Genomic DNA, 57,671 nt, shown 5'->3' with positions numbered 1-57,671 from the left:
GGACATTCATTTGATTGCTGTAATCGTCTCCCGATGGATAAACCGTTAAATTAAGATCAATGTTCAGCGCTTTATCCAGCTCCTGCTTGATAATATCTTTGTCCGGTGAAGGCAGGTTATTTCCTGTTTCGATAATTTCGATTTTAACCGGCTTTCCAGTTGTCTCGGTCACTTCAGGGGCCGGCTTTTTGGTGCTGACAGGATCGTTGACCCCATTTTTATTGCCTCCTCCTCCCGAGCAACCAGCAACAAGAGATACTAACATGGAAGCAGTAACCATTAAGGAAAATATTTTTTTCATTTTATTATCCCCTTTCTGAACTTTAACTATTGAAAAGGTCCACATAGCTGGCCAGTTATCTATGCAGCCTTGATCAACCTTTAATTGAGCCCAAAAGCATGCCTTTCGTAAAATGCTTCTGAAGAAACGGATAAATAACGATAACTGGAAGGCTTGCGATCATGACGGAAGCCATCTGCATAGTCTGAGTAGGCATCATGTTCTCCGCATTCTCAAGCGGCTGCTGGCTTTGCATTAAAATTTCTCTGACTACTACCTGCAGCGGGAATAACGAGCGGTCTGTCACATAAAATATGGCCTGAAAAAATTCGTTCCAATGGCCGACCAAATAAAACAAACCAACTGTAAGCAGTACAGGAATCGAGAGCGGCGTTACAATTTGAAGCAATATGCGAAATTCTTTGGCTCCGTCCATCCTTGCCGATTCGAACAGCTCCTCAGGCAGCCCCTCAAAAAAGCTCTTCATGATAAGGACATTGAAGCTCCATACTGCGTTGGGCAATATCATAGCCCAGATCGAGTCGAGCAGCCCCATTGACTTTACGACCAGATAGGTAGGTATAATTCCTCCGCTGAACAGCATCGTAAACACGATCATCAGTAGAAAAAAGTTTCTAGCTGGCAGATTTTTACGGCTAAGCGGATAAGCCATCAAGCCAGTTAATACGAGATTGACTGCGGTACCGATCACTGTAATGAGTACAGTGATTTGGAAAGCTTTCGGTATATTAGATTCCGTTAGCAGCGTTCGATAAGCAGAGAATGTAATTTCTCGTGGAAACAAAATAAATCCGCCATTACGAAGCACTTCCCCAAAGGGGGTGATGGATACCGATACAACATACAGAATTGGCAGGACAGCGGCAAGTCCGCATAATCCTAAAAACACATAAATGATGCCGTTGAAAATTTTATCATCCAGACTTCTTACCATATCCCCTCACCCCACTTTTTGGCCAAACGGTTGGCTCCTAGCACAAGTACGAGTCCAATAACGGATTTGAACAATCCGACGGCTGATGCCAAGCTGAAATTCAACTGCTGCAAGCCTGTTCGGTATACCCAAGTATCGATGATGTCAGCAACTGGATAAACCTGTATATTATATAAAATATAGATCTGATCGAAGCCGGCATCAAGCATTTGACCAAGCTTCAGTATAAACAGCAAAATCATAATGCTTCTGATGCCCGGCAGCGTAATATGCCAGATCATGCGCAGCCTGCTCGCTCCGTCCACCTTAGCCGCTTCGTAAAGCGTCGGGTCGATGCCCGCCATCGCAGCCAAGTAGATAATTGCCCCCCATCCGAGATTTTGCCAAACCTCAGAGCCTACTAGAATACTTCGGAAGTAATCCGTTGAAGTCAGGAATGGAATGGAGCTCCCCCCCGCTTCTACAATCCAGCGATTAATCAAGCCTCCATTTTGCGAGAACAATGTCAGAAGAATACCGAAAATAATAACCCATGACAAAAAGTGCGGCATATAAGTAAGCGTTTGAACGATGGTCTTCAGCCAGCGTATACGACATTCATTCAGCATCACTGCCAGTATAATTGGAGGAAGCGTCCCCCAAATCAACTTATATAAGCTGATCAGAATCGTATTGCTCATGAGCTGGCCAAAATAGGGAGACTGATAAAAATCCTGAAAATGCTTATACCATGGATCAACCCACGAGCTTCCTGTTATCCCCTCTAGAATGGCAAAATTTTTAAAGGCAATGATGACACCATACATCGGAAAATACCGAAAAATGATGAAGTAGATTACACCAGGCAGCAGCATGATGTAGAAGGCCTTAAATGTCCAGATAGCACTAAATATTGACCGAAGCTTCGTTTGCCAAGCAGGCCGTATCTGAGGGGCCGGAGTAAGGCTATGTTTGGCTTCCATTGTATCCCTCCTTTTGTGTATACGCTTTCAATAAGGTAAGTATAAACATCTGGCCGCTGCGCCGATATACATAAAAACGTAAATAATGTACAGATTTAAGGGAAACGAATGGGGGAAATCTTAGATTAAAACGAAAGAAGCTGTCCCTCTTAGGACAGCCTCCACATCTGTATAGCGAGCTAATTCCAAATGCCTAAACGTTCATCGCTCTCCGTGAGTATAGGAATATCCACGCGAACAATGGTCCCTATACCCTGCTTGCTTCCCATTCGCAATCCGTAGGGCTCACCGTGATGAATGCGAATCCTGTCGTGCACATTCCGAAGTCCAATACCTGTAAAACGATACATTGAGCGCTCCTGCTCCGCATTCTCGTTCAGAAGCTCTCTGATTTTCTCTCGTGGAATGCCTATTCCGTCATCGCGAATATAAAGCCTTAGCTTTCCCTTCCACAGCTCTCCTTTAATCGTAATTAGGCCAGCCTTGTTCGGCGTGATCCCATGAAATAATGCATTTTCCACAAGTGGCTGAAGAGTAAGCTTAAGAACGCGGTAATGAAGTAAGCTTGGGTTGATATCAGTCTCATATCGATATTGCTCTCCATAACGAACCTGTTGAATTTGAATATACATGCGCAGCCCTTCCAGTTCTTCTTCAAGTGATACATACTCTGATTGCTTGTCAAAGCTGAAGCTTAACAGCTTGACTAGCGAGCGAATGGTATCACGCACCTCGTCAGTTCGCTGCTGCTTGGCGAGACTGCTAATGCAAGCAAGCGTATTATATAAAAAGTGAGGAGCAATCTGGCTTCGCAGCATCTTTAGCTCATATTCCTTCTTCTGCTCCTCCGCTGATTTTGTTTTCTGCAGAAGGATTTGAATTCTCTCAAGCATGGCATTGTAGCTTTGCGTCAGCCTGCCGATCTCGTCGCTTCTCGTAACCGGCAGCTTCGCCACTACCTGCAGGTCATTGAGCCGATCCATCTTCTCGACGAACCTGCGTATCGGATGAGTGAAGGAACGACTGAGCAAGAACGCGCTGAACAGCAGTACGATAATCCAAATGATGATGGCCGTTCGGTAATTATTGTTCAGCTTCTGCAGATCCTTATAGAAATAATCTTCCTCGATGAAAGCAGCAAGCGACCAGCCTAACCGGTTTTTCGATGATTTCACAGCGACTAGCGGCTTCAAGCCATATCCTTCTACACTGCTAACACCAACTTTAAGGATAGTAAGCTGCTTCCGAAAGTCTTCCTCTACCTTAGGTGGATAAATAGCCTGCTGAAAGGGCAGCAGCTTGTCGCGTGAATCCAATCGGTTAATAACATTTCCGTCCTTGGAAAACAAAATATAAGATTGATAGATCATTGGGGCGATTCGCTCTGTAAGCAAATCTAAATTCATTTCGGCAACGACAACTCCCCGCACTTGCTTGCCTGCATCTGTAATAGGCAATACATAAGCGAGTGTATATCCAGACATCGGTGAATAGTAAGGCTCACTTACGTTAATCGCTCCATAATTTTGCAGCGCGAGATCATAGAGATCCTTTAAGTGGGGATTGCCAATAATATCATAATAAACCTGAGAGCTTGAATAAACACTGCCGTCGGTTCGAACCATGTACAGCGTTTTCGCTATCGAATTATTATGATCAGCAAATTTGCGAAGCGTATCGATGGCCGTCTCTTCATTCCCCTCATCGAGCAAATCCGTACGGGTTGAGATCAGAAGCAGCAAATTTTCCACATTATCTAAGCTCGCATCAATATATTGATTGGTCCGGCTTACGAGCAGCTCCGCATCGCGAGTCAATTGATTCTGAAGCAGGCTCTCGGCCTCGTGAAGATTGCGCCACGCAAGCAATAGAACGATCAGCAGAGTCACAATAAATAAATAGATAAACTGCTTGGTGGCAAGGCCAAGACTCGCATACCAATGAAATAGCTTCGACATATTTCTAATTCCCCCGCGTCCGGTTTCTCATAAATTTAACTATGTCGTTTGAAATCCGTTGGGGACACACCCGTCCAATTTCGAAAGGTTACTGTAAAATAGCGATAGCTCGGTATTCCGACCTCTTCCGCAATTTCATATACTTTCTTGTTCGTATGCTTAAGCAGCTCGACCGCCTTCTCCATACGTAGTTTGGTAATATACTGATTGAACGAGCTTCCTGTCTCTTCTCGAAACAATTTGCTGACATAATGAGGGCTAAGTCCTACCTGCTCAGCAATGTGAGGGAGCGAAATCGGTTTCTCCAAATGATCCTTGATCCACTGAACAGCTGAACGAATCTCAAATCTCGAGTGTGTCCTCCCTAGCTCTATTGCAGTGATATCTTGGATGATACAGGCAACCATTTGCGACAGAGTATGAGCTCCCATCAAATTTGCAATGCTGGAACCGTCAAGATTAGCGTTTTCTTGTACCTTCAGCCACTCCACCTGCCAATTCAGCACACGCTCCTTCAACTGCTCCGGCTTAATGCGGTGCTTGAAGCACCATAGCATAAACTCACCCTGCAAAAATTCTTTCAAGCTCTCGGTAGACCAACTGGACTTTCTTAGCAGCTCTATTAGTTCCTTAACCTGTTGTTCTTTCATATCCGCTAGCGGCTGCGGCTCACCAAAGAAAACGTTACTCTCCAAAGCATGATCATAAAAAAGCGCATTCTTCCATTCCGTCAAAGAAACAAGAGCGTGTGCTAGCTCCTCTCCAGACGTAATTGGCTCACTGATAATGGCATGCGCAGAGATGCTTGGATCGAGCAGTGGAGAATACAGCTTCATCAGATCGGTTAAGGATTGTAATAGCTGACCAAAGGACTGCTTGAGCATTTCCGAGGGAGAACGTGCCTCTATTAGGATAAAATATTCCTTATCTCGTACAGTCAGCCACGTTAACCAGTCTGAATCGGAGCTTTCGATATTAGAGAACGTTTGCTGAATTTGCTGTTTCATGGATAAATATACGGAGGGGGATACATCAAAAAATATTCGTGCCAATAAAACGGGTTTTTCCTCACTTAGAGCAATCGGATGCCAATCGGAGCTGCTTAGCTTTTGACCGAGCAGCAGCTTTCCGAATAATACAGATTGAAGCAGCCTTCGCTCTCTTTTCTCATTTTCCTGAGCGATTCGCTCCTTTACAATTACAGCTCTTACTTTGTCCATCGCTTGCATTAGTTCTTCCTCTTCCATCGATACCTTCAAAATATATTCAAGCGCTCCAAGTCGGAGCGCTTCTTGTACATAATGAAAATCACTGTGACAAGTCAGCAATATGATTTGAACACTAGGATAACGTTTCTTCATTTCCCGAATGAGCGTGATCCCATCCATTACCGGCATCGTAATATCCGTGATTACAACATCTGGCGTTTTATGTGAGCATAGCTGCAATGCTTCCTCACCGTTGCTCGCTTCCCCCATTAAAACAGCATCACATTCCTTCCACGGGAACATCCGAAGCTCCTGTCTGAGAGGAAGTTCATCATCAACAATTAGAATACTGAGCGGCTTAACGATCATCAACACTCTCCCTTCATATCTCAAATACTTAATCGAGACGCATTGAAAGCGTTGCCATGTTATTTAGCTCATTATAGAGCATAAACTCTGATTTCAGCAACCTCCGCATGTGCGCCGCCATTCGTATTCTCGATCCAAAGCCTAATTTTACTGGATGATATTTCGTGCTCAAGCGTATGGACTCTTTTACGTTTATGATTATCCCGCTCCGCTGCAACCACGATCCATTCCTCTTGAATGAGCGCTTCAACTCGGTAGCTTCGCACAACCTCTGGGATAGCTTCAAAGACGGTACGATGATGATGCAGATTGATTAAATCTTCATTAACATCGTCATTAAAGGTGATATGAATCTCAGCTATCCTTTTCTCATTCTCCCACTCCAGATCGATCCACTCCTCTTGTCCTGCTGTCATTTCCTCGGATACCCAGAGATGAGGACCGGCGAATGGCCGGACATAGCCATCGGTTATATGTTCAGCCGCATAAGCCTCTGTATTTGGCGTTGCCTGGAAGCAAATCGGATGACGATTCCAAGCACGCATGCTCCACTGCACGAGTGGCTGCTCCGGCTGAGATTCCTCCAGTAGTGAGGATACGATAGGCTCAGGGCCCTTCTCAAAGCAAAGCACTCCCGTTAACGCTCTATCCGATCCGTGCAGGCTTATCGCTTCATTGGCTTTTATAATGAGAAAAGCATTACAGGCTGCATCCGGCTTCCACGGAAAATCAAGCTTTACCCACTGACTGCTGCCAGGAGCAACCGATGTTGAAGCCGCAGCTACCTTATACTTAGGCACATAATTTTCTCCCTTTCCCGTATGCCACAGCTCCGCTTCAAGCGTCACTGCCGCTGTGCAGTCGAGCAACAGCTCAACCGTTTCTAGTGCAGGCTGTACAGGAAATAAAATGCCTAGATCTTTATTTAGCATGTGAACTGTGGTGGAGTCTGTAACAGCAATCCTATTCAGCGTACTCGACGCCGTAATATGGGCTGATTTCGCAAGATCATCCGGGTCATCTCCTGCAATTCCGATAATCGATGCATCCTGCCGCAGCATGAGCTGCTGCAGCTCACCCATGTAATCGCGATGAAGCAATCGCGGCTCTACTCCCCTCTGCAGAGACAAGGCGGCTCCGCTTCCAGCAGCCTCGCCGATTACTGCACAGGTCGCCATAACTCTTGTCGTGCCAAAAGCGACATGCGTAGCGCTAATATCCCTGCCCGCAAACATCAGATTGCTTATATTATTAGAATATAGGCTGCGGAATGGTATATGGTATATGCCATCAGAAAACAAATGCTTTGAACCGCTTTCAGTCGAATACATACCTTGCGGCGGATGAAGATCAATCGACCAGCCTCCAAAGGCTACACGGTCCTCAAAAGGCTTCTGCTCCAAAATATCGTTTTGATTCAGCATGTAATCTCCAATAAAACGGCGATATTCACGTTTGCCTGGGATTGATCCTACCCATTCGAGTGTCATATGCTCCGCTTCGAACTTGCCTGAGTTTTTAATATAGTCCCAAATGCCATAAATGACCGACCAAAGCTCATCACGGATTCGTTCATTATCGTGAACCGTATCCATTTCGCCACCCCATTCAATCCACCAATAATGACACCCGGAATCGCCGCTTCGGATGACTCGCTTTATGGGGATCGTTGTTTCGGTAATGTCCTTGGCAAAGCTTGGTGGAATATACTTAACCGGCCGCTTTGCTTCCTTCGTGTAGAACAGAAGCGTACTGCCAAGTGTGATGTCATCTGCAATATCCGGAGCCCAATCCTCGTTAAACTCCGCCTTGGCTTCGCGGCCTATTCTGTATTTGGCGCCTGCAAGAAAACCAACTAGCCCGTCTCCAGTACAGTCGATAAATATTTGGCTTTCAAAACGGATCATTCGCTCAGAGCCCATCATCCACCCTGTCACAGAACGAATAACACGATCTTCCTCCGCTCCTTCGGCTTCCACCTCATGTACATCCGTATTCAGAAACAATCGGATATTGGGCTCAGCGAGAACCGTTTCGAGCACAACAATATCCCATAAATAAGGATTGCCATCCGGATTTCGATATTGGTTTTCGACAAACATCTCACCCATAATTCCGGTTTCCCGGGCATAACGCTGAGTGCCATGCGCCGTAGCGCCGCACACCCACACCCGAACCTCACTGCTCGAATTGCCGCCAAGTACTGGTCTATTGTTAATGAGTGACACCGTTTGTCCCAAACGCGCAGCGGCCACAGCTGCACAGACGCCTGCTAGTCCTCCGCCAACGACGGTAATATCGGTTTTTACGAGTTCATGCTTCAACTAAATCGCCTCCAAGTATAAGTTTAATTTCATCTTATATTAGGGGGTCGTTATTTAACATGCACTGCGCTATCATAAAAGCATATACTTTATTTCACTTTGGAGGCATAACGAAATGACCGTTCAAAGCTCTAGTCTTTTTCCCATCCTTTCCCATCACATCTATTGGGATCATAAAATAAAGTTTCAATTTAGCGTGGATACCTACGAGCATTGGGTGCTATTTGCCGTTGAGGGCGGAAGCTTCTCCTACCGTATAGGAGCAGCAGAAGGTACAGGAACAATGGGTGACTTGATTGTCTGTCCCCCGGGTGTGCCCTTTCATCGCAGCGTCATACATACGCTTTCCTTTCATTTTATTGGATTTTCCTTTGGTTCAATAATGGGAGAACCGGCAAAGAGAAACGGTGATGAAGACGCGATAAGACATCATCTAGCCTCTTCCTGCTATAAGCTAAACATAACCCATTTGGAACGTCTCGCTGATAACTTGCGGTTTCTAAAGGAGCATGCCGATAGGGCAATTGAGGATAAAAGCTATTGGCAAAATCATGCGCTGAACGATATTTGGCGATTCTGCCAGCGGATGGAGGATTCAGCCTCGGTTAAGGAGCATATAGATCCGTTGATCGAGCAAGCGAAGCTATATATTCGACAGCATGGATTTGAGGAAATAAGCATGCTGGAGCTTGCATCTGAGCTCGGCATCAGTCCTGTACAGCTAAGCCGGCGCTTCAGCAAAAGCACGGGCATGACACCCTCCCGCTATTTATGCTATATCCGATTAGAGAAAGTGAAAATTATGCTGATCGAGACTCAGCTGCCCTTAGAGGAAATTGCGCAATCCTGCGGTTTCAATAACGGCTTTTATTTAAGCCGTGTATTCACGAAAATAGTAAAAACCAGTCCCTCCGCATACCGAAAAATGAACCGGGTATAGCTCACCAAGGTGAAACGGCTGTCGTCGTCCTTGGCGGCGCTTGCGCGTTTCATTCCAGAAATATAGGCGGAGTATACGTGTGAAACTTATACTCCCACTATAAAGTATGGTTTACTCCTGTTTTCTCGCTCTTTCTCAAGATTTCAACTTTGACAATTTAAAAGGTTGTGGTGGAGACGATCGTCTTCACCACGATTTCCTGTAAGTGCGTAGGCGGGAACAACGTTTAGGATCGTTTGGATTCCAAAACAGCGGATCGTTGCCTATGTTCGCACGTTGGATCTCCACATTCTCCCTTGGGGTTTACCCTCCCATGTCACACGGGGTCTACGCCCTTACATTCCTTCGTTCTACCTCTCAAGGGGTGGATGCCGATTCTGGCTTTCCTACAGGGTCTTTGCCCTCATGTATAATTTTACGTCGGCTTCTCCGGTGCTTCCATTGTCTTCGTTATTCCCTCGTGAATATTGCGATAATCAGGTATTTACTCTCGGCTTTAAGCGGCCTCTTGCTGGATCTGCTGTAGTCGGACGGGGCCCATAACATCCACGGCATTGTATGCCCTTTCTTTGGTCCCCAGCGTATGCAAGACTCGAATCAGTTTTCCGCATAAGGCGGTGAGCGACTGCTTCTTCTTCAATGGATTCTGATTTCGCGTCGTGTAGTACTTATGCAGCGCCCTGAAGGCTTCGTTTTTAGCTACCTTTGGCAGGACCGCGCGGAACAGAAGTGCTCTTAGACGCGATCTCCCTCGCTTCGTTATTCCTGTTTTGCCCTGACGTTGGCCCGAGCTGTTTTCTTTGAGATTCAAACCTGCGAGTCGAATGATTTGTTGACCGTGATCGTAGTTGTTCAGATCTCCGACTTCTGCCAGGAATCCTGCAACCGTGATCACGCCAACTCCCGGCACCGTCAGCATTTGTGCGCTTCCCGGAATTCATCAGAATACGCAGATCCGCATATGCCTTCGTCGGGAGTTTTGGCTCAGAATAGTTGCCGTTCCGAATGAGATCAGCGATGACTTTGGCGTCTTTGTAGTCGCTCTTCGTCGGGGAATTATCCCCAAGCTCTTTCGTTTGACTGACATGATGCGGATTGACCACTACAACTTGAATCCTTTGCTCTTGCAAGAACGCCGCGAGCGGAAACCAGTAGTGTCCGGTTGGCTCTATGCCTAGCACAATATCCGTTTTGCCTTGTGCCCGTCCTAGTTCTTTCATCCACGACGACAGCTTCATTAGACCTTCTGAATCGTTATGGAAAACGCATTCCTTACCTAACCCGATTCCTCGAAAATCTACTGCACGAGCCACATGAATTCTCTTCGCGATGTCTGCACCGACAACCAGTGTCGATTCCGTAATTCTTGTGATCCGTTGATTCTGCTTCTGCTCTAGTTTATACTTCATAATTAGGCGCCTCTTTCGTATCTCGGATTTGTTCTTTGCCGGAACTTTTCCAGTATACCAAGAGGTGTTTTTTTGCTCAAAGCTCGAATTACTTCATTACAGGAATGGCTTTCCTATATTTTAAAAAAGGCAGCTGGGCTTCGCAGAAATTGCGAAGCTTGGCTGCCTTTTTTATCATTGCTCTTTTTCTTCCAGTTTATCTTAGTTATTAATAACGGGAAATTCCGCAATGCGCAGTCTAGCGCAGCCGTATGGGATCAGAAAGATTTCCTCCTCGGACTCGTTGCTCGAAACTGGGCCAAAGGGCGGCGTTCCTGCAGAATTCAACTCCATCGTCCATTGCGGAAGCCTACGGGCTGTCATCCGCAAACTCAAGGGGGCGCTCTCTGCGGCAAACGGCTGAGCTTGAATATCTGCTTTTTCGACCTGCACCGAAGCGGATGCGTCCTTCTCATCCAGACGAACTCCATAGTTCCACGGAGATTCAGGGTACACTTCCCAATCGTCATATGGCGGATAAGTGCGATGCTTCTGCCACCGCTCTTTAACCGGGACAGCAAACATCAGCGGTCCATATTGGAGACCGATCGCACCGTTCGCTCTCGGTACACGCTGTACTTTCATAGGAAATTGAAGCTGAAGCTCATCTCCGTCATTCCATATGCGGCTAACCGTGGCAAAGCCTTGTTTTACATCAACGCTGCAGACCTCCCCATTGACGAGTATGGTAGGCGATGCACACCATTCCGGTATTCTTAATTTCATAGCAAATGCCTCGGACAATGCTAGCTTGACACTAATTAATACTGTATCGCGAAACGGATACTCTGTTTTCACATGGATAACTGCTTCTGTCCCTGATCCAACTAGAGCCGTTACACGACAAGGGGCATAGGAGATTGCGGCAAGACCAGCCCCTTCAGTTGCCATCCATAGCCTCGCTGTGAATTTAGGCCATCCTTGGTGCATATTGGCCGTACAGCAGCCGAAGTGTGGCTCAATTCCGAATAGATTGGCTTCATTGTTGTTTTCTGTCCAGTTCCGTTTGGCGTGCGTACACATGATCTGATTAGCCTGTTGATCGTATTGATGGACTTTCCAATCCGAACTGATCGCTGCCGGAAGAGCATTATAGGCAACCTTCTCCAATAAATCTCCGAAGAAACCATCACCAGTAATACGGATAAGTTGCTCCAAAGAGTACATATACTCGACTACGGCACAAAGCTCAGTTCCTTGGCTTGGATGTGTCCCGGCCAGCCACTCATCGCCTGAAAAAATACCGTTTACTTGACCGTGATAGGTCATCACGCTTTTGATCCCTGTATAAGCTGCCATTTTATCTTCTTCATTCAACGTTTGAAGATAGCTCAGTGCCGGCTGCTTAAAAGACATCGCAACGTTCACAACATGTACTCGATGATCGAACGCAGTTTGACGGTTCCAATACGGGAACTGCTTATAAATCGCTGACCAGTCCAGCGTTTGCTCCCTAATGAGCTGCGCAAGCTCAAGCAGGAATAGCTCGCCAGTACGATTGTAAAGCCAATAAACACTGATAAGATTTTCACCGCCTCTGGCCTCTGCCCAATCACTAAGCGGACGATTTGGCAGCTCTTCAAGCTGGTATCGAAAGAAGCTTGCCAGAAACGGCTTTACGCGTTCATCACCGGTATATTCCTCATATTGAATCAGAACCTTTAACATAATTATTCGGCTCCACCAGTCATCATTGGCTGCGGGTCCAAATTGCCCGTTGTCGCGCATGCTAGACAAAGACCATTCTATCCACGGCTGAGCTTTAGCGATGAGCTCCGTATCTTCAAGCAGATAAGCTAGAGGAAGAAGCCCATCCAAATAATATGGACCCCTCTCCCAGCTTTCGCCCTCTCCTCCCAGCCAGCCGCTGTTTGGACCTACATCGCTCCAAAATTCATCCAAATGCCCCGTCAAACCGTTAGCTTGAATCGACAATTGGTCCCTTAGCCACCCTTCGGGCTTTATTGCGCCGAGCGGAAGCTCATTGAATGGTGTCGCCATTAGCGGTGCGCGGTTGCCGTAAATCCCTTGCATCGTTAGCCCTCTCTCCTACGTTAATATTAAAAGCTCTTCAAAAAACCGCTCATGCTGGCTCGTTCAGAAAGTGGCAGTCGCCGCTCAACCGGAACGATCATCGGGAAAGTCTTATGCGGCTCACGCTGATACCAATAAGCTACCGAACTATAGTCGTTAGATTGAGAATTGCCATGTCCATGTTCAATGCTGAAGGTGATCGATTTGCGGAACAGGATGGGATCTACAATATGGAATCGGTAGGTCGTCCACTTGCCAGAGTACTCCAGCTCTGTTGGAATAATATTGGGCTCTGTCCAGCTATGCCCATTGCCGCGCAGTGGGGCAGCCAAGGAGATTCCATGATACGGCCCGTCATACTTGCCAGACGGATAACACCATGCCGCACAGAAATAATCTTCGGTTCCTGTTCCATGAAGCCGCGGCGGCCAAGGCTCACCATCAATAAAGAACATATCATCCCCTTCACCGAACCAACTGTTGCCTGGAATAGGATCAATATTGTCGATACTCAAATTACAGCCAACATAATGCCCTTCCCCTTCTGCCTCGAAAATAATATAGTTTTCGGAGCCATCCGTATTTTTGATGTCATTCACCTTATTGTTCGCCCAGAATGCGTCATCCTGCTTGTCATGCTCTTCCTTCAAACGACTAAGATCAATCGTACCAGCGGTTGGCATTTCTCTTCTAAATTGCGCATGAAACCTGAACGCATCATCAGGGACTGGTTTCTCCACGTAATCCACGTAATAATAAACGATAATATCTTTTTGACATTCATTAGTGACTTCCATTCGCGCTCCGTTGCCGAAAGGCATCTCGAAAAAACAGTTCATGGCCGCCTTATCCTCGATGATTCCTGGAGTGGTAATCATATTGAGTGGGAGAGACACATAATGACTGGCAACTCCATGGCCAACACCGAAGAAGTCTCCGACTGGCACCTCCACACTTGGTTCCACTTCCCCATCCCAATACATACGAATTAGTATTTTTCGAAAATAGTGGATGTCGGCTGATGAGATTGTCATCCAAATATGCTGGACTACACCTGAACCGGTTATGTCTGCGATCGTATAGGACTTGCCAGATGCTATGCGAACATTATCAGCGTTGCCGCCAGTCGTGTCCCAACTAGAGCTCCTTCTCGAGATACCTTCTTTGCGCAAATAAAGGTTATTCATATTTTCACTCCTGTTACTTAATTTTTGATAGTTTCCACGTCTTATATAGCTCGATTTTCTGCTCCAATTCATGGCCGAACCGTTTGATAGAATCGTGAAATAATGCTATCGTTGGTATCGTTTTGTCTTTAAAAGCTTTATCCAGGCTCGGCCAGCGGTAGCCGACTTCATGAACACCTGAACTCCCATCGACTGCAGCGAATGCGAGATATTCGGTCTGCCGTGTATATCGGAGCATCGCTTGATCCAGTCCAAGCGGTCCCCATGATGTTGCGAACAGCTTAAATTGATTCCACAGTGCATCGTATCCGTCTTCAGCCATCAACAGTTTATCTGGATACCTCTCGCGCATGGTCTGCGCCCAGGTCACAATGCCCTCGTAAGGCGAATAGTCCGGAGCGTTACTCCACCGGATAGCCCCATCCAAGAAAAGCCCATCAAAACCGTAATTTTCAATCAGGTCCTTCGCCTTATTAATCATATATTGTTGGAAGCCTGGGTGACCAAAATTAACGAGATAGCCCATATGCTCCTTAGTCAGATCGCCGTTCCAATCGACCCAATCTTGCAGCAATGGAAAACCTGATTCTGACTTCAAGGCTGCAGCCGTCAATCCATGCTTCTCCATGAAAGTAAAAGTCGCCAGATTTGGGCCACCCAACATCGGAATTACTTTGACTCCAAGTAAATGGGCAACATCAACGAACCGTCGCAACCCAGTCTCTCCCCCCATCCGCTCACTCGGCTGGTATTCGGGATACGTACAATAATATCTGCCATCCCACGCTGGAAGAAAGACCAGCAATTGATGTCCCGCGATTCGTTCTGAGAGCCAATGTAATTGCTCCGTCATTTGGTCGAATGTATGAAATAGATGCCCAGTCCAATGCTCTCCGTGAAAATTGACGACTAGTTTAATATCATCCAGCCACTTAACCGTCTCTTGCTCATCGAACGGAACATGCCCGTAATGCAGTTCCAGATCCATACAGCGTTCGAGTACGATGCTGCCCCGATTATTAGTTTTGCCGATATGCCATTCAGGCATAGAAATTTCGTTGCTCCAGCGTCTCCGGTCTTCTCGGTGAGCGATAACCGATACTCTTTCATTGTCCAATGGATCAAAATAGGCTGCGAAGCTTTTCTGCCGTACTTGATCATCTTTAGACAAAATAAACCAATCTTCATTTTCATTCTCAATAAAGACTAGAGGCATTGTTGCCTCTCTCCCAGGATATTGAATCGTTTCGATACCGATTTGTTCTCGGAAGAGATGTTTGCCCATATTTGAGGATTCGCTAACAAGAGCCTGTGGAGATAATCCTTTAATCAGTATGACAAGTGAAATACAGCTTTCAGTTGGATGGAACCCTTTTCCAGTGATGACATAGCGGCCAGCTTCACAGCTCACTTCGAGCTCCAGCGATCCCTTCGAAATGATTTGTCCTCCCGCAGCAGATAGCATCGCTGACTTCAGCACACTCCGACCTACTGAGGTATGAGTAGAAAGAGAATTCGGTGAAGGACAGTAGATATTACCATCCGTAGAAAGGCGGATGGCTATTTGAAGTTCTCCAAAACTAATGAATGGATCCTTGAAATCATATCCTATCGTATTCATCGTATAGTTCTCCTTATGGCGTAGTTAAGGAATAGATCAGCCGATCTATTCCTCAGCAATGAGTTATTGCTGCTTCAAAAGTTTGTCAAGCTCAGGCGCCAGCTCGTCAGCAGCCTGTTCAGCATCCAATTCCTTCAGTCCAACTAGATCCAGCTTCTTCATAGCGGCATCCATAAGCTCCTGCCAGTTAGACGTGAACGAAAGCGCTCTCGATACATTAACCGACTGGTACCACACCTCTTTCTCCTCTGGCGTAAGCGGATTGAACATATCAGGCTTGCGTGCCTCGGCTACCGATTTCAGCACAGGTATTCCGCCAATATTGTGATCAACCATAATATTTTCGGCTTCCTCCGAAACGAAGAACTTCAACACTTCAGCAGCTTCTTCCACATGCTTGGAGCCTTTGTATACGACGTAAGCATCGACAAAGTTAGGTGTTGCCGGTTGACCCGCGACTCCGACCGCGATCGGTGCAACTCCCCACTCGAAATTGTCGATCTTGCTAAATGTAGGCATCATCCATTGTCCTTCAACCAGCATACCAAGCTTGCCGGAGAGGAACAATTGATCCGGCGGGGTCGTCTGGGTTTCTGCTGGTGTCGGTGAATAGCCCTGTTTGATCAGATCTTGAAGAAACGAAAGCGCCTGCTTAGATTCCGGTGAGTTGATCGTTGCTTTCGTCTTATCCTCGCTAATGAGGTCGCCTCCATTTGACCATAAATATTGAATCGAGCGCTCCGGGTAAAGATTGGCGTATATCCCGTACTCTTTGCCCGCTCCTTTACCGTTAGTCAATTTTTCAGCTGCGTTCTTAAGATCTTCAAAAGTCCAAGCATCGTTCCAGTCCGTCGGCGGCAGCTCTATACCCGCTTTTTTGAACAAATCCTTGTTGTAATACATAGCCATCGTGTAGACGCCAATCGGCATGCCGTACATTTTGCCGTCTTGCAAATATTGGCTCATCGCTGGCTCGTAATATTCATTCATGTCAAGATCACCGATATAGGGAGCGAGGTCTTCAACTTGGCCTTTAGAAGTAAACATCGGCATATAGGCTACTCCCATCCGACCGATATCCGGTGGATTTCCTGCAGCGATTTGTGCAGTCATCTTCTGGATGTATTCATTCCAGCTGCCCGGCAAACGCTCCAGCTTAACTTCAATGTTCGGATGAGACTTATTGAACGAATCCACTATCCCTTGCCATGCGGGCATTTCATCGGTACCTGCAACAATCGACATCCGCAGTGAAACCTTTTCTTCTGTATTGTCGCTTCCTGTATTGCTTGATCCTCCATTTGTCTCCGCTGTGTTCGTATTTCCGCCTCCATTTGAGGAATTGTTGGAAGCACAAGCCGTCAGTGCGATCAGAAGGCTGATGAGCAGCAATGATACCGTGATTTTTTTCATATACATTCTCCTTCATTCTGTAGTGTCTATCCTTTTAATCCACTCAGCGTAATTCCTTCGATGAAATATCTCTGTGCGAACAAATACACAATCAGAACCGGAATTAGCGATAGGCAAGATGCTGCCATCAAGAGTGTCCAGTCTGTGGAGTAGAGCCCTTGGAATGATGCAATCATGAGCGGCAGTGTAAATTTGTCCTGATCGTCCAAGTAGATCAGGGGGGTAAGGAAATTATTCCAATTACCCATAAAGGTGAAAATGCCTAGTGCTGCGAGCGCGGGTTTGCAATTGGGCAGCATAATTTTCCAATAGATTTGCCACGGATTTAAGCCATCCATCCGTGCGGCATCTTCAAGCTCTGAAGGTATGGAGCTCATGAATTGCCTTAATAGAAAAACACCGAATGCATTACTAAGAATGGGCGGGATGATAAGCGGCCAATGGGTATTAATCCAATCAATCTTGCTAAACCACATAAACATCGGAATTAATGTAACTTGACCGGGAATCATCATCGTTGCAAGCAGCAGCAGAAAAAATTGTTTCTGGCCGATAAACTTCATTTTTGCAAAAGCATAACCCGCCATGGAACTAGTCAACAGCGAACCAACCGTTACGACTACTGCAATTTTCAAACTGTTAAGGTACGCGAGATCAATCGGCAGCGTATTCCACGCCCTATTGTAATTCTCCCAATGAAGTACACTCGGAATAATTTCTGGCGGATATTCGAATACCGAGCCTTCCCCCTTCAAGGAGGTGGAAACCATCCAGAGGAACGGTAGAATCATGAAAAGTGCACCTATGAACAGAAGGATATAAAGCAGCAGCTTCGACATTTCTACCTTTCTAAGATGAAGCAGCGAGGACGACGTATTTGGACGTTTCTCCAATCGAATTCTAGGTATCATAGTTCACCCATTTCGAAAACTTAAATTGAACAAGTGTAATAATGAAAATAATGAGGAACAAGACGAAGGAGATCGCTGACGCCTCACCCATTCTAAAAAATTGAAATGCGGTTTTGAAAATATGGAGTACGAGGACATTTGTCGCATCCGCAGGCCCGCCTCTTGTCATCATGTAAGGCTCAGAGAAAATTTGCATAGAGCCGATCATCAGCATGATGACAACAAAAAATGTCGTAGGAGAAATCATGGGAAGTGTGATCTTCCAGAAACGCTGCCAGCCTCCCGCACCATCAATTTTGGCGGCTTCATACAAATGAGCCGAGACACCCTGCAGACCAGCTAGGAAAAGGATCATATTGTAGCCCACACCTTGCCACACAGTCATGATGACGATAGAAGGAAGTGCCCATTTCAAATCTGACAGCCACCCAGGACCCTCAATGCCAATGAAGGAGAGTCCTGAATTTATCAATCCATAGTTTGGATTGTACATCCAGGTCCACACCAGAGCGACCGCCACAGATGAGGTCACAACCGGAATAAAATATGCAGCTCTGAATATGACCTTTCCCCGGATATTCTGATTTAACATCAGGGCTAATGCCAATGCGCCAATTACCGTAAGCGGAATATTGAGGAGCGCAAAGACAGTAGTGTTGCCCAGCACCTTCCAGAAGGTTGGATCCGACACTTGCTTGCTATAATTGTCCAGACCGGTCCATTGCGGAGTAGAGCCTATATCCCACTCCATGAAGCTGATTACAAAAGAGAATACGACAGGTCCTACGATAAAAGCTAACAAACCAAGCAACTGTGGCGCGATAAAGAGGTATGCCCAGCCATTATCCTTTATCTTGCGCTGTAGCAGTGTGCTCAAGTTTCAACCCCCTTTCAATCCATTTATGAAAACCCTTACAATTTGTATTATAGACGCCATGAAACGATAGGGAAATGCGGGTAATCTTAGATTTTGTTCGCCTATGTTGGAAAAAAAGTATCGCCCCATAGTAGCAGCGATACTTTCCTTTCAACTATATTCGATTTCGCCATAAGGCGCCGTAATATTGTGCTTATTGCGGTATTCAATAGGCGTCATTCCGACCGTTTTGCGAAACAACTGGCTGAAGTGTCTGCCATCGGTATAACCCACCTGCTGTGCCACTTCGTAAATTTTTAGATTAGAATGGTTAAGCAGCTCAATCGACTTCTCAATACGGCAGCGGCTCAAATAATCGCTGAAGGAAGCACCCGTCTCCTGTTTGAACAAGGTGCTGAGATAGCTTGCATTCATGCCAAGTTTGAGGGCAATATCTCCAAGCTTCAATTCTGTACCGTATTGACTTTGAACGATACTCTGCGCCCGTTGAATCACATGATTCATCTGCTGGTTTCGATGCTTCAATATCCGATTGGCGCAGAAAACAATTCCTTCCTCAAGCTTTTGCATCATATCGTGAAAACTCGATGACAAGAGAACGGGCAGCATCCATCGATCTTTTTCTTTCTCCTCAAGCTGCGCAATACTATTCTGCAGACGTACATGAAGCTGGAGCGCATGTTTGGTGAACTCACTCAACGTCATTCGCCTATAATGCGATTCAAGTCGTCTCAGCATAACTAACGCTTCATCTGCCTCGCCTTTCCTAACATGTTTCATTATGGTGAATTCCTGTTCTATTGGAAGTAGAAGAAGTGATTGATCTGATCCCGATATTTCATGGTAGATCAGAACATTTTTCTCGCGACTTGCCAAATAAGCAGCGAATTTACTTTGGTCGTAGGACAGCCCTGCCTGCTCAAAGGCTACAGCCTCCCCGATTCCAATTTTCCATATGGAAGGAGCCGCTATTTGACTTAGGAATTGCACTAGCTCTTGAATCCTAAAGCTTATCAGAGCGTCATCTTCATTATCCTTCCAGCCCATAAGGAGCACCCACTCGTCACGGCCATCCTTAAGTGCGATCAATGGAAATAGGCTTTCACTTATTCGTTCATCGATAGTAAGACTGACATCCGTACTACTCTCTTCAGCATCCAACTGCTCAACGATTATATTCAGCACAGACACCTTCGCGTACATGCGGAAGAAGGGCCATTCCCTCAAGTCGAATCGTTCTAAGCTGCCGCTATAAATCACTTCACGGACTACCCTCTCTGACAAAGATTTCTCATAGTCCGCTGCGACCTTCTCCATTTGCAAGCTCTTTTGCCTTACGTATCGATTTTGTTCAACCTTCTGCTCCGCCTTCCAGATCGCCTCCGCGATATCCTGTGCTCGCATTGGTTTCAATAAATAATCAAATGCGCCGAACTTAACCGCCGTCTGAGCATATTCGAAATCAGGGTATCCCGTTAGAAAAATAACCAGAATCTCCGGATCGATACTGCGAATTTGCTCCAATAATTTCAATCCGTCCATCTCTGGCATACGAATATCCGACAATACCAAATCCGGCTGAAGTTGATTAATTTGCTGCAAAGCTTTGACACCATTGTCTGCCTCACCGACACATATCCACCTATCGAAGGTGCCAATTAAAACTTTCAGGCCTTCCCTCACCATCATCTCATCATCGACAATTAGTATCTTATATTTCATCAGTCATCTCACCCGCTATCCCTCTGTTTGATTATCTGGCAATCTAAAAAGAATGGTCGTCCCTTCGCCTTCCACGCTTGTAATCGTCAACGCATATTTTTCGCCAAATGTAAGACGTAATCTCTCGTCCACGTTCTGAATGCCGAGGCCATGATTAATTTGTCTTCGTTCCTGATACTCCTCCAGCTTCTCCTTAGATATACCGATCCCATTATCGGATATTGTGATGAGGCACTGGTCGTCATCGCGATAAACTCGTATCTTAATGATTCCTGGCTTGCCGCTGGGTTCAAGACCGTGCGTGATCGCATTTTCCAAGATAGGCTGCAGCATTAACTTTAACGTTTTTGTCTGCAGCAATGACTCGTCGATATCAAAATCAAATGTGATCCTCTCTCCAAATCGGGTGGATAAAATATGAGTGTAATTGAATAAGTTGTCCAGCTCTACCTTGAGTGGTACGACTGGGCCGTTTTTCCCGATGCTATATCTCAACATATTGGACAAAGCGACGATCAAATCCCCGATTTTTTCTTGGCCCCGAACGTACAGCATCCAATAAATAGTATCGAGTGTATTATAAAGAAAATGCGGATTGATTTGAGCCTGCAATGCGCGAAGCTGGGCATTTTTTTCTTTTAGCTCCTCTTCGTACACTCGACTGATCAGCTCTTTCAGGCGCGAAGTCATTTTGTTGAAGCTGCCGCTTAAAATGATGACCTCTTTATTGCCTGTCAGATTCATCTGCACTCCAAAATTGCCGCTTTCAACTGCTCTCATCGCTCTGATCAGTTTCTTAATAGGCGTGGCTACTGTTCTCGTAATAATGAGGGAGAGCACAATGCTGATGACAATCCAAAGCGAATGATATAGGAAAATGCTTTTATAGACGTCCTGCATTCCAGGTGTCATTTCAGCGATCGGCACAAAACTCATTGTTTTCCAACCTGTCTGGGAGGACCTATGGAAGGCGATAAAATTATCACGACCGTCAAACTTCCCAGTGAAAGCGCCTTCACTTTTCTGGATAACACTGTAATCTCCAAGCTCGTGAAGGTTCTTGCCGATCAAGTCTCGGTTTTGACTGGACAAAATATTATCGTTTCCATCAACGATTATAACTTGCCCCGTTTTGCCTAATTTAAGCTCTGCAATCGAATCGTAAATCAGCGCTTCAGGTATTTTAAAAGATAAGAAGCCAATCGACGTTACTTCAGGCCCTAACATGTTTTTGATCATTCGGACTCCCTGCACGCTCGTTTCATGAATGCCATCAGTTCCAGCGTATCCCCAATATATTCTTGCATCGAGCTTGCTTGCCTTGTCCATAAGCTCGGTTGGAAGCTGTGTATTTTCTAAAGATAAATTTGTTGTCAAGCCAACTAGAAACTTGCCTGTTATTGAATACACTAGGATCTCGGTCAATTTAGGGGAAGCCACATTAAACTGAGTAATTTCAAGCGAAAGGTTTTTCTTTTGTTGATACGTCAGCTCCTGATGCATCTGCTCATTCATCATTTGCTGCACGGTAGGATTGACCAGAAAAGAGGCGTCGCTGCTGAATTGCTCCAGTTTCAACTCAACCTCGCCGTTTGTCTGCTTAAGCATTTGAATGATATATTGCTCGGTGTTAGAGTAAATGATTTCTTTGTTTTTATAATAGGTTTGGATGGATATGAATATGACCGGAACCGTAGAAATAAACACTAAACTAAAAATTAATATATACGAAATGCTTATGTTTTTGATAGAGAATTGAGCTTTGTTCAATTGAACCATCCTCAGTAATCATTATAACGATCTGTATTACTCCTACAAAACTTTCACATCATCCGGTATATTCCCTTCAAGTATCCACTTATCAACCAATTCATTAAAATAATGAGGGTTCGCCAAAGATATTCCATGTCCTACGTTAGGAAAAACTACCCCAGTGCAATTTGAATTACTTGCTACGATATCCTTAGCTGATTTTTTCATGACCGCTTTTTCTCTCTCACCAACCGTCACTAATATTTTTGCTTTTGCCTCATTAAAATCGCTTGGTATTTCAAAAGACATATTCTCTTTTAATATTCTAATTAGGGTATCAGCCTTCATCCGGGAAGTTTCATCATAATATGTATCAAAATATTCATCATCAACATAAAGCACTTTTGCTTGCAGCTTTGAAAAAAACTTATTTTTTATGATTGGGAATGTTAAGCGGACTGAGGGGGCAATCCATTTCCGAGTGAGAGGCATGGGTCTAACTAAAGCGCTATTAATCACGGCATAATCAATCAAATCTGGTTTTAAACTAAGCATTTGAATCGCTACTTGAGCGCCTAATGAGAACCCAACTACCGCTATTTTTTTTCCGTTCGCTATTTTTTCAATAATCTCATTTATTTGTTCTGCACTATATTTAATTGAAAAATGGGCACTCCGATTGCTTAGTCCCTGTTCAGGTAAATCAATTGCAACACAATGATACTGAGTAAGGTGTTGAACTTGTTTATCCCACATCCAGCTGCTTACGCCTCCGCCATGTAAAAATACGATCAACGAGCCATCCCTATTCCCGAATTCCTTATAATGCAGTGTCAATTGCTTCACCTCGACTTTCATTTTTAGCTACAATAGAATATTTTCCAGAAGCAGTTCTTTGGCATTAGATTTCCCATACCTTCGTTGCAAGTAATTCGCCTCTATCCTACCTACTCATCCGAATCCCCTGCCAAAAAAATTCTTTCACATCATTTACTATACAAGTTGTACTGAAAAATGAAGTTTAAGCGAAGCGAGAAGAACGTTCTTACAATCCTCTCGCGCAGCGCACAACATGTAAATCTCTAGTTCACCTTATATAGTTCAATACTTCGATTCATATCTCCTTCTAACGTAAAAGAAGCTGACCTCGGACTTCTCCGAAAATCAGCTTCTTAATCGACTTAATCTCATAATCATTGCTTTAAAGTTCATTAGCCCTACTTCTGGCCTCTGCTCTATTCGCCTACAATGTACTTTTTGCAATAAAAACCTCACATGATAACAGATTCGCACGGCTACAATGTAAATATGCAATAGAATAGTGGTCAAATGGGCCAAACTCTGACTAAAATAGGCAAGCTATTGTAATATGTGCAGTGTACGGCTAGACCAAGTCGAATATCGCCCATTTCATTGTAGAAAGTGCAATGCAGCCTTTCGTAATGGTTGATGCAAGTATCAACCGAGCGAAATATGTTTTATCCATAGCATTGTCTCTTATGAAAGATAATATTTCCGAATAAAGTAGGTCGGTGTACAGCTCCAAGCATGGCAATAGCTATTCACAAGATTACTGCCATAAGGAGATAGCTTCTTATCCTTTGGATTGTAAAGCTCCCAAAACGTATCTGCCCCATCCTTCATCATCTCGCCCCAATAAGCGTTCATTTGAATGAGAGCTTCATCCTTGCGATTAGATAAAATTAAAGCTTCTATATAATGATGGTAAAGATAAGGTGTAGACATTTCGATAGCTGCAGGATAAGCGGCTAGCCTCTCCAGCAGCTTCGCATTTTCCTCTTGTCCAAAAACCTCTGCTAGCACCATCCATATTTGTGTAGCCCACGAAACCTGACGCTGTTCGCCACTCACAAAAAACTGGGAAGCCTCATCCCATAAATACATTTTTGCCGCATCAATAACGCGCTCCAGTTGACTGGCTATTTTCTCTGCTGCTTCCGTATCCATAACTGCCAAAGCTAGCTTCAAGCCGCGACGCATACTATAAATGAGAACTGCCTGAGCTCCTCCCTGCTTATTAAGCTGCTCATGCCAGTCAAGAAAACAGTACCAGGTTTCATCATCCTTAACGATTCCTCTCTCATCCAATCGTTTCAGCCCAATTTCGATTTGCAGCTTTGCCACTGGCCATAGCTCCTGAAGTGTCTCCTTGTCTCCAGTTGCTTCATAATAATCATACAAAGTAGCTGCAAAAAACAAAGCATAGTCATATAAGTAGATATCGTCGACAAACGGAGCTGGCTTCTCGTATAAACAACCGCCCACCTGACCATCCTCTAACGGCATGCCCGCGAATAAATAGAGACAACGCTTAACCAGATCATCGCTGCGGAAGGTTTCATAATTAGCAAGCGCCTGCAAGCGAAGATCACCAATCCAAAGTCTGCGATCCCGCTTCGGTCCATCCTCAAATACGGTATGCATGCAATTCTGTAATGTTTTGATTGCGATTCGGTCCATTTCTTTCAAATGCTCCGGCATATGCGCTGGCAAGGCTTGGACTACAGCTGCATCCCCTGAGGAGATAGCAGTACAATAAACATCAGGAAATGAAACATGATAACGAATAGATGTAGAGAGCACTTCAATTTTCACATATCGAAACGTATATCTGCGCGGCAAGGTCACCTCACCTGGCAATATATCAACCGTAACAATCTCATCTTGAAGCCACGAGCGGCTAAGCCATCCGTTATAATCCTCAAAATTCTCTCCTATCTCACAAGGCATTTCGCCAAAAGTTAGTTTTAAGCGGAGCGGAGCATCCGCATTGCTTGCCACATTTTGAATCGCTAACGTTAGATAACCAACCTGATGATCGCCAAAATCCAGCGTAAAACTATCACCTTGTTTAAATATTTTCCCAGGCAGTTCTTCCGCGCTCTCCAGAGCATCTACTCGCCATCCTTGGAAAGCGGCCTCATCTTGTTGAACCTCCACGATATGAGCCGGACGAATAACCGTTTCATGCAGCTGTGGGATCAGCGCTTCTGCTTTATTCACAAATTCATGGTTCACAAATTTTATTTTCTCCATTGCTGTCGTCATCCTCCCTTCAATTCCCTTACCCTTTCACCGCACCAACGGTCATGCCGCCGACAAAGTACTTTTGCAAAAATGTAAACGCCGCAAGCAGCGGCAATGCACATAAGAAGCATGCCGCGAACAAAACATTCCATTGTGTCGGATTTTGCTGGTCACCGAGAAATCCGAGCATCGCAAGCGGCAATGGAGAATGCTCTGCTCTGGAAATAAAGATCATATTAAAGAAGTAATCATTCCAAATCCATACCCCTTGTGTAATAACAACAGATACGGTAACGGGAACGAGCAATGGGAATACGATTAACCAGAATCGCTGCAGCACGCCAGCGCCGTCGATATGAGCCGCTTCTTCAACCTCCACAGGTATGCCGCTTTTGATAAACCCCGTATAAAGGAAGGTGGAAAATGGCAGGCTGCATGTAATAAACATCAGGATCGGAGTATAGTGATTAATCGGAATCCCTAGTGAATTAATCATTTGTACGACTGGGATCAATACCATTTGCGCAGGTATAACAAGTCCCGATAAGAAAAATAAATATAAAAATTTGCTTAGCTTTGTATTTAGACGTGCCATTGGATAGGATGCCATAGCCGCGAAAAACACAACGAAAATAACAGAGATAGCCGTAAGCACTACACTATTCCATAAGGCATCGAAGAAATGCATTCTCGTAAACGCAGCTTTATAGCTAGCAAACGAAATTTCTTGGAACAAATTAAGCGGGTTACTGTTATTTTTCGGATCACGAAGCGATGTTGAAAGTGCAATAATAAGTGGAATCAAATTGATTAAAATAACGGCAATGACTCCTAATTGCACTAAGGCTTTTTTGAAAAAGGATTTATTCGTCATGCCGATACCTCCCGTTTGTTCATTCGAAGGACAAAAATCGCCGTAATTAGAATGATCACTGCAAAGGAAATAACACCAAGCGCCGAAGCCTTACCGAATAGCTGCTCTGTAAACGCCATTTTGTAAATTGCAAAAATCAAGGTGTTCGTGGATGTTCCTGGACCGCCATTTGTCATAATGAATGGGAAATCGAATGCTTTTAAGCCGCTAATAATGCTTAGCGTTACGTTAATGGTCATCGCTGATGCCAGCAAGGGCAATTTAATGTTTTTGAATAATTTCCATGGCCCGCAGCCATCGATTTTACCCGCCTCAAGCAATTCATTAGGAACCGTTTGCAGCGCAGCTAGAAAAATAATCATTGTAGTTCCTACGTTTTTCCAAATTTCGACGATAATAATAGCATATAGAGCAGAAGAGTAGCTGCCTAGAAAATTAAGGTCAGCATTTATCCCGATTTTATCCAAGAAGGTAGCGATCATTCCATAATCCGGCATATATACATATGTCCATAGAAAACCAACTACGATCGCACTGAATAATGTCGGTATATAGGCTAATGAACGGTACATTCCTTTGCCTTTAATTTTCAAATTTAAAAGTAAGGCAAGCGCTAAACCAATAATGATGCTTAGAGCTACAGATACAAACGTATAGATGAGTGTGTTTTTAAGCGAAATGCCTAATAGCTCTCCATTCAATAAAAATTTGTAGTTGTCGAGTCCGATATAATTAAACGCTTGTGAATAGCCATTATAGTCCGTAATACTATATTGAAATAATCGAAGGATTGGGAATATCCACAAAACCAAATAAAAAATAAGTGCCGGTATTGCAAAGAAGTATAACGATTTTTTCATTACAGCCGAGTTCATGTTGCCTCACCCTTTCCCTGTTGGCAGCTGTACAAAGGAAGGTAAAGGCCACCTTCCTTTGCCAACTGACTCATTTCTATCTATCCTTGCTTATTTCGTGCTCCAAAGCTCCTTAAATTTCTCATCCATGGCAGCTGCAGTATCAGCTGCTGTAGTTTTTCTTCCACCGATCATTTCAGCAAATTTGGATTGCATGACGTCCGATACTCCAGCTGGCCACATTTGATTGCTGAAGTAAACCGAGTTTCCTGTTTGTGTATAGTTTTCGTGTACTGAAGTGAACAGCTCATTACTAAGCTCTACACCTTCATATACGCTGATCGAAGTGTTAGCTGCGTTGAATGCTTGGAATAGCTCTGATTCACCATCAAACAAATAATTCATAATATCTTTAGCCGCATCAAGCTGTTTCGATTTGGCATTTAGGCCATACCCAGCTGAAGTTGCTGCAGATACATACACAGGCTGGCCTGCTTCATTACCTGGAAGCGATTCAAAACCACGTGTAAACTCCGCCGCACCCTTTGATGTTAAAGATGGAAAATCCCAAGTTCCTGTGAAGATCATTGCCGCCTGCCCATCGATGAACAACTGATTCGCTTGCGCGCTTCCAAGTCCAAGGGAATTTTTGGCTACATAACCTTTCGTATAAAGCTCTTGATACATTTCAATTGTTTTTACCCATTTCGGATCGGTTAATGCGTTTTCACCCGCCTGCAGCTTCACGTCAAAGTCCATTTCATCCGGATATACGACGTTAGCAGCCAGCTGATACATACCGAACTGAATCACCCACGGATCTTTGTCTCCCATAACGATCGGTGTAATGCCAGCGTCAAGCAGCTTCTGACATAACTCAAGGAATGAATTCCAATCCTGCGGAAATTCAGTCACACCAACCTTCTCCAGCATTTCTTTGTTGTAGTACGTACCGAGATAAGCAATTCCAGTTGTCATCGCATAATTTTCACCCTCATACGACATATCATCTTTCGCGCCTTGTGCGAATTTATCCCAAAAGGTGAGATCAGACAGATCAGCCAAAAAGCCTGCTCTTGCAAAGTCGTTCACGCCTCCCGATGAATTTTTGGGGAATACCGTAAAGATGTCCGGCCCTTGACCAGCAGCAAGCTTCGTACGAATCGACGTATTGTACTGATCGTCTGGAAGCTTTTGAACCTCTAATGTAATATTCGGAAATTTCTCTTTTACGAGGCGAGGAAGCACATCAAGCTCAAAATCCTCGCCTTCAGATGCTTTATTGCCAGAGAGCATCATCGTTAACGTAATCGGGTCTCCGTTAGTTGATGTAGAGCCCGGATTGTCAGTGGATGTGTTCGACCCACCGTTAGCTCCATTGTTGTTTCCGCATGCGCTCACAATGAGCACCATCAACATCAAAGCTGTAATCGTTAATGTTTTAACTGATTTCATTTTTTATTCCCCCTAAATCATTTTTGTATGAAGCCTCTTACTGATTTGTTATTGCCTTGTCTACATTTTTATAATAAGGTAATAGGCAGTATAATTACTTTTGTTCTTTGGTGCACTATTTTTAGGTCGTACAGAGTTGGAGGTTCAACATGTTCTTATTCAATATTAAAACTAAGCTGTTTCTCGTTCTTGTAATCGTTTCCATTATTCCTATAATAATCGTTAGCTTGATCTCCTATCGAAGCTATACGAGGCTTGTGAATGAGCAAACCTCGCTTGTCGCTTCAACTACAATTCAAAATTCAGTAAAAAACATTGAAGAAATACTAATGAATATCGATCGAATTTCCATCACGCTGCTGCAGCAATCTTCCAATGCAACGAATTATACAACCGTCAGAGATGAGCTTAGAAAGTTACAAAACACAGACGATCAATACGAAGTTTTCATAACTCGAAATAAACTTAAGCTTATTTTTGAAAATATTTTATTAGGCTACAGCTATATTAACGGGATTTATTTATTCACCCCTGATGGCAAAAATATTAGTTATGGAAATGGCACTGACCTTGAAGTGGACTACGATCCGCTCGAAGCAGATTGGTATAAGCAAACCTTGTCCAAAAAAGGCGAGCTCTATATCGGTGAAGTGAACAAAAAGGATTATATTATTAATGCAAAACCATCCATCGGCTTCTCCCGTGCCTTATATGATCCGAACAATAATGAATTTGTCGGAGTATTCATGCTGGATCTCAGTACAACGATGTTTTCGGATTTAAACCGCAATCCAGCTCCGAGCTTATCTAATATTTATTTGGCCAACGAGAAAGATAATATTTTATACGATAAAACGAATACGCTCGTCGGTCAACGTCTGGAGCCTGATCTAACCAGCTTAATTCACAACATGCAAGGAAAACAGCTGCAATTCAATGACGGCCAGCTATTAACGGTCATTCAAAATGTGCCTGAACAAAACTGGAATGTAATTGCTACGATTTCCATTGACAAGATCTACGAGCAGTACGGCATTTCACAAAAACTAATCTTGTATATTTCCATTAGCTGCGCAGTCATATTTTTGCTCGTAAGCTTCGTCTTATCCACATTAATTACTAAGCCGATTATTCATCTTGCCAAAGTGATGCGCAAAAATAAAGGGCAGCATTTTGTGACCATGGAAGCAGATCGTAAACGTGTGGATGAAATCGGTATTCTATATCATGAATACGACAAAATGATGCGTGATATCGATACCCATATTAGAGAGAGCTACCAGAGTCGCATTCTATCCATGGACTCTCAAATGAAGGCGCTGGAAGCGCAAATCAACTCTCATTTTCTATACAATACACTAGAATCTATTAATAGTATTGCCGAGATCGAGGAAGTGGAAAGCATTGTTATTATGACCAAAGCGCTGGGAGACATGTTTCGTTACAGCATTAAAACGGAGAGCGAGCTCGTTCCCATTCAAGATGAGCTGCAGCATATTACCAACTATATGGCGATTCAACAAATCAGGTATGGCGACAAAATAAATTGTCATTTGCATATTGACGAAAGCTTGAAGAATCAGAAAATATTAAAGCTTATTTTGCAGCCACTCGTCGAAAATGCGATCTATCATGGCCTGGAGAATAAACAAAGCAGCGGCAGTATTACGATTAAAGGCTATCGCAGCGAGGATACACTTTGCTTTGAAGTCATCGATGACGGTACAGGAATGACGATCCAGCAGATCGCGGAAATCCATGCACTTTTAGCGGAGCCGCCTTCTTTCACGGCAATCGGGAAACGCGACAAACAAAGCATCGGTATCAAAAATGTTCATGCTAGAATCAACCTCTACTATGGAAAAGAATATGGTTTGAACATCGAAAGCGAGCATAATGAAGGCACTCTAATTAAAATTACCGTTCCCTACAACTAGAAAAAAGAGGTGTGTAACTTGTATACGTATGTCATTGTCGATGATGAATTGCTTATCCGTAAAGGGCTAATCAAAAAAATAGGAACCTACCATGAAACGCTCACTTGTGTTGGAGAGGCGAGCAATGGCAATGAGGCGCTTGAGCTTATCGCAAGCACAAATCCAGACATTATCTTTACGGATATGCGCATGCCTGGCATGGACGGCAAGCAATTGATGAAAAATGTAAATGAGCTTTATCCAAGTAAAAAAATGATCGTTATCTCTGGCTACTCCGACTTTGACTATATGCAGGAAGCGATTTCGGCCAAAGTCGTCAACTATTTGCTCAAACCTTTTAGCCGTGAAGAAATTCATGCAACACTTTCGAAGACCATTCAACAAATTCAAGATGAGAAAGGAGTTATAGAGGAAGTAAAACAAAAATCCGAGGAGTATATCGCGCTGAGCTATCAAGCTGATGTACAGCAATTGCATAATAGGATGCTGTCGCTGCATCCTCGAGATCATTTACTGCCTTTTCAATCGGAACGCTTTAAACAACTAGAGCTTGCTCAGTTCCATGTTTTGCTGACCATCTACTCACCATTGCCTATACAAGAAAATCTTATGACTTCAACAGAGACCGTTACATTTATTCCACATACACAAAGCGACAATCTAGCATTCCTTATTCTTTCCTTCTTTGATCAAGAGGATAATAAAATCATATCGGAGAAAGTAAATAAAGCAGCGATCCAATGCATCGAAAAGCTTAGCTCATCCAGCTATAATGAATGCTGTATTGGAATAAGCAATAAGATCGAAAGCCTGTCTTCTCTACGTGTTGCTCTTCTGGAGTGTATTACTGCTCTTGATCAGCGAATGATTACTGATTTTGGAAAGTACTATCACTATTCCGAGGTAAATGTTTCGTCACAGATCGTACTATGGGACAAAAGCCAGCCCCTTTTATATTACTTAGAGTGCGGAAATACGGCAAAAGTTAATGAGCTTCTGCTTGATTTCTTCGCCTATTATATCGCCCAGCCCAATCTATTGCTCTATCAGCTAAAAGCGCAATGCCGTGACATTATTATCGAAGTGAAACGAATGATCGCTAGACATTGGAAAAATGATTCCAACCATAACACTTCATCAAGTCTGGAGTCCGTGCTCACGACTGCCTTTGATTTGAATGGCATTCAATCTTATATTCAGCCTGTATTAACTGGCTTATCTGAGCTGATGAAAGAGCAATCCATTTATAGCAATGAGCATGTAATCGATAATATCAAGCTCTACATTCAAAATAATTATGCCAAGGAGCTTACGTTGGAACGTTTATCATCACTATTTTTTTTGAACTCAAGCTATCTTAGTTTTTTATTTAAAGAACGCACATCGCAAAATTTAACCGATTACATCAATCACATTCGGATTGAGCATGCAAAACAGCTGCTTCGTTCCACTGATGACAAAATATATAAAATAGCAACTTCTCTAGGTTATGATAATCCAAAATATTTTTTCCGGCTGTTCAAGAAATTAACGGGCTATACACCAGAGGGATATCGTAAAGATGAATCGTTGAACGAATAAAGACCAACCATAATTTTGAAGTGGCCCCCTTCTAGTAGACATTGGAAAAACCCATATGGTAAGCCGTACGGTTACATGAGGATGAGAAGTGGGCATATAGGCAAATTACTGAGAAATATGGGATGCAAGATAAAGATAGGGTTCGTAAACGGGTCTAGCGGGAAAGACATCGTAGCCTACAGCATGATCGTTAGACAAAATTCAAATGTTAGACTGGAATTCATTAAGCTAACTGGCAGTTTAGTTAAAGAACCTTCCCTAATTCGTTATTACAAAATGAGCAATCGAAAAGAAATCATATCAACCGTACCATGGTATAATTTTCCTATACAAATAATTACATAAATTAAATCCTTATAAAGAAGGGAAATGAGCAATATGGCAAATATCGAGCACTTACAGACCGTGAATGTTCCAGCTTCAATGGTATATGAAGCATTAACCACTGCAAAAGGACTTTCAGAAATATGGACAAATGAACTAATAGTCAATGATCAGATCGGTTGTATAAATGAGTTCCAATTCGGCGGCAAAGGCTTAACAAAGATGCGAGTTGATGAGCTTGTTACCGATAAAAAAATTTTGTGGCAGTGTGTTGATTCAGATCCAGAATGGATAGGTACGACAATTTCTTTTGATATGGAGGAAAAAAACGGGAAGACTTCAATCATTTTTCGTCAGATGAATTGGGAGGAAGTAACCGCATTTTATCGCGTATGTAATTATAACTGGGCTATTTTTTTGTTCAGTCTTAAACAGTATTGCGAAGAAGGCGAGGGTCTTCCGTATCATAAACGGAAGTTTTAGAAACATTGAAAACACGGATGGATGGACTAAAGTACATGATCCCGAGAACTGATTTCGGAAGTATTGGGTAAGTACGAAGAAGTTGTTACCCAAACCTTGACAATCATTAGTTCAAATAACGGAGAACGATAGTTCGATAGTGAAGGGCAGACCAGAATTTGGTCTGCCGCTTTGTCATTAACAGTTCATTTCATACCGCTTTTTTCATTGTCTACAATATTGGGGCTTGACCATTTCGCTTAGGCGGAGATAACCTAAGAATGCATGAGTGATCGCAGGTATTCGAAGGAAAAAAACTAAAAAAGCAGCCGTATCGGCTGCTTTTTTCTTAGATTAAAGACTCTTTTTGATTAGTGCTTCTGAAGAAATACTTCAGCCAATTCTATTAAACAAAGGCTCGAAAGGCTCGCCGCTTAATAAGCCTTGGACACTTCAATTTTCTGCGTGATGCCGTATTCGTTCGTAAAATAAATATGGACGCCATGATCCTGATCGTCGAGGAAATAAGAAACATACTTCTCCTCGTCCTTCCTCATCGGTACGAGCAGCGTTACGATGCGGTGGCTCGCAGCGACATTCGTGCTTGCGCTCAAATGCCACTGCTTCTCGAGACCTTCCAGCTCTGAGAGATCAACATCCGTGAATTGATCATGCTGCGATAATGTCAGGCTGCCCGAGGAGCAGTAGACGAATCTACCATCCATATCCGCTGCGAGGCCGTTCACGCGGAAAGCTTGCTTGGATAAATCCATCTCGTACAGGGTGTGCATGAGCCATTCCAGCTTAGCTGGCTGCTCCAAATCAACATAATCAACGATCACGACATACGATTGATTAAAGAAATACAATTCTCTTACATACCGCTTCAAATAAGGAACGTTTGCTTTATAGGCAGCTGTGGCGTTCATTCTCGCATAGCCAAAACCTCCGCCTTCTAACGAGTAATAGGCATCTTCAATTTCGCCGCTCGCTTCCATGCACTGCACCTTGTTTTTTCCTGCGTATTGCCCTAGGCCGTCGATCAGTATATTGTTGGTCGACCGCGTCTGCCGCCGCCAGTTCAAGTGCATCGTGCTTCCGAAGGCTACATAGTGGCCGCTCTCAATCGCGAGAGGTTCGCCAAACGCATGGAGGAGGAAACCATTTTGATCGCCGTGGCTATGGCTGATCGAGCCGTAGCGGCTGCTCTTTGCGAGCAGCATAATATGCTCCTGCGGATCATCCATCCGGTGATGCATGGCAACCCAGCCGATATCCCGGAACCATTTGACCGGCTGAATGGCATCTGCCGAAGGGGATGTCGCCTCCACTGCAGGATAATCATAGCTGTACTGCAGCTCGTCGAAGCGGAAATCCCACCAGCCGTAATTATAAAATTTCGAATCCGCGTCCTTGTCGGAAGCGGCCGTCTGCTCGTGAAACCATTGATATAATCCGTTGCCCGTTAAACCGGCAAACTGCCTGATGTTAAAACCGGTCTTCAGACTCGTGGGCTCTCCCAGGTAAGACTGATCACCAAAGCTGGCACGAACAGTACCGGGGCTAGCGCAATAAAGCGGAAAGTCGCCAGTCTTCGCAAAAAACGGCCGCTTGAACATATCAATCGACGTATAGCTGCGGATGAGATTGATTGCCTCGATAACGAAAGCGAGACCTGTCGTCCAATAAAGCGGGCCTTCTGCCCAGCCGCCATCCTCGCCACCCCATGGCGAATACAGGCAAGAGTAGTATTCCAGCGTATAATCCAGCCACTCCCTTGCCTTCGGCTCCTCATGGAGGAGCACGATGCAGGCCGGTGTAAGCACCGAGGATAGAGAACGAACAGCATGACTGTCATAAGGGATATGATGAATTTTGGAGCGGTCGATGACATGGTAGGCGACCTGCTCCGTTCGGCGTAAGAGGTTGGCGCGTACAGCTTCCCTCTCCTCATCAGATAGATAAGCATGCAGCCAGTCATATCCCCAAGCAATCGCTCCAGCAATCCGAAATGCCGCCTCATCATTGTAATCGCGCGAGGTCGTCCCTTCTGTATCCCAACCGATAACATGGAGCAGCCAGCTCTTCGCCTTCTCAATCATCGATGCATCCTGCAAGATGACGCCTGCTACGCTCAGATGGCGAATTGCATAGAGCGTCTCCTGACAATCCATATACATTTTACGCCACAGCTTTGCTACGCGTTTGTTATCCGGATAACGCTCAGGCTCGGCAATAAGCTCCCTATCCAGCCAAGGTTTAACCGATTGTTCGTAAAAATCATCCCAGCCGCAATACTTAGCGTTCTTCGCCAGCTCCGAGCGGAATGACAATATCGACTCCATTCCGAGCCACAACCGAGGGTGAGCGGACGTGGTCGTCTCATATCGATGCTGCCTTGCAGGCAACGGCGTTTCAGGCAATCCTTCTGGTACGGTGAAAGATCGAATCTCGCTCCACGCTGCCTCGCCTACTTCCGCAGCGGGCTGCAAGGCATAACGCCAATAATATCGCCCAGGGGCAAAGCAATGATCCGGCGTGTACAGATTATAAGGAATGGATTGTACCGTAACGGTCTGTTCCTCTTCAAAGATATCCGTCATTGCATATTGCAGCATGTATTGATCATGATCAAGTCTAGCCGGCATCCATGTAAATCGAGGTGGGTTCTCTAGTAGTTTCGTGAGCTCAGAGGGCTCGTAAGGTACAGACAGCTTTCCACTGATCGGCTCAAATAGTTTGTTCATTTAGCTTGCCTCTCCTTTAACCCGTTATCTGTTAGCTCGTACCTCTTGCTAGCCAAAGCTTTTTCTCCATTAAGAATGACCATCAGCTCGCCGGATTCCGTCCAGCTCAGCTGCGGCAATTGATTTCCGCTGCAATATACTGCGATAAAACGGAGATTGTCGCCGATCTGGCGATGCAGAATTCCTTCCGACAGCTGCGTTGGATCATCTGCGGTTCCCGGCGACAACACACGGATAAGCGATGCTCCCGCATCCGCCCAAAGTACTGCTGATACCACTTCCTTCGTTGATGGCTCTCCAGGAAGCACCAGCTGTTCAATACGTAGTGGGTAAACAAGAGGAGAAGCCGGATTATAGCGGCTAATCTCTTGGATATAGGAGTAACCGTCCTGCTCGCCAAGCGGCTCTGCTGATGCAGCGCTTTGCTCGCTGCTGGATACTTCGTCAATGCCGCTGTTTAGTTTCCCTTTGTAGTGAAACCACCAATCAACCTGCTCTTGCTCCTCCAATCGTACCTCAAACCAATCCAGCACCCAGAAGTCATTAATCAGTACATGACGATCGAGCACAGCTCCGTCATACGCATCACAAGTTCGCAGCCATGCGTAGGAATAGCCTTCCGACCTCTCATATTTCAAGCAAGTACCCTGTGCTTCATGCTGTGAACGTCCCCCAATGCTGACTGTGTTATGGCAAGCAGTATGAGGGTACCATTCCTTCTTCAAAGGGGAGCCATAAGGGACCGTGCCGCGGTCTGGCGACAGCTGGTAGGAACGGTGGCTCAGCATAAGATTCAGCTTGTCATAATGACCATGCGAGCCACCGTGCGCACCAAAGTCAAGCAGGCATGACAGCTTATTATTCAGTTGCGCGAGTACTACAAAGCCGCTGTCTGGCAGTATGACACTTTCCTGTCTATCCCTAGGAACCGACTTACGCCAATCGCCGGTTCCATAAAGGACTGCCTCCAATCCTCCGCGCGAATGATGCTGCGGCCTAAGCTGTCGATAGACTTCCCCAAGCAGCGGCAAGCAGTCCTCGATGCTGAAATGCGTCAATCCGATTTCAAAAATTTCAGCTAGCTCTCTCGCATAAGGCTCGCGCCAATAAGGCCCGTCGTGCAGCGCAGGCAAGCAGCCCTCCGCATCAGCCAACTGAACAAGGACGCTTAGCATACCGCACAATGTCTGTCCTTGCTCCCCGTTAAAGCTGTACAAGTCTTCTCCGAACCTTGCCGCCATTTCGGCGCTAATTAAATAAGCTCTAACCACAAAAGCATGATAATAGATGCTTCCTTCGAACTCCAGCTGATCAGGCTTAACTGCAATCGATAGATGATGGCGGAAGCCCCCTATGGCATCTAACTGCGCTAGCAGCTTCTCCCTTTCGCCACGGGCCGCATATACGCATGATAAAGCGGCATTAAGCCAAGCTGTGTAATTATTCTCAGGATTTCCTCGATCTATTGTCAAAATCCCGTGATACTCCCGCATGCTGCTCTCAAGCATGTCGAAGAAGACATGCAGCTTATCTTCACCCTCTATAAAAGAGACTCCTTCGTCTACCAATAGCAAATACGCTCTAATGATCGTCGTCGCCCATATCGCTTCCGTAAGCGCCTGATGAAATGCTCTGCCCTTCAGCATCCAAGGTGATGCATCTGGATGCACTGGATAATGGGGAAATTGCTCTGCATACCGCACAATGATCGACCGACCAAGCTCCGCATAACGACTCATACCGGTTGCCGCATACACGGCCGCTGCTTGCAGGGCATACCTTGCCAGCGACTGATGCTTGAACACCAGCCACGCTCCCCGATAAGGCTCGCCATTCATCTCACAGCCATAAGGACATACAAATTGGGCTGCCTCCTCCTCCAGTGGATCAAAAAGCAGCTCCGTATGATGGGTAGGACACACATAGCTATGCCACCAGCCGCCCGGTTCCATTGGGATACCCGGTTCACTAGCACCCCCTCGCTCTGCGACAGCGATCACCTGATCCAGCTCTTCCCTTAGTTCTAACACCGTATCCGAGCACCATTCGTATCGCTTAGCCTTCTCCTGAATGCTCATCGCATGAACATGCCTCCATTTATTTCGATCGTCTCTCCCGTCAGATAGGCAGCCAGCCCAGATACGAGGAAGAGCACTGAGCCCGCAACGTCCTCCGGTGTCCCTTCACGCCCAAGCGGAATGCCCTGTACCGTCGCCTTGCGGGCGGCATCTGGTGTGAACGTATCATGGAACGCCGTCTGACCAATGAAGCCCGGAGATACTCCGTTCACCGTAATGCCGCTGGCGGCAAGCTCCTTAGCAAGTCCCTTAGTATAGGAAAGAACTGCGGCCTTACTAGCTGCATAGATGGTCGCGCCTGGACCACCGCCGTTATGCGCGGCTATGGAAGTCACATTGACGATGCGCCCCATTCCCTTAGCCTTCATCCCTGGAATGACGGCCTTGCTGACGAACACGGTGCTCTTCAGATTCACGTCCATCACCTTCATGTAGAGCTCTTCCGTCATTTCCTCGTTTGCTAGGCGCTGAACTAAATGCCCAGCATTGTTCACGAGCAAGTCGATACTCCCTCCGAAGGAAGCTTCTACTGCGCTTACCATTGCTGCAATCTGCTCTGGCTTCGTCACGTCAGCTTGAAAAGCCTCCGCGACGCCGCCCGCCTCCCGAATAGCCGCAACTGCATCCTCTGCACCCGTATGGTTGTTCAAATAGTTCAAAGCAACCTTTGCTCCACTTGCCGCAAGCATGCTTGCCACTCCGCGGCCGATTCCTCCCGAAGCTCCAGTCACCAGCGCAATTCTACCTGTTAGATCAATCGTCATCATTATGACTCCTCTCACGGGGACTCTTTCAGTTCTCCGCTGTATTGTTTTGGCATGGACATGATAATAATTGTACCTTCATTTTGCTTGCTCTCTATCGTTAGGCCATACGCATTGCCAAACACCATTTGGATCCGGCGATGCACATTAGCGACACCGATTCCGCCTTTTCGTTTAAATTCATGTCCATCATCAGCAAGCCGGTTTTCTTGCAGCCGAAGCCGAAGCTCCCCAAGCCTATCAGCCGTCATGCCAACACCGTTATCCTCTACGATAACCAGCAGCTTCTCCCCCTGCTCCATCGCATCGATACGAATCGTATGACGCTGCTCCATCCCATCCGGAAACGCATGTTGAAAAATATTTTCGATTAAAGGCTGAAGCGTCAGTCGTACCATCTTGGAGAGCAGCAGCCTTGGCGGAATCGCCACATCAAGCTCAAAATCACGCCCGATCCGATGCTTCAAAATAATCATATAGTTGCGGACATGGTTAAGCTCATTCGCAATCGTAATTTCCTCCAAATTCGTTTGGACCGAATAGCGGAGCATAAACGCCATCGCTTCCACCATTTCGGTTATCTCATCTGAATCCTGCACGATCGCATAACAATTGATCGTCTCCAATGTGTTGTACAGAAAGTGGGGATTGATCTGCAGCTGCAGCGCCTGAAACTCCGCCTTCTGCCGCTCAAGCTGAGTCTTCTGGTTCTGTAGCTCCGTATCATACACTCGCTTAATCATCTCCGAAAGCCTGCTCACCATTAGATTGTAGCTATGGATCAAGCCTCCGATCTCATCCTCTCTTGGCTTCGTCTCGATACTCATCCAATTGCCCTTCTCTGTCTCTCGCATCCCGTTTTTCAGTACCCGGATTGGACTCACGATGGATCTTCCGAATCTGATCGCGAGGAAAAGCGCAATGATGAGCGTCAAAAGGCCAACCGTAATCGTCGTAGAACGGATATTGGAAATCGGGTCACGCAATTCCTTAAGCGGCATGGAAATGGCAAGGCTCCATCCCGAATAATCAGATTTACGCGAAATAATCATCGTTGACTCCCCATTCACCCGCTCGTTAAAGCGTTGATCCCCTCCGGATATTAAACGTTCCGGAATGTCTGATTGCAGCAGCGCCTTCATCATATCGTTATCCGGAGCATAGATGACCTCTCCCTGACGATCGAGAATGAAGAAGAAGCCTTGCTCTCCGAGATCAACCTGACTCCACAAATTGCTGAGCTGCTGCTTATTAAATTCAATAGCGAGTATACCCTTTGGGTTGTATGACGAATATCCCCTGATTTTGCGAGCTAAGGTAATGACCTTATTCTGGTCCTTATCCAGCAGGCTTGTCTTCAAAATCGCAATCTCGCCGCTGCCTGGCGTCTTCTCATTCAGCTCCGCGAGACGTGCGGACGGATCAAGAGAGAATGATGAGAAGCTCTGATTTTGGTCGAAAATAGACCGTCCATGATACCCAAGTATATAAATCATATGAATCTGAGTCGGGTACGTAATGAACACCTTCTCGAATACTTCCTTGCGGATCTGGCTTGTGAATTCGTAATATCCATAGCTGTCAGTCGGGTCCATATCGAGAAACTTTTTCACGAGCTGCTGGGACAATATAGAGTTGCTCACTCGCTCGAAGGCAGCTAGATGATTGTCGGTTTGCATGGCGGCATTGTTGATAACCGTTGTCATATATTTCTCAACCTGCTTATCGATGGCTCGCGATGACTCTACGTACGAGAAAATGCCAACCATCGACAGCGACAGCAATATTACGATAAAAAAATAGATGAATATTTGGCGTGACAGACTCTTGCGCATCATTCAATCCCCAGCGTCGCCCGATACTCCGATGGCGTATAGCCCGTAAACTTCTTAAACGTCTTTGTAAAATGTGGATGGTCAGCATAACCCACCTCATACGAGACATCTGTTATTTTATGATTGCCAGCGGCAAGCAGCTTCTTCGCAAGCTCCATACGCCGCTTGATGCGATAATGTACAAACGTCTCGCCCGTCATCTGCTTGAACAACTGGCTGAAATAAGAAGCATTTAAGCCAAGCATATCGGCAACTTCCTCCAAGGATAGCTCCTTGGAAAGATTCCGCTCGATATACCCCTTAGCTTCCTCGACTGGTTCTCTTAAGAGCCCCTTGCGCTTGGCACGAATGAGCTTCATAAGCCCTTGTACTGATCGTTCAAATCCGTCAAAGCCGCTATCCCTAGACGCTTCCGCCAGCAGCTCTTCACATACAATCGGATAAACATCCCTCTGTTTAATTTGCTTGACCAGCTTGGCAAGCAGCTCGTTGAGCAGCTGCGCCAGCTGCCGCTCCTCGATTCGACGCGAGCTGCAATAAATGCGCATCTCCTCTATCATTTCGCGAATGACCTCATCCTGCAGATGCCATACTGCCTCTTCAATCTGCTCCAGCCACAGCTCCAATTTGGACAGCGAAATGTAAGCACGCTCACTTTCCGTGGCAAGACCGGCGAGCAGCTTGTTAACGGCGCCCTGTACCCCCGCCTTCGTCACGGGCTTCAATAAATATTCCTTTACACCATAAGACATGCACTTCTGCGCGTACTCGAAATCACCGTAGCCTGAGACAACCACGATTGGAATATCACCGTACAGCTCCTGCATGCGCTGACAGAGCTCGAGCCCATCCATGCGAGGCATGCGAATGTCTGTGAATAAGATGGTAGGTCTGCTGCTTCTGATTTTCTCCAAAGCATCTACGCCGTTCTCGGCCGTGTCGGTATGAATAAGAGAGGTATCCGCTTGCTGAATAAGCTTCTCGAGCCCCCTGCGGATCATTGGTTCATCGTCTACTACGAGAATACGGTGCATGAAGCTTTCCCCCTTCGGACTGGATGCTCCCGCAGCCAGCCAAGGCGAGCTGCGGAGAGTCCTCTTCTATCCTCATAGTAAAGCAACTGCCTGCCTCCGTAAACCTTATTCGAAAGCGCTCTCACCACTGTTATAACGTGATGTCGCCTGTTCGATGATTTCCTTGCCGCCTTTGGATAAATACTCCTCAAGCAGCTTTTCATAACCGTCAATCGGTTCTCTTCCGTATACCATCTTCAGAACATGCTCCAAAATAAGCGGCGGCATTTCATCCGATTTCGGATTCAGATCCGGATATTGAATGAGCGCGTCCAGACGCGGATCAAATTCCAGCCCTCTGCGGCCTTCCTTCGCGAGCATATGATCAAAGGCGTCAACGAGCTGCTTGCCGGAATCCGACAGCTCGGATACACGTTTATTATAGGTAGTATCCTGCACCATCCAGAGCCAGTAGTTGAGATAGCGCATTTTGTCTGTGCCAGCCGTATCCGTTGGAACCTCGAATACCGGCTCGCCATTTGTTACCTGGTAGTCCTCGCCCTCGATGCCGAAGCTGAAGAACAGCTCTGCCTTTTCGCTAACCATCCAGTTGAAAAATTTGATTATGTCGGCTGCCTTATCCTTCGCCTTAGCGTTAATATAGAACGAACGCGTAACCGGATTGTAATGCGCATAACCTCCTTTGCCGTCAGGACCAACCGGCGATGGGATAAGGGCTACCTTCGCATCCGGTACGTTTTGAATAAGCTGAGCGCCCCAGATTGGCAGCTCATTCGCGTTCATTGACCACATACCCGCCTTGCCGCTAGTGACAATGCTCTTGAAATCGGTGCTTTCAATCGTTGCGAATTCTTTGCTGATCAGCCCCTCGTCATGCATCGTCTTGTAGACGCCAATTGCCTTCTTCATATTTTCAACATCGAAGAAGCTTGGCTTCACTTGGCCGTCCGGGAACACTTTGAACTGATTCAGATAACCGAGTACATCATAAGCGCCAAAGAACATATCCGCATATTTGAAATTCTGACGGCCTGCAAATGGCTGCTCAACGCCAAGCTCCTTGAATGCGCGAAGCACGTCTAACGTTTCCTCCACCGTAGTCGGAATTTCCTTGCCTGTCTTCTCGAGCAAATCCGTACGAATCCAAGTCGCGCGCCGCGATGGATTCGTCAGCACCTCAGGAATACCATAAATGTTGCCTGTTTTCGCATCGGTCATTCGCTCCCATGCGGACTCAGGTATGAACTTCAGCAAATCCGGGCCATACTCTTTTAGCAGATCATTCAGCGGAAGGAACACACCGTTCTCTACTGCACCCGCAAGCTCAGGACCGCTTATGCCGCCGCTGCCCTGCACCACGTCAGGGATGTCATTCGTTGCGAACATTTGAATCATTTTATCTTGATATTCATTGTGTGGAATGAGACGGATATCAAGATCTGAGTTCGTCATTTTCTCCAGCTCAAGTACGTATTTGTCTTTGTTAATGTCTGGGTTCTTCTCTACATAGGCTACGTTGAGTGTTCGCATGGAGATCGAGAACTTGACAGGCTCCGCTGCCTTCTCTTCGCCTGGCGCATTTGTCGCTGGCTTCTCGCCTGAGCTGCCTTTGGAATTGCTGCCCGCATTATTGCTGCTGCAGCCCGTAAATACCGCAAGCGTTAAAACCATGATCATCGCACGTACCAAAATCTTTTTCATAGAATCCCCTCTTTTCGTTAGATGGTACTTACTTTATTCAGTACAGCGCTTACATTTCTAGTTTAGAAGCAATGCCTGCAACCTCACAATGGACTCCGTTTAGCTGTGTTTGTCTTTTTTTTAGTATGCGCCGGTATGGTGCTGCTGCTTTATGATTTAATTGATCCGATCATCATTCCCTTGATGAAATATCGCTGCAGAAACGGATATACCATAATAATTGGAATAGTTGCCACTAGAATAACGGCCATTTGCACGCCCTGAACCGATTGCGAAGCCGCCTCAAACGCAAGATTGCCCGTATCCGTTAGATCGTCTGTAATAAGCATCTGTCTTAATTTTACCTGCAAAGGGTATTTCTTAACATCATTAATATAATACAGGGCATCCATATACTTGTTCCAGTTCGTAACGGAGTAGAAAATGCCTACCGTTGCGAGAGCCGGCTTAGACAGCGGCAGGACGATGCTCCATAAAGTACGCAGCTCGCTGCAGCCATCGATTCGTGAGGAATCAATCAGCTCATGCGGAATTTGAGCGAAAAACGAGCGCAGCACGAATAGGTTAAAGGCACTGATCGCCGTCGGCAGCATGAGCGCCCAAAGCGTATTCACTAAACCAACCTCCCGCATGAGAATAAACTGCGGAATCAGCGGTGCGCTGAAGATCATCGTCATTAGAACAAAAATTAAAATGTAAGTTCTGCCGACATATTCCTGCCTAGACAGGGGATACGCAAGCGATGCGGTCATAATCAGATTAATAAGCGTACCCATAACTGTAATGTACACCGTCACGCTGAATGCTCTCCATATGGATACATCATCAAATACATATTCATAATAACGAGTGGTGAATTCAACCGGCCAGAACATCACTTCTCCCCGATCGATCGCACCGGCGCTGCTAAGCGACTGCGCAATGACGTTCATGAATGGGAGGAACATCATTAATCCCAGCAGTGTAAGGAAGCTATAGTTAAAAATATGAAATAGTTTGCGGCTCATCGATTCGTGTCTGTTCAACTGCTGTCCCCCCTTAATACAGCGATTCGCCGGTCGCTTTTTTGCTCATAAAGTTGGCGATAGAAAGTAGAGTAAGGCCGACGACGGACTTGAACAGTCCAATCGCAGTAGCATAGCTGTATTGCATTTGTTTGAGGCCCGCCTTGTAAATATACGTGTCGAGAATTTCGCTGTTCTGGAGATTGAGCGGATTCTGGAAGACAAACACTCTCTCAAATCCGTAGTCTAGAAAATCACCGATCTTAAGGAGAAATAGAATGGTAATGACTGGAAGCAGCGCTGGAAGTGTAATTGCGAGCGTCTGCCTCCATCTGCTTGCTCCATCCATCTCCGCCGCCTCATACAAATCCGGATTGATACCGGCCAGTGCTGCAAGATAAATAATCGTTCCCCAGCCTATATCCCGCCACAAGCCCGAGCTGACTAGAATGGTGCGAATGTACGAATCCTCACCTAGAAAATAAATGGGCTCCATCCCAAACCAACCGATGATCGTGTTGACGACACCCGAGGAGGGTGATAGAACACCAACAAAGATACCGCTTACAATTACCCATGAAAGAAAATGCGGTGCATAGATGATCGTCTGTACGATCTTCTTATAAAACGCAAGCCTCACCTCGTTCAATAAGAGTGCCAGTACGATCGGCGCTGTAAATGCGAACACCATGTCATAGATACCGAGAATCAGCGTATTGCCAAGAATGCGGAGAAAATCATAATGACTGAACATCCGCTTGAAATGCGCCAGCCCTACCCATGGGCTTCCTTTGAAGCCGGTGAACAGATTGTAATTTTGGAAGGCGATCACCGTACCAAACAGTGGAACGTATTTGAACAATAGGAAAAACAGAATGCCCGGAATCGAGATAAAATAGAGCGCTTTGTATTTCCACATATACTGCATCCTAAGCATCGCTCTCACCCCATTTTCTTGCGCAAATTTGCAGGCGCATGCTCGTCAATTGGTATTTCATGAAATTCGATGCTGATGAATTCCGGCTCCCGTTCGATAATTCTAGACAGTTCACGAGTAAAAACAACGGTAATCTCTTCCTTCTGCTCGTCTGTGCGGCCCTCGTACATTTTAATCGTTATTTGCGGCATAGGCTTTGCCCTCCTATCCATGCTGATTTGAGTTATGCCTTTATCCTATAAAGAATGAATCGACCTAACAATGGAGTCTTATCGCTTTGTTTGTGTTTTTTTTAGGCAATAAACCGGCAGCTTGGCTTCTTTTTAGGTGGGCTGTTGTTCTTTGCAGGACTATCGCTGCATGTATAGAAATTCACAAAGATATGTGCCACAATAGGGGCGCAAACTATCCTGTTACTGCGGAGGGATCAGAATAAATGAGTAGGCTTAGCGAGGAAAAAAAGACCGAATTATGGATGAGGCTTGAGTGTAAAATCGAACGCATGCTAACTCAGTTGAACGACAAATCGCCGCATGCGACGGTGGAAGGCATCTATGATTCGACTCGGCTTGATTGGTGGACCTCGGGATTCTGGCCCGGCATGCTGTGGATCATGTATAGTCGTACAGGAAAGAATTGCTACCTTGAGCGTGCCTGGGACTTTGATATTAGGCTGGAGCAGAAGCTTGGGGAGGATAACAACTTTCATCATGATGTAGGGTTTCAGTTCTTGCCGACAGCCGTTATTAAATATAAGCTGACCGGCGATGCTGATGCTAGGCGGCGCGGACTGCACGCTGCTAATCTGCTTGCGGGGCGATTCAACCTTGCAGGCCAGTTCATTCGGGCTTGGAACCCGGTAAAGGACAAAACCGTTTGGAACGCTGGCAACACCGGCTGGGCGATTATAGATTCTGCTATGAACCTAGCCTTGCTGCTATGGGCAGCCGAGGAATTAGATGACCCTCGCTTCCGTCATATTGCCCAGGCGCATGCGGATACCATTTTGGAACACTTTATCCGTCCAGACGGTTCAGTCCGCCACATTTGCAGCTTTGATCCCGAGAGCGGAGCGTTTCTCGCTAGCATCGGCGGTCAAGGCTTCGGTCCCGATTCGGCCTGGAGCCGCGGCGCTGCATGGGCACTGCATGGCCTTGCCGTTGTATACCGCTATACACGAGTGCCCCGCTATCTAGATGCAGCCAAGCAGATAGCCCATTTCTTCCTAGCAGCTACCGAAAATGACGCTGTACCGGTTTGGGACTTCCGCGCAATCCCAGCTGAATCGAGTCGGATTACGGATGCAGATTCCACTTTGGAATCAGGTACCGATAATAGAGTCTTCAACCCTCTGTCTGCGCACAAAGTCGGCAGAGATGCTGTAGCTAAGGTGCCGCGCGACACCTCGGCAGCCGCATGCGCGGCATCTGGACTGCTGGAGCTTGCTGTGCTGGTGCCGTTCGCAGAACAAGATCTATATTATCGTCAAGCAGAACGCATCCTGATGTCGCTCTCTGAGCGATACGCCTCATGGGATGAGCCCAGCTACGAAGGAATACTCCGCGAAGCGACCGGCAACTTGCCAGCAGGCTCCAATATCAACGTATCGCTCATCTATGGCGACTACTTTTTCTTGGAAGCGGCAGCCAAGCTCACCAGCTGGGATTACCGTATTTTTTAGCTTCACTGCCTGAGCAGATTATACTTAGGGCTAATGAACCTACTCATTCATTTCTATATGAGTGGGTTCATTAGCTTTCGCTCAATCCACCTCATAAGCACATATAGGTGCTTATCGCACAAGAAAGTTAGCTCTTTTCCTGCTATAAGCACCTATGTGGGCTTATCGCGCCCAGATGGCCGTATCCCACCACTAAATCCACCTCATAAGCACGCATAGGTGCTTATCACTCGAGAAAGTAAGCTGTTTTGCTGTCATAAGCACCTATGTGGGCTTATCACGCCCGAATGACCGTAACCTGCCACTACTTGGAACCAAAAAAAGGATGCCCTAGCCAAATTCATGGCTTATGGAACACCCTAATCTCGTATTAGCGCTTAATTCTAGGTCAATTTCACAAGGCTGTAGTTCTTCTTGCCTTTGCGAATAATTATAAACCGTCCGCCGATAGCATGGTCAGCAGTTACACTCAGCTCTAGATCGCTAACTCGCTCGCCATTCATCGAGATCGCGCCATTCGTAATATCTTCGCGCGCTTGGCGCTTGGAAGGCTCAATGCCAAGCTCTACTAGCCAATCAACGATGTTTTTCGGTTCTTTGTCAGCTGTATAGGTTGGCATTTCCTTAAAGCCTTGCTCAATTTCATCAGCTGTGAGCGAGCGGATATCCCCGCTGAACAATGCTGCCGTAATTCGCTTCGCCTGCTCCAGCATTTCTTCACCATGAACAAATTTCGTCATTTCTTCCGCCAACGCGATTTGCGCAGCACGTTTATGAGGCTCGCTTTTCACCTTCTCATCCAGTGCTTCAATGGCCTCTTTATTGAGGAAGGTGAAGAACTTCAAGTACTTCACAACGTCACGATCATCCGTATTCGCCCAGAACTGATAGAATTCGAACGGAGTCGTTTGATTCGGATCAAGCCATACTGCACCGCCTGCTGTTTTGCCAAATTTCGTACCGTCTGCTTTCAGCATAAGTGGAATCGTAAGACCAAAAGCTACTGCTTCCGAGCCTTCTTTTTTGCGAATGAGATCAAGACCGCTCGTAATATTGCCCCACTGATCAGATCCACCGATTTGAAGCTGAACATCCTCATGCTGGTAAAGATGCAGGTAGTCAAGCGACTGCAGTATTTGGTAAGCGAATTCGGTGAACGAAATGCCGCTGTCGAGCCTACTCGATACGACATCTTTGGCTAGCATCGTATTGATGCTAAAGTTTTTGCCGTAATCGCGTAGGAAATCGATGACATTAATTTTATGTGTCCAGTCATAGTTATTGACCATGCGAACCTGATTGTCGCCTTCGGTTACAAACAGCTTCTTCAACTGCGCTGTCAAGGCATCAACATTCGCTTGCACCTGCTCCATCGTTTGCAGCGAACGCTCGGTCTGACGACCGCTTGGATCACCAATCGTGCCCGTTGCACCACCAATCAGAATGACTGGCCGATGTCCAGCTAATTGAAACCGCTTCAGCATCATGAACGGAATCAAATGACCGATATGCATGCTGTCGCCCGTCGGATCAACGCCGCAATAGAGCGAAACCGCCTTCTTATTCGTTAATTCGCGCAAGCCCTCCGCATCCGTCTGCTGGTTAATGGCATCGCGCCACTCGAGTTCGTCAATAATGTTCAAAGCGATACAGCTCCTTTGTAAAAAGTAATTTTCCTAAGATTTCACGTTGAAATGACATAAGCGCGGGCTCCGCAACGGTAAAATTCCAAATAAAAAATCGCCCCCTTGTCTATTGTAGACATAGGGACGATTGAATAAACCGTGTTACCACCCAAATTGCATCAACAGCCTATAAAGCACTGTTCATACCACTTTCAGCGAAATATCGATCGCTAGCACCGCTTGGCATTACCCAAGATACTCCAGAGTGTAATTCGCAGTCCTTGTGTGTATCAGGTTCCATCAACCCCTGACTTTCTATAACATGGACAAAGCTGCTACTGGGCTCTTTCAACGTATATTTTCTATAAGATTATTGTCAGTATAGCTGAACTGCAAAATCATTGTCAATAAGGCAGACACATATGGAATCTCTCACCTAACATTAATGCAATGATTAGTGATGAATAAAGTCTGATTTTTTGCTACTTGCATCAATAATTCAATACTATACTAAATCATATCTTTGGCAGTCATACCGCTTACGACGAATTGTTGCCTCCACGTGATTCAAAGCTTTGTGTAAGCGTTAACTTTTGGGCTGCCAATGGTAATAATGAATGGAGGGATTCGTTTATGTTGGCAAGTGTATCACGCAAGACAATCAGCATGCTTCTAGTGTTGGCTTTAGTAGTTACCGTCTTATTCATTCCGACCTCAACTGTACAGGCAGCAACCGTGGGAGTGACAGACAATGGCTCCACAATTGTGGTTAATACAGGGGCCGGATTGGAGTACACGATTAACAAGTCAAATGGCGATATGATTTCATGCAAATTAAATGGAGTTCAACTATGCGGATCAAGTAAAGCATCACATATCGGATCAGGTTTAGGCTCGGCAACTGTAACATGGAGCAAATCTCCCTCAGGCTCCACCGTACTCATTACCGCGGCAACTTCAACGCTAACTCACTACTATTCCTCTCGTGGCGGAGAAAACATTATCTATATGGCAACGTATGTGACTGCCGAGCCATCTGTAGGCGAGCTGCGTTATATTTTTCGCGGCAATGGCAGCGTGCTTACGAGCGTTCCTGCCAACTCCAATATCCGCAATAATGTAGGCGCAGTTGAAAGCTCCGATGTGTTTGGCTACTCCAATGGCTACACAACTTCAAAATATTATGGCAATGATCAAGCAAAGAATTTAACCATTCGCGGGGTTACTGGCTCAGGCGTGGGCGTATTTATGGCTTATGGCAATCGTGAAAAAAGCTCTGGCGGACCTTTCTTCCGCGACATTCAGTTTCAAAGCGGAACTGATACCGAAGTTTACAATTATATGAACTCAGGTCACGCTCAAACAGAGAGCTGGAGAATGGGGCTGCACGGGCCTTATGCTTTAGTGTTTACCAACGGCTCAACACCTAGTGTGCCTGACTTTAGCTGGATGTCTGGCTTAGGTTTGACTGGATGGGTGTCAACTCGCGGCAATATTGTGCTCAATGGCTTGTTTGGCATGGACAGCAGCTATACTTACACCGTTGGCTTCGCCAACAGCAACGCACAATATTGGACGACAGCAAGCTCAAGCGGAGCAGCCTTAAAATACGGCTTGATTCCAGGCAGTTATACGATGACGGTCTATAAAGGCGAGCTGGCTGTTTATACAGAATCAGTAACCGTGAACGGCGGAGCAACCACGACACTAAACTCACGTACGATTAACAGCGATCCAAGCGCAGCTTCGGCAATATGGAGAATCGGAAATTGGGACGGTACTCCAAATGACCTGCTGAATGGGCAGACGATTACGATTCGCCATCCGTCCGATAGCCGCAATCCTAGCTGGGGGCCAGTATCTTACGCAATTGGCAGCGCCACTAATAAATTCCCTGCCATTCAGTTCCGTGGGCAAAATTCTCCTACCACGATTACATTTAATCTTAATTCAACACAAGCAGCCGCTTCGCATACTCTAAGAATTGGCATTACAACAGCTTATAATGGTGGTCGACCGAGTGTGACAATAAACGGAAACAGCATGAGCAATCCTAGCGCGTCCTCCCAGCCTAATAGCCGCAGCTTTACGATCGGAACTTATCGTGGCAACAATAATACGTTCTCATGGACAATTCCTGCTTCTTATCTAAATAATGGTACCAATACGATCACGATTTCGCCGATTAGCGGGAGCAGTGATCTTGGTCCGTGGTTAAGCGCAGGCTGGGTTTATGATAGCTTAGATTTGCTAAATTAATAGCACTCGGCGCCGGCACCCTTCTGTAAGTAATTTCATCTGCCATGTTGTGTGAAAAAAAAACCAGCCCAACATAATGTTGGGCTGGCACTTGTCGCTTGGGATACTTCACAATGTTTTTTTCACCGCGGACGGGGTATTCAACATCTACATTATTCAATCAAAGTTAATTTCTTTTTCCACGTTAACTCTGTGCCCTGCTCATTCTTGAATAGAAACACAATTTCGCCTTCCTCGCCTTTCATCGTATCCGAATAGATAAAGCCGGAGAATTGTCCGTTCCCGCTAATATAAAATCCATCTTCACCGTTTGCTCCGTGCTGGATAGCCTCTTGAATCGAGTTTACAATCAGGTTTTCCTCGGAAATCCACTGCATTTCGGATAATGAGAACCCTTCTGGCACCTGATTTACAACAAAATCAAAGCTATTGCCCTCGATCGGCTTCGGAGTCTGATCAATAATAATTAAAATTTCCTGATCTCCGTTAATCGAATCTGGATTATCTGCTGCATTATTCCCTTGATTGGTCTCCGTTGGCTCCGTATTTGTAGTCTCCGTAGGTACAGAATTTGCTTTCGACCCACACGCACTGACTAGAATCAACACGAATATAACTGAAATCACATAAATGAGCTGCTTATTTTTCATTTATTTCTCCCCTGCTTTCCTTCAAAGTAAAATAAAATGTAACGCCTTGACTCGTATTCGCTGCACCAAACTCACTTTCATGGAGCTCCAAAATATGCTTGACGATCGCAAGCCCCAATCCAGTTCCTCCCGATTTACGATCCCGGGAACGCTCTGCCCGGTAGAAATGATCCCATATCCGGCTCAAATCCTCATCAGCTATCGGCGGTCCAGCGTTTTCAATCGCGACAGCTATCTTTCTGGTAGCTGTACGCTGAATATCCATTGTAATAACACTGTTCTCTACGGCATGCCGTATGGCATTACTCATTAAATTCAAAATAACCTGCTCTATCCGTTTAGGATCTGCCTCTACGATCATTTCTTCCGCTGTATGGTTACTTAACCTGAATTGGAGATGCTTAATCTCTAGCTGCTGAGAAAATGAATCAGCCACCTTTTGAATGAGGCTTTCCATGGTTATGTTTCTCGGACGCAGCTGAATAACCTTCAATTCGTATTTGGATAGCTCCAGCATATCCATAATGAGCTCATTCATCCGATCCGTTTCATTCACAATAAAACTCAAATAACGATCTCTTTTATCGCCAGCCACCTCGTCCTGCAGTCCTTCCGCGAAACCTTTAACAATGCCTAATGGAGTTTTTAATTCATGAGAAATGTTGGCGATCAGTTCTTTGCGAAGCTGCTCTGTTCGCTGCTTTTCATTCATATCCTCCTGCAGCTGCACATTCGCATCAGTAAGCTGCTTTAAGGCTAAATCCAAATTATGCGATAGTGCTATCAGATTTCGTGATAGCTCCCCGAATTCATCCTTGGAGTGGATTTCAGGCTGCACGGTAAAGTCCAGCTTGGCAAGTCGTGCTGCTGAACGGCTCAGCAGCACTAAAGGGCGCGAGACAATTCTGGAATAGATCAAGGATACAAGGATCACAAGCATAACAATTACTGGCGCCATATAAACAAAATATTTCTTGAGAATTTCGACAGCTTCCCCTACAGGCTGCAGAGAAGCCATAACGATTACATAACGTTCTCTATTCTTACCCTCGTCTAGTGATCGAATGAGAACGACATAATTGACTCCGCTCCACTCATCTCTCCATTCCATTTGAACCGCCGTACCGTTTTGCAAGAGAGTCTGATATTGCTCTGCTTCCGGTATCCAGTCTCGGAGTGCATCATCGATAAGGGCATCCTGATATAAAGGATTATACGATCGCTGCTCAGGCAGCATGACATCTATAATCGTACCTTTCACTCGAACCAAACCTTTTGCTAGCTCTGAGCTATTCTGTTGAATGACCACAGGCTGCATGATCGTATCATTTTCATCCATGAAAATGCCATCCACCACAACCATATCTCCGATTTGAATCCCTTTTGGGATGTCATCCATCGTCATTCCATCCACTGGAATACGAATTGTAATCGTCTTATTGTCGGCTTGGAGCTTCAGAAAATAAGGATTTATCGTGATTCTTTCGAACCGACTATTTAGGATAGAGGTGCTTATATCATTTTCATTCATAAACGCACCGAGCAGTCGCGGAACCTGTTGTTCACCCGCTTCTGCTCGCTTGAGTTGATCCGCAAATTGATTCAAATTCTGTTCTAAGTCATTGATTTTGGTCATCCGATAAAATCGTTCGAAAAACATTCCTTCTGCAATGATCACCAAAGAAAAAACTATCATAATAAGAACAGACGTAACAACGAACAGTTTAAAAACTACACCATGTCTCTTCATGACAGCATCTCAAATTTATAGCCTGAACGAATGACCGTGCTTATCGCTCGGCCTTCATCACCAAGCTTTGCTCTTAGTTTTTTGATATGAGTGTCCACGGTACGCAAATCCCCCAAATAATCGTAGCCCCATACCGAATCCAAAATATAATCACGAGGCAGCACCTTACCGTAGTGCTTGATGAGAAATAGGAGCAAATCATACTCCTTCGGTGACAGATTAATTATTTTTCCAGCTGCGGATACCGTATGTGCCCTTCTATTCACCAACAAATCTCCATAGCTAAGCAAATCACCTTCCTGTCCAACCGTTCCTTCCGTTCTTTTCATTAATGCGGTAGCCCGGGCGACCAATACTCTAGGGCTAAAAGGCTTTGTTACATATTCATCCGCACCAAGCTCAAACCCCAGTATGTGATCATCGTCCTCTGTTCTTGCGGTAATGATGATGATCGGGATGTCCGACTTCTCACGAATAGCTTTGCATACCGACCATCCATCCATTTCAGGCATCATAATGTCTAGAACAATCAAGTCAATTGAGGTCTGCTCGAAAAGCTCAAGCGCTAGTTTGCCGTTATCCGCCTCATATACTTCCCATTGTTCCTTTTTGAAATAATCCGTTATAAATTCACGCATGAGCACATCATCTTCAACCAACAATATACTTCGTTTCAACGACGCACACTCCATATCTACCCGCCATCTGGCATTTCAACATATAAGCTTGGGCACGAATTCTATTCTCATTATATATTCATGTTAGCACAAACCTATAGTATTCATACCGCAAGCCTCCTGCAAAATGAACCCTCCCATAGCTCACCTGCCTTCAAAACTGAGTATAAAGGAGTCCTGTGTACTTTGTGTGTACTTGGATTAAGGTTTAGATTGTTACAGTTAACAACAACACAAAAAAGACGACAAAATTTGTCGTCTCTGTTTACTAACTAAATAATGATAGAACCCTTTTCCATATATCTTACTTTGAAAAGAGCTTTAATTTGTCCGGATTCCTGATGAAGTAAATATTGCGCATAAGATCGTCTTCCACATGGAACAAAACGACCGTATCGACGCCCTGATCGGAATTAATAATGAGTCCAACTTGACCATTGATTTCGCTAACCTTAAATTGTAAGAATCCGCCTTGCTGAGCACTTTTGCGTATCACCCCAAGAAGGAAACGGGAAACAGCATTTGGACTTACAATCGGATTAACCGCAGACAGCACTTTCCCTCCGCCATCGGAGATCAACACAACATCCTTGCCTAACATGGAAATCACCTGATCTATGTCATCCCGTCCAAGCATAGATAGAAAGCGATTCACCCATGCTGCGTTTCCTGCCTCAAGGCTAGCGGCCTCTACTTGATGGAGATTCCCTAATTTACCTCTCGCACGACTATACAGCTTTCTGCTGTTGGACTCGCTCTTATCGATGACCGCCGCTATGTCTGCATATCCGAATCCAAACGCTTCACGCAGTACAAATACGGCCCTTTCTGCAGCAGACAACTGTTCGAGAAGGACCAGCATGCCGTAAGACAACAATTCGTTGCGGGCAATTGCTTCAAAAGTCTCGTCGTTTGATGTAGGTACCGGCTCGGGTAGCCACTGTCCAAAATATTTTTCTTTTCGTTTACTCGCTGATTTGTGTAAATCGCGGCATCGATTCGTCACCATCTTGTACAAATAGGCTTGAGGGGCTTCAACCAGACCTTGCGGCTTTGTATCATAGACCTTTAAAAAAACGTCCTGCACAATATCCTCGGCATCAGAGAACGAACCGATTAGCTGGTATGCAAGTGAAAGCAGCAATCTTTTATATCGCGTATACAATTGCTCCATTTCCGTCGCTCCCTTTCTTTAGCATTCGAATATTTTATTTAATTGAGCTGCCCAAATTCCATGTTAGCTGTTTGATTCGATATCCCATCTTGCCTGTAATTATAAAATCAATACCCCATTTGTGCACCCAAGTTAATCCATTCTTAGGGCCTATACCAATACTGAAGCTATCCATATAGCTGGTATGCGCAGGCGCTGACTGTCCTTCAAGATCGGCTGCAACTACTTTGCCGAGCCTAGCAGCTTGCGGAATGGCTTCCTTGCAGGTCATCCCGTCTGATCTGCCCGAATCCGGATTGATAACACTCGCACAGTCTCCTATGCTATAAATACCACTGGTGCCTTTTACCCGGTAGCTTTCATCAATAATGACAAACCCCGCCGCTGTTACAGGCAAACCCCACTGTTTTACTATTGGATTTGGCATAAGCCCTAATGTCCAAACACACAAGCCCACCGGCAGCTTTACTCCGCCTGACAAGCTTAGGCTCCCCGCCTCCTCTCGAAGCACGCGGCTGCCATGAACAACTTCTACTCCATTATCTGAAAGGATATGTTCTAATTTCATAGCAACCTTGCCCGGACCATCCAAAAATAATCTTTCATGCGCATTATAGAGACTGATGTGTACTTGATTTGGGTCCAGTCCTAACTGCTGGGCATCCGTCCGGACATGATACGCTAATTCAGCGGCCGTTTCAATGCCGCTTATTCCTGCTCCCGCCACAGCAATCGTCATTAAACGCTCGCGTTCGAGCGGATTAGCTTCTTCCACAGCTTGTCGTAAATTTGCCTGCCATGCCTTCCTAATGTTTATCGCATCATTCAGAGTAGCAAGCGGCAGTCCGCCTTGCGATTCTTCTGGTCGACGAATAATGCTGCCAGCAGCCACTACAAGTATATCGTAACGCAGCTCTTGCACGACGTCATTAATGCTTCGCAGCAGCAGCTTATTTTCTGCTTTTATAATTTCCGTGACTGTCGCCTGAACAAGCTCGACACCTTCAGGAAACAATTGGGTAAGCGGAATACAAATATCTTCATCCGTTACTGCTGGCTTGAATAGGATGACCTTACGCAAGTGATACTTATTTTTATCGATGAGTACAAATTTGATGGACTGCTTTTTATTACCGTTATTCAAGTTTTTGCGGATTTCATTCATCGCATGAATACCCGCATATCCCGCGCCAATAACAATACAGGTCAATGTTTTCATTCATTTCACTCCCTAATTCGCTTTTGTGCCTGTATAACGATTTAGGAGAGTGTGATGTGACAATCTATGATGTATTATTTTGGCGGCGCTTTGACTAGCAATCTACGTTTCGGACCCTACGCCAGTAGATCATTCTTTAGGGTCACACAAGTCTCCGCTAGATGAAGGAGAAGCGCCTACACTGCACTAAATACAATGAAAACCTTACATGAGAGCTGTTTCAGACGGCTACATTGTACTATTGCACTAGAATGAGCGCCAAACCAACAAATATCGCCCTAGAATAGGCATTCTATTGCACAAACTACAGTGTACGTGCCCTAGCAAGGCGAGTAACGTCGATTACGTTGTACAAACTGCAGCGTAGCCTCTTCCTATAGCGCTGAACCCATCGAGCAATCTAAGAACCGGAGAAAGAAAACTAAAATAACCCAACGAGATAAGTTGAACTAGATATTTATGTATTGGGCGCTGCGCGAGTAGATCATTCTTAGGTGTCGCGAGAACAGCCAGATTCTTTGATTTCCTTAGACAATTAAAGACAATAATAAGGGCTGAAATATCTTCTTCTTTCCCAAAAAAAGATAACCAAGAACAAAATGAAAAAAAAGCGGCTTCTCAGCCGCTTCTTCAGAAATAACGCATATGCTTTGTCTCACCATTTATTAATGGCAGCCCAGAGGTTTCGGGCAAGCTCGGCAGTATTCCGGGGACATCTCATAATAAAAGCAGCAGGTTTGGCGAACATAGGCTGACGGTTTATCGGTATGCTCCGAATACTGTCCCTTTATAAACGTAGTAAGGGGATTTCGACGTTCTCCGAACATGTATGCTGGTGCATCCTCTGTAATAAACTTGAAATCATCATGCAGCCGCATTAAGACTGAAGGGTCCTCTTCTTCTTGCAATCCATCTTCATACAGCGGGATGATCCGGACAAGTGCATTCTCCCACAAGACAGCTCTAGGAACACGGCCAACCACTGATAAAATGTGGAATACTTGAGAAAGATGATTCTCAAAAAGTTGGCGCACCACATGATCGCGCCACTCTCGCCGCTTCCCGTTTTCCGGTACCGTAACAGTCAGCCCATCTAAGCTCAGATTGGGAAACTTGGATTTGCTCACATTGTCTTCGCTATCGTCAGGTGAAACCAATCGACAGTTATCCAGCGTCAACCCCAATCCCTTGTCAAATACCGTCATCGCATACAAGACAGGGGCAACAGCAAGAAAGGCATAACGCTTCGCAAGCATGGATGCTGTTACTCTTCTCGAAGGCGACCCAATTTCTGTCGCTAGCTGATCCAAGTAAGACTCACATTTCTCCTTATTCAGTAAATCTCTAGAAACTATAAAGCTATCAGCGGGCGAATCATCGTAATGGGGAGCTAGGTTATATCTGCTCCCTAAGTTATCCCACTCGGATTTTGAAAGAGTAACGGTCATGTTATTGCGTACCCAGGAAAACTTCTGCAACTCTGTCTACAATCATATTGATGGCAATCGGTCCATAATAGGCAATCCAAATATTCGAATCCACATCGTAGATTTGCTTGTTCTTCACGGCATCGACATTTTTCCAAGTTTCCGTCTGCTGAAATTCCTCAACGATTGCCTTAAACATATCGTCTTTTACGAGGAAGTAATGATCCGCCCCTACATCTGGCAAAGCTTCTAATGGAACTTGATACGCTGTATCTTTCTCATTCATTACCTGCTGCGGAATAGACAAGCCTAGATCATTGTAAAGAATCGCTGCTGTGCGGTGGCTCGCTGTATGAATTCGTATACCTTCATCCCGCGGTCGTATTAATGCAACCGTCTGATCCCCAAGTTTAGCCTTTAATTCCGCCTTCAGCTTCGTTGTTTTCTCATTATAGGCTTCCAAAACGACATTTACTTCTTCTGACTTTCCTACAATCTTGCCGAAAGTAACTAGCGTATCCCGCCAATCTTCATTAAAGTCCAACATGATGGTTGGAGCAATTTTAGTTAAACTTTCATATACCTTCTCTTGAAACTCCGTACAAATGATTAA

At 45.4% G+C, this 57,671-nt stretch carries 42 protein-coding genes, 1 pseudogene and 1 other annotated feature (2 of these 44 cut by a window edge); of the genes and pseudogenes, 6 read left to right on the top strand and 37 right to left on the bottom strand.

Features of this window, described 5'->3' with window-relative positions:
• From MHI37_RS11005 to MHI37_RS10980, 6 genes are all read right to left on the bottom strand, one after another.
• On the bottom strand, positions 1-301 hold the start of the coding sequence (locus MHI37_RS11005; protein WP_076335011.1) for an extracellular solute-binding protein. Its footprint begins 1,235 nt before the window's first position; 301 of the gene's 1,536 nt are visible here — the first part of the coding sequence; the start codon lies at positions 299-301; the stop codon falls past the left edge of the window.
• A gap of 73 nt (positions 302-374) precedes the next feature.
• Positions 375-1,235, bottom strand: coding sequence for a carbohydrate ABC transporter permease (locus MHI37_RS11000; protein ID WP_076335010.1), 861 nt, complete (start codon positions 1,233-1,235; stop codon positions 375-377).
• Positions 1,229-2,197: an ABC transporter permease subunit gene (locus MHI37_RS10995; RefSeq protein WP_076335009.1), complete on the bottom strand. Its 969-nt coding sequence runs from the start codon at positions 2,195-2,197 to the stop codon at positions 1,229-1,231. The genes MHI37_RS11000 and MHI37_RS10995 overlap by 7 nt, the downstream gene beginning before the upstream one ends.
• A 179-nt stretch (positions 2,198-2,376) precedes the next feature.
• Positions 2,377-4,155, bottom strand: coding sequence for a sensor histidine kinase (locus tag MHI37_RS10990; RefSeq protein WP_076335008.1), 1,779 nt, complete (start codon positions 4,153-4,155; stop codon positions 2,377-2,379).
• 35 nt (positions 4,156-4,190) lie between these two features.
• On the bottom strand, positions 4,191-5,732 hold the full coding sequence (locus MHI37_RS10985) for a response regulator (protein WP_076335007.1): 1,542 nt from the start codon (positions 5,730-5,732) through the stop codon (positions 4,191-4,193).
• Between the two features lie 71 nt (positions 5,733-5,803).
• Complete coding sequence (locus MHI37_RS10980; protein WP_076335006.1) at positions 5,804-8,056, bottom strand: FAD-dependent oxidoreductase; 2,253 nt, start codon at positions 8,054-8,056, stop codon at positions 5,804-5,806.
• Between the two features lie 115 nt (positions 8,057-8,171).
• Between MHI37_RS10980 and MHI37_RS10975 the strand changes: the two genes are divergently transcribed.
• The gene (locus MHI37_RS10975; RefSeq protein WP_076335005.1) at positions 8,172-8,996 is read left to right on the top strand and encodes an AraC family transcriptional regulator; all 825 of its coding nucleotides are present in this window, start codon (positions 8,172-8,174) and stop codon (positions 8,994-8,996) included.
• 496 nt (positions 8,997-9,492) lie between these two features.
• Here the strand turns inward: MHI37_RS10975 and MHI37_RS10970 are convergent.
• The 14 genes and pseudogenes from MHI37_RS10970 to MHI37_RS10905 form a co-directional block, all read right to left on the bottom strand.
• A pseudogene (locus MHI37_RS10970) lies at positions 9,493-10,405 on the bottom strand (transposase).
• 201 nt (positions 10,406-10,606) lie between these two features.
• Complete coding sequence (locus tag MHI37_RS10965; protein WP_256709694.1) at positions 10,607-12,478, bottom strand: beta-L-arabinofuranosidase domain-containing protein; 1,872 nt, start codon at positions 12,476-12,478, stop codon at positions 10,607-10,609.
• A 26-nt stretch (positions 12,479-12,504) separates the two neighbouring features.
• Positions 12,505-13,665 carry a glycoside hydrolase family 172 protein gene (locus MHI37_RS10960; RefSeq protein ID WP_076335003.1) on the bottom strand — a complete coding sequence of 387 codons (1,161 nt, stop codon included), beginning with the start codon at positions 13,663-13,665 and terminating at the stop codon, positions 12,505-12,507.
• Between the two features lie 13 nt (positions 13,666-13,678).
• Positions 13,679-15,286, bottom strand: coding sequence for a hypothetical protein (locus MHI37_RS10955; protein WP_076335002.1), 1,608 nt, complete (start codon positions 15,284-15,286; stop codon positions 13,679-13,681).
• A 63-nt stretch (positions 15,287-15,349) separates the two neighbouring features.
• Positions 15,350-16,699, bottom strand: coding sequence for a sugar ABC transporter substrate-binding protein (locus MHI37_RS10950; protein WP_076335001.1), 1,350 nt, complete (start codon positions 16,697-16,699; stop codon positions 15,350-15,352).
• 26 nt (positions 16,700-16,725) lie between these two features.
• Positions 16,726-17,610 carry a carbohydrate ABC transporter permease gene (locus tag MHI37_RS10945; RefSeq protein ID WP_179090132.1) on the bottom strand — a complete coding sequence of 295 codons (885 nt, stop codon included), beginning with the start codon at positions 17,608-17,610 and terminating at the stop codon, positions 16,726-16,728.
• Complete coding sequence (locus MHI37_RS10940; RefSeq protein WP_256709688.1) at positions 17,600-18,487, bottom strand: sugar ABC transporter permease; 888 nt, start codon at positions 18,485-18,487, stop codon at positions 17,600-17,602. The genes MHI37_RS10945 and MHI37_RS10940 overlap by 11 nt, the downstream gene beginning before the upstream one ends.
• Before the next feature lie 150 nt (positions 18,488-18,637).
• Positions 18,638-20,209: a response regulator gene (locus MHI37_RS10935; RefSeq protein WP_076335000.1), complete on the bottom strand. Its 1,572-nt coding sequence runs from the start codon at positions 20,207-20,209 to the stop codon at positions 18,638-18,640.
• Between the two features lie 15 nt (positions 20,210-20,224).
• Positions 20,225-21,979, bottom strand: coding sequence for a sensor histidine kinase (locus tag MHI37_RS10930; RefSeq protein WP_179090131.1), 1,755 nt, complete (start codon positions 21,977-21,979; stop codon positions 20,225-20,227).
• Between the two features lie 42 nt (positions 21,980-22,021).
• Positions 22,022-22,798: an alpha/beta hydrolase gene (locus tag MHI37_RS10925; RefSeq protein ID WP_076335037.1), complete on the bottom strand. Its 777-nt coding sequence runs from the start codon at positions 22,796-22,798 to the stop codon at positions 22,022-22,024.
• A 660-nt stretch (positions 22,799-23,458) separates the two neighbouring features.
• Positions 23,459-25,018, bottom strand: coding sequence for a sugar hydrolase (locus tag MHI37_RS10920; protein ID WP_256709685.1), 1,560 nt, complete (start codon positions 25,016-25,018; stop codon positions 23,459-23,461).
• Between the two features lie 28 nt (positions 25,019-25,046).
• Positions 25,047-25,883, bottom strand: coding sequence for a carbohydrate ABC transporter permease (locus MHI37_RS10915; RefSeq protein WP_076334997.1), 837 nt, complete (start codon positions 25,881-25,883; stop codon positions 25,047-25,049).
• The gene (locus MHI37_RS10910) at positions 25,880-26,758 is read right to left on the bottom strand and encodes a sugar ABC transporter permease (protein ID WP_076334996.1); all 879 of its coding nucleotides are present in this window, start codon (positions 26,756-26,758) and stop codon (positions 25,880-25,882) included. The genes MHI37_RS10915 and MHI37_RS10910 overlap by 4 nt, the downstream gene beginning before the upstream one ends.
• Before the next feature lie 90 nt (positions 26,759-26,848).
• Positions 26,849-28,192, bottom strand: coding sequence for an extracellular solute-binding protein (locus MHI37_RS10905; RefSeq protein WP_076334995.1), 1,344 nt, complete (start codon positions 28,190-28,192; stop codon positions 26,849-26,851).
• A gap of 149 nt (positions 28,193-28,341) precedes the next feature.
• On the opposite strand from MHI37_RS10905, the gene MHI37_RS10900 reads away from it, so the two are divergent.
• The 3 genes from MHI37_RS10900 to MHI37_RS10890 all read left to right on the top strand — a co-directional run bounded on the left by MHI37_RS10900 (position 28,342) and on the right by MHI37_RS10890 (position 32,517).
• Positions 28,342-30,129 carry a sensor histidine kinase gene (locus MHI37_RS10900; protein WP_076334994.1) on the top strand — a complete coding sequence of 596 codons (1,788 nt, stop codon included), beginning with the start codon at positions 28,342-28,344 and terminating at the stop codon, positions 30,127-30,129.
• 18 nt (positions 30,130-30,147) lie between these two features.
• The gene (locus tag MHI37_RS10895) at positions 30,148-31,710 is read left to right on the top strand and encodes a response regulator (protein WP_076334993.1); all 1,563 of its coding nucleotides are present in this window, start codon (positions 30,148-30,150) and stop codon (positions 31,708-31,710) included.
• A gap of 378 nt (positions 31,711-32,088) precedes the next feature.
• Complete coding sequence (locus MHI37_RS10890) at positions 32,089-32,517, top strand: SRPBCC domain-containing protein (protein ID WP_076334992.1); 429 nt, start codon at positions 32,089-32,091, stop codon at positions 32,515-32,517.
• Between the two features lie 413 nt (positions 32,518-32,930).
• On the opposite strand, the gene MHI37_RS10885 is transcribed toward MHI37_RS10890, so the two are convergent.
• From MHI37_RS10885 to MHI37_RS10845, 9 genes are all read right to left on the bottom strand, one after another.
• Positions 32,931-35,243 carry a DUF4962 domain-containing protein gene (locus tag MHI37_RS10885; RefSeq protein WP_076334991.1) on the bottom strand — a complete coding sequence of 771 codons (2,313 nt, stop codon included), beginning with the start codon at positions 35,241-35,243 and terminating at the stop codon, positions 32,931-32,933.
• A complete protein-coding gene (locus MHI37_RS10880; protein ID WP_076334990.1) occupies positions 35,240-37,321 on the bottom strand; it encodes a heparinase II/III family protein in 2,082 nt (693 codons plus the stop codon). The genes MHI37_RS10885 and MHI37_RS10880 overlap by 4 nt, the downstream gene beginning before the upstream one ends.
• On the bottom strand, positions 37,318-38,085 hold the full coding sequence (locus MHI37_RS10875) for a 3-oxoacyl-ACP reductase family protein (RefSeq protein WP_076334989.1): 768 nt from the start codon (positions 38,083-38,085) through the stop codon (positions 37,318-37,320). The genes MHI37_RS10880 and MHI37_RS10875 overlap by 4 nt, the downstream gene beginning before the upstream one ends.
• 14 nt (positions 38,086-38,099) lie before the next feature.
• The gene (locus MHI37_RS10870) at positions 38,100-39,923 is read right to left on the bottom strand and encodes a sensor histidine kinase (RefSeq protein ID WP_076334988.1); all 1,824 of its coding nucleotides are present in this window, start codon (positions 39,921-39,923) and stop codon (positions 38,100-38,102) included.
• On the bottom strand, positions 39,920-40,954 hold the full coding sequence (locus MHI37_RS10865; RefSeq protein WP_076334987.1) for a response regulator: 1,035 nt from the start codon (positions 40,952-40,954) through the stop codon (positions 39,920-39,922). The genes MHI37_RS10870 and MHI37_RS10865 overlap by 4 nt, the downstream gene beginning before the upstream one ends.
• Positions 40,955-41,059: 105 nt before the next feature.
• The gene (locus tag MHI37_RS10860) at positions 41,060-42,655 is read right to left on the bottom strand and encodes an extracellular solute-binding protein (RefSeq protein WP_076334986.1); all 1,596 of its coding nucleotides are present in this window, start codon (positions 42,653-42,655) and stop codon (positions 41,060-41,062) included.
• A gap of 149 nt (positions 42,656-42,804) precedes the next feature.
• Positions 42,805-43,662 (bottom strand): carbohydrate ABC transporter permease, encoded by an 858-nt coding sequence (locus tag MHI37_RS10855; protein WP_076335036.1) that lies wholly within the window; start codon positions 43,660-43,662, stop codon positions 42,805-42,807.
• A gap of 31 nt (positions 43,663-43,693) precedes the next feature.
• Positions 43,694-44,596 (bottom strand): ABC transporter permease subunit, encoded by a 903-nt coding sequence (locus tag MHI37_RS10850; protein WP_076334985.1) that lies wholly within the window; start codon positions 44,594-44,596, stop codon positions 43,694-43,696.
• Between the two features lie 5 nt (positions 44,597-44,601).
• Positions 44,602-44,787, bottom strand: a complete 186-nt coding sequence (locus MHI37_RS10845) for a tautomerase family protein (RefSeq protein WP_076334984.1) — start codon at positions 44,785-44,787, stop codon at positions 44,602-44,604.
• Between the two features lie 245 nt (positions 44,788-45,032).
• Between MHI37_RS10845 and MHI37_RS10840 the strand changes: the two genes are divergently transcribed.
• Positions 45,033-46,277, top strand: coding sequence for a glycoside hydrolase family 88 protein (locus MHI37_RS10840; RefSeq protein ID WP_076334983.1), 1,245 nt, complete (start codon positions 45,033-45,035; stop codon positions 46,275-46,277).
• 383 nt (positions 46,278-46,660) lie between these two features.
• Here the strand turns inward: MHI37_RS10840 and tyrS are convergent, their stop codons facing one another.
• Positions 46,661-47,920, bottom strand: coding sequence for a tyrosine--tRNA ligase (gene tyrS / locus MHI37_RS10835; RefSeq protein WP_076334982.1), 1,260 nt, complete (start codon positions 47,918-47,920; stop codon positions 46,661-46,663).
• A 119-nt stretch (positions 47,921-48,039) separates the two neighbouring features.
• Positions 48,040-48,263, bottom strand: a binding site (T-box leader).
• Between the two features lie 272 nt (positions 48,264-48,535).
• Here tyrS and MHI37_RS10830 point away from each other — a divergent pair.
• Positions 48,536-50,161: a rhamnogalacturonan lyase B N-terminal domain-containing protein gene (locus MHI37_RS10830; protein ID WP_076334981.1), complete on the top strand. Its 1,626-nt coding sequence runs from the start codon at positions 48,536-48,538 to the stop codon at positions 50,159-50,161.
• A 152-nt stretch (positions 50,162-50,313) separates the two neighbouring features.
• Here the strand turns inward: MHI37_RS10830 and MHI37_RS10825 are convergent, their stop codons facing one another.
• The 7 genes from MHI37_RS10825 to MHI37_RS10795 form a co-directional block, all read right to left on the bottom strand.
• Positions 50,314-50,811, bottom strand: a complete 498-nt coding sequence (locus MHI37_RS10825) for a hypothetical protein (RefSeq protein WP_076334980.1) — start codon at positions 50,809-50,811, stop codon at positions 50,314-50,316.
• Complete coding sequence (locus MHI37_RS10820; RefSeq protein WP_076334979.1) at positions 50,801-52,561, bottom strand: ATP-binding protein; 1,761 nt, start codon at positions 52,559-52,561, stop codon at positions 50,801-50,803. The genes MHI37_RS10825 and MHI37_RS10820 overlap by 11 nt, the downstream gene beginning before the upstream one ends.
• Positions 52,558-53,238 carry a response regulator transcription factor gene (locus MHI37_RS10815; protein ID WP_076334978.1) on the bottom strand — a complete coding sequence of 227 codons (681 nt, stop codon included), beginning with the start codon at positions 53,236-53,238 and terminating at the stop codon, positions 52,558-52,560. The genes MHI37_RS10820 and MHI37_RS10815 overlap by 4 nt, the downstream gene beginning before the upstream one ends.
• 304 nt (positions 53,239-53,542) lie before the next feature.
• Positions 53,543-54,412: an RNA polymerase sigma factor SigJ gene (gene sigJ, locus MHI37_RS10810; RefSeq protein WP_076334977.1), complete on the bottom strand. Its 870-nt coding sequence runs from the start codon at positions 54,410-54,412 to the stop codon at positions 53,543-53,545.
• A 34-nt stretch (positions 54,413-54,446) separates the two neighbouring features.
• The gene (locus MHI37_RS10805) at positions 54,447-55,631 is read right to left on the bottom strand and encodes an FAD-dependent oxidoreductase (protein WP_076334976.1); all 1,185 of its coding nucleotides are present in this window, start codon (positions 55,629-55,631) and stop codon (positions 54,447-54,449) included.
• A gap of 665 nt (positions 55,632-56,296) precedes the next feature.
• Entirely contained in the window at positions 56,297-56,941 is a 645-nt protein-coding gene (locus MHI37_RS10800) for an IucA/IucC family C-terminal-domain containing protein (protein ID WP_076334975.1), read from the bottom strand.
• A 139-nt stretch (positions 56,942-57,080) separates the two neighbouring features.
• Positions 57,081-57,671, bottom strand: partial view of an AraC family transcriptional regulator gene (locus MHI37_RS10795; RefSeq protein WP_076334974.1) — the final stretch only. It continues 1,356 nt past the right edge of the window; the window shows 591 of its 1,947 coding nt (coding positions 1,357-1,947); the start codon falls outside the window, past its right edge; it ends in the stop codon at positions 57,081-57,083.

This window comes from Paenibacillus sp. FSL H8-0548 (assembly GCF_038630985.1).
Classification (GTDB): Bacteria; Bacillota; Bacilli; order Paenibacillales; family Paenibacillaceae; genus Pristimantibacillus.
Note: the sequence above shows the minus strand (reverse complement) of the source record. Positions and strands in the feature narration are given on the sequence as shown.

What these genes read in the sequence shown, in the direction of transcription:
- MHI37_RS10935 (WP_076335000.1), bottom strand. Translation starts at nt 20,209, where the DNA reads ATGAAATATAAGATACTAATTGTCGATGATGAGATGATGGTGAGGGAA.
- MHI37_RS10960 (WP_076335003.1), bottom strand. Translation starts at nt 13,665, where the DNA reads ATGAATAACCTTTATTTGCGCAAAGAAGGTATCTCGAGAAGGAGCTCT.
- MHI37_RS10885 (WP_076334991.1), bottom strand. Translation starts at nt 35,243, where the DNA reads ATGAACAAACTATTTGAGCCGATCAGTGGAAAGCTGTCTGTACCTTAC.
- MHI37_RS10845 (WP_076334984.1), bottom strand. Translation starts at nt 44,787, where the DNA reads ATGCCGCAAATAACGATTAAAATGTACGAGGGCCGCACAGACGAGCAG.
- MHI37_RS11000 (WP_076335010.1), bottom strand. Translation starts at nt 1,235, where the DNA reads ATGGTAAGAAGTCTGGATGATAAAATTTTCAACGGCATCATTTATGTG.
- MHI37_RS10975 (WP_076335005.1), top strand. Translation starts at nt 8,172, where the DNA reads ATGACCGTTCAAAGCTCTAGTCTTTTTCCCATCCTTTCCCATCACATC.
- MHI37_RS10830 (WP_076334981.1), top strand. Translation starts at nt 48,536, where the DNA reads ATGTTGGCAAGTGTATCACGCAAGACAATCAGCATGCTTCTAGTGTTG.
- MHI37_RS10870 (WP_076334988.1), bottom strand. Translation starts at nt 39,923, where the DNA reads ATGATGCGCAAGAGTCTGTCACGCCAAATATTCATCTATTTTTTTATC.
- MHI37_RS10850 (WP_076334985.1), bottom strand. Translation starts at nt 44,596, where the DNA reads ATGCTTAGGATGCAGTATATGTGGAAATACAAAGCGCTCTATTTTATC.
- MHI37_RS10840 (WP_076334983.1), top strand. Translation starts at nt 45,033, where the DNA reads ATGAGTAGGCTTAGCGAGGAAAAAAAGACCGAATTATGGATGAGGCTT.
- MHI37_RS10860 (WP_076334986.1), bottom strand. Translation starts at nt 42,655, where the DNA reads ATGAAAAAGATTTTGGTACGTGCGATGATCATGGTTTTAACGCTTGCG.
- MHI37_RS10820 (WP_076334979.1), bottom strand. Translation starts at nt 52,561, where the DNA reads ATGAAGAGACATGGTGTAGTTTTTAAACTGTTCGTTGTTACGTCTGTT.
- MHI37_RS10890 (WP_076334992.1), top strand. Translation starts at nt 32,089, where the DNA reads ATGGCAAATATCGAGCACTTACAGACCGTGAATGTTCCAGCTTCAATG.
- MHI37_RS10865 (WP_076334987.1), bottom strand. Translation starts at nt 40,954, where the DNA reads ATGCACCGTATTCTCGTAGTAGACGATGAACCAATGATCCGCAGGGGG.
- sigJ (WP_076334977.1), bottom strand. Translation starts at nt 54,412, where the DNA reads ATGGAGCAATTGTATACGCGATATAAAAGATTGCTGCTTTCACTTGCA.
- MHI37_RS10880 (WP_076334990.1), bottom strand. Translation starts at nt 37,321, where the DNA reads ATGAGCATTCAGGAGAAGGCTAAGCGATACGAATGGTGCTCGGATACG.
- MHI37_RS10905 (WP_076334995.1), bottom strand. Translation starts at nt 28,192, where the DNA reads ATGAAATCAGTTAAAACATTAACGATTACAGCTTTGATGTTGATGGTG.
- MHI37_RS10915 (WP_076334997.1), bottom strand. Translation starts at nt 25,883, where the DNA reads ATGACGAATAAATCCTTTTTCAAAAAAGCCTTAGTGCAATTAGGAGTC.
- MHI37_RS10965 (WP_256709694.1), bottom strand. Translation starts at nt 12,478, where the DNA reads ATGCAAGGGATTTACGGCAACCGCGCACCGCTAATGGCGACACCATTC.
- MHI37_RS10825 (WP_076334980.1), bottom strand. Translation starts at nt 50,811, where the DNA reads ATGAAAAATAAGCAGCTCATTTATGTGATTTCAGTTATATTCGTGTTG.
- MHI37_RS10900 (WP_076334994.1), top strand. Translation starts at nt 28,342, where the DNA reads ATGTTCTTATTCAATATTAAAACTAAGCTGTTTCTCGTTCTTGTAATC.
- MHI37_RS10995 (WP_076335009.1), bottom strand. Translation starts at nt 2,197, where the DNA reads ATGGAAGCCAAACATAGCCTTACTCCGGCCCCTCAGATACGGCCTGCT.
- MHI37_RS10805 (WP_076334976.1), bottom strand. Translation starts at nt 55,631, where the DNA reads ATGAAAACATTGACCTGTATTGTTATTGGCGCGGGATATGCGGGTATT.
- MHI37_RS10985 (WP_076335007.1), bottom strand. Translation starts at nt 5,732, where the DNA reads ATGATCGTTAAGCCGCTCAGTATTCTAATTGTTGATGATGAACTTCCT.
- MHI37_RS10875 (WP_076334989.1), bottom strand. Translation starts at nt 38,085, where the DNA reads ATGACGATTGATCTAACAGGTAGAATTGCGCTGGTGACTGGAGCTTCG.
- MHI37_RS10990 (WP_076335008.1), bottom strand. Translation starts at nt 4,155, where the DNA reads ATGTCGAAGCTATTTCATTGGTATGCGAGTCTTGGCCTTGCCACCAAG.
- MHI37_RS10950 (WP_076335001.1), bottom strand. Translation starts at nt 16,699, where the DNA reads ATGAAAAAAATCACGGTATCATTGCTGCTCATCAGCCTTCTGATCGCA.
- MHI37_RS10945 (WP_179090132.1), bottom strand. Translation starts at nt 17,610, where the DNA reads ATGATACCTAGAATTCGATTGGAGAAACGTCCAAATACGTCGTCCTCG.
- MHI37_RS10910 (WP_076334996.1), bottom strand. Translation starts at nt 26,758, where the DNA reads ATGAACTCGGCTGTAATGAAAAAATCGTTATACTTCTTTGCAATACCG.
- MHI37_RS10955 (WP_076335002.1), bottom strand. Translation starts at nt 15,286, where the DNA reads ATGAATACGATAGGATATGATTTCAAGGATCCATTCATTAGTTTTGGA.
- MHI37_RS10855 (WP_076335036.1), bottom strand. Translation starts at nt 43,662, where the DNA reads ATGAGCCGCAAACTATTTCATATTTTTAACTATAGCTTCCTTACACTG.
- MHI37_RS10920 (WP_256709685.1), bottom strand. Translation starts at nt 25,018, where the DNA reads ATGGAGAAAATAAAATTTGTGAACCATGAATTTGTGAATAAAGCAGAA.